Origin of the sequence: Streptomyces sp. NPDC096136, from assembly GCF_044763325.1 — a bacterium.
In the GTDB taxonomy this organism is placed as follows: domain Bacteria; phylum Actinomycetota; class Actinomycetes; order Streptomycetales; family Streptomycetaceae; genus Streptomyces.
Genome location: NZ_JBIWFZ010000022.1, coordinates 56,163 through 113,155, shown reverse-complemented (window position 1 = coordinate 113,155; position 56,993 = coordinate 56,163). Strand labels below are relative to the sequence as shown.

The window sequence follows — 56,993 nt, the reverse complement described above, 5'->3', positions numbered from 1 at the left end:
CGGCCACCGCTCCCCAGCCCGTCGGCCACCCAGGCACCCCCGAAACCGGGCAGCCGGCAGCAGACGGGACAGAGACGGCGACGACGGACACGGTAGGGCCCAACGAGGCCGGCCAGGCCGCCACCGACACGGCGCCGGTACCCGCCAAAGCCCCCGCCGTGCCCGCCCAGGCCAACGGTGATGAACACACACCAGTCCGCATCGACATGCTCGGCCCCCTGCGCATCACCGGCACCGCCGCCTCCGCCCACGGACCCCGCACCGCCGCCGTCGCAGCCCTCCTCCACCTACGCCCCGGACGCGGCACCGACTACCTGTGCCAGGCCATGGACCCCGTCAACCCCTGGTCCACCCGCACCCTCCACTCCCGCCTGTCCGAACTCCGCAACGTCCTCGGCCTCACCAGCGGCGGCCTGCCTCTGCTCCCCCGGCCGAAGAACGGCGCCGGGTACGTCCTCCACCCCTCCGTCACCTCGGACTGGGCCGAGTTCAAAATCCTGGCCTCCCGAGGCCTCGCCGCAGGCCCCGGCGCCGGCACCGCTGACCTGGAAACCGCGATCGCGCTGGTCCGCGGCCGCCCCTTCGAAGGCCGGACCCTGCCCTGGGCAGACCCCGTCATCCAGGAAATGCTGGCGCGGATCACCGACACCGCCCACACCCTCGCCCGCTGGCACACCGACGGCGACACCCCCGACCTCGACGCCGCCCGCCGCACCGTCCTCCAGGCCCTCGAAGTCGAGGAGACCTCCGAATTACTGTTCCGCGACCTGCTCCACATCGAAGCCACCGCCGGCAACACCACCGCCATCCGGAAGGCCGTCGCACGCCTCCAACAGATGGCCCGCACCTACGACATCACCCTCGACGACACCACCGAACACACCATCACCGAGGTTCTTGCCGGGACTCTGCCTCGTGTATCAGGGGCTTGAGAAGGGGGCCCGCTCTCATATGCGGACGAGGCTGGCTCGGAGCGGCTGTGAGTCCGCTCGCGCACGAAATGGCCGCTGCTGAGGAATGCATCGGAATGCCGGGGCCCGTCACTCTCAGTCCTGATCTTGCACCCTGGCACCATCACCGCTCGGTGGCGGCGCCACGGGCAGGGCACCGAGTCACCCGGTCTCATCCTGGCGGACCGCCCAGGTACCGGGCCCGTTTGTGGTTCTGCTCGGCGACGAGGTATTTGCGCAGCCGTGAGCCTTGCGGGCACCACATCTCGCGGGGGCACCGGTCGCAGGAGGCAACGTGCCTCGTGTAGTTGGATTCCGCCACTGCGGAAGCGCGTCCGCCCTCATGCCCCCCGGCTGGCACAGCAGCTGTGTCGAGAGGCCTGCCACGCCCGATAGCCGACGGCAAGGCCCCATCCACCTGAGGCTGATCCACCGCCTCATCCATCTCCTGGTGAAAGGCTGGGTGAAACCTGGTAGGGGCGTCAGGTGACGCCTTCTGACCCGTCACGTGACGCTCTCTGGCCGCGTCATGTGACGCCACTTCAATCTCTGCTCCGGCGGGTACGGGACCGTCACATGACGCCGCCAGCTCTTGCACGGGACTCCGGTCAGGCGGCATCACGTGACGCTCCGGACCCTTGGCCCGCTTGTGCCGGAGCCTTCGGTCGTGCTCTGAACTGGACAGCACAGCCGCCGCCTCTCCCCAGGCGATGCCGTGGCCTGTCTCGGTGTCGGCGCCGAGCGGGAGTGTGCACGCGTAGGTGGCGGGTTTGGGGTGTCGTCCTCCCCGGGCATTGGCTGTCTTGCGAATCAGGCAGACAGCCTCCGCGGCGACGAGCACCTTCTGCACGGTTTCCTTGCTGCACCGGCCGATCGCCATGAGTGTGTCGGTGCCGAGGAAGGCGTTCGTACCGTCCTCGTTCGCCGCCTGGCCGACCGCCTGCAAGATCGCGAAGAAGGACGCGCCGAGGCTCTTCCATTCGGGCTGGTCCCTGGTCGCCTTCGGAACATGCTTGGCGGAGCGGAGCAAGAACCAGCGCCAGGCGTGGGCAGGCGCCCAGCCAGGCCGGGTCCCCGCAGGCATGACGTCATTCGGTCCGTCAGTCATGCTCCCAAACTAGCAACATGGTTTCCCTGACAGCAACCTAGAAAGCCTTTGGGATACACTGATTCCAGTGAGGTGGACTTGGTCTCCGACGTCGAAGCCGGGATCGATAGGATGGCCACATGGAGAAGACCGCGAAGCAGCAGGCCCGGGAATCCGTCACCGACCTCGAACTCAGATTCATCGAGGCCGTAGAACACGGACGGCTGCGCGCGGAACTCACCTACGAGCAGCTCGGCCGCTACCTCGGCATGTCCAAAAGCCAGATCAGCAAACGCCAGGACGGGCAGATCACCTACACCCTCCGCGACATGCACCACATCAGCCAGCTCCTCGGCATCGACCCCCTCGTCATGACAGCCGGACTCGGCACCTGGCTCAACGACATCAACCCCACCGAAGTCCAGCGCCGCCTCAACACCAACCCAGACACCACCCCCTGAACACACGCGAGCGAACTTCGCGCACGCCTTACAACCCCGGCCCCTCAGCTCCTGCTACCGCCTCGCCTCGGCGGCGTCGCGGACCGGGAACCTGGAGCTGATCCGAAACTGGCTGCGTCGCGCCTTGCGAGGATGTGGGGCCCTTGTCGCAAAAGCCGCCCGAGACGGACACACGGCCACGCGCGCCAGCTCCTGGCCGTGCGGGCCCGTACCGTTACCTGACAATGACTTCCTGCGCTCAGAAGTCACGACCGGTTCAGGCAGGCCTTTTGCCGCGCGTGCAGCCGTAGGCAGGCAGTGTCTCCAGGCTTTTGCGGCGGACGGCGGTGCCGCCGTCCGCGCACTGCTCCTTGGCCGTCGCAAGCCAGCGAGCCACCCCGTCAGGCCGGTCGGAAGCCTCCGCCCTCGATCGCAACCAGCTCACGCACGCCGGCAACCCGAGCGTGGCGGGCGCCGAGCTCGGTGACGATCTGCCGGATCGGGGGTCGGTCGCGTACCTCTGCGGCCGACACGCGGGCCGCGGCCAGGAGCTGCGCGGCGGTTTCCTCGGGCTTGCCCCATTGCCACCATGCCCGCGCGAGGTCGGTGTGCATCCGGCCCTTCCGCTCGGCAGTGGTGAACTGTTCGGCTCGGAGGTTGCGGCCGGCTTCGAGGGCGGTGCCGGCGTCGCCGAGGGCCCAGTGCACGCCGACGGCGTAGAGGTCCACCGAGGCCGGGGTGATGGGAAACAGACGGCCCGTCGGGGCCTGATGGGGCAGGTTGCGGGTGGCGCGCGAGGCTTCGCGGATCATCGTCAGGGCCTGGTCGCGGTTCCCGGCGATGGCGGCGGTGTATGCGGTGGTGCACAGCATTTGGGCGTACGCGGCGGCCTGTGCGTCGGCCGTCAGGCCCGTGGCCTCCACGCGGGAGGCGGCGGCCTCGATGTGGCGCTGGGCTGCTGCCTCCTGGCCTTGGTGGCGTAGGACTGCGGCGAGTTCGCGGGCGGCGGCCGCGGCGGCGAGCGGGGATCCGGAGACCTCGGCGTAGGAGGAGGCCCGGTCCGCGGTGATCCGGGAGGTTCCGTAGGCGCCGAGCTTGTTGAGCAGGGTTGCGGCGAGGGTGTAGGCGCAGGAGAGACGGGCGTAGTTGAGGTCCTGGCGGCCGGCGGCGGCTTCGTGGGCGTCGCCGAGCAGGCCCGGCAGTGCCTCCAGCAGCTTCGTGTGGCGGCCCGTGTCGAACAGGTTGCGCGCGTCCGCGAGGCGGGCGTCCAGCGGCCGGGAGGAGCCTGTCGGGTCGGGCGGGCTGGCGAGAGCTGTCTCCAGGCCGCCCAGAAGGCTCACGGGCGCGGCGAGGCCGACGGCTGCGAGGACGGTACGGCGGCGCATCGGGTCCTCCTGGGCAGGCAACGGATCACGCTCAACTGTAGGGCGCGGGCGGAGCCTTAACCCTAAGGAGGAGGCGAGCAGGTCACCGGGAACTCCGACTTCTTCGGCGGCGCGGCGCAGGAGGCGGAGGTCGTTGTGGCGGCCGGCTTCGAGGCGGGAGACGGTGGAGGCCGAGCAGCGCAGCCGGGTTCCGAGGTCACCTTGGCGCAGCTTGAGGGACTCGCGGCCGATCCGCACGAGCCCGCCAGGGTCCTGGTTCTCCACCAGGGCGAGGACACGGCGGCTGTTCCAGAGCGGATCGGTGCTCATGGCGCGCCCTTCGTCGGTCGGACCACGGGTCTGCCGACCCCACCTTAGAGGGAGTGACCGCCCGTGCGCAGTGCGTGTGCAGGATCCGCAAACCGCGTGCGCGATCGGTACCTCGCACCCCCTGCTCGGCACGGTATGTGGTGTGGTGGTCACAAGCAGCTGCGGCGACGAACTGCCGCCGCAGGCACCCTGTAGAGGCACCATCACCTACGTGAGGGGAGCACACCATGAGCAAGGACAAGGGCGGGAACGGCGGAAGCGGGGACGGAGGCGGCGGGAGCCACGCCCGGCCGAACCCGCCGCTGAGCGGCGGCACCCCGCCGCCCGGGAACAGCGACGGCAAGGTCGACTCCCCGCCGCCTCCCACCGGCAAGCGCAGGGGCTGACCCACCGATGACCCTCGTGCGTCTTGAGGAGCGCCGCCGAGCGCTGGCGCAGGCCATGGACGCGAAGGGATGGCCGGCGGACTCCGAGTGGGTCCGCCGCGCCATCCTGGACACCGTCCCCCGACACCACTACGCCCCCGACCGGCTGTGGACCTGGAACGGCCGGGACGCGTACGTGCCCGTCGACCTCGGCCGCGAGCCTGACACCTGGGCCGACCTCGTCTACGCCGGCCCGAACGACTCGGCGATCACGCAGATCCTCGACGGCCTGCCCAGCTCAAGTCTGTCGTGCGTGTCCGTCGTCGCCGACATGCTCGACTCGCTGGAGCTCCAGCCCGGCCACCGGGTCCTGGAGGTCGGCACCGGGGCGGGCTGGAACGCCGGCCTGCTCGCCGCTCGGGCCGGTGCCGGACAGGTCACCAGCGTCGAGGTCGACCCCGGCCTCGCGACGGCCGCCGAGCGGCGTCTGACCGCGGCCGGTCTGGACGTGGACGTGCACACCGGCGACGGACAGGCGGGCTGGCCCGCCGGCACTCCGTACGACCGGCTCATCGCCACCTACGCCGTCGACATCGTCCCTTGGACGTGGATCGAACAGACCAGACCCGGCGGCATCATCGTCTTCCCCTGGGGACGTCTGGGCACCATCGCCCTCACCGTCGCCGACGACGGCAAGTCGGCGACCGGCTGGGTCCACGGCCTGGGGACGTTCATGCCCAGCCGCGGCACCGACCAGGGCAGCGACTTCGGCCAGATCGAAGGCGATGGGGAACTCGAGCGCGAGGCCAAGGCCGACACCGACCTGGAACCGCTCACCGGGCCCGACGCCCTCTTCGCCCTGCGTGTGTCCCACCCGGACATCCGGATCACCACCGAGCACGGCGAGCGGGGGCTCACCGTGCGGCTCCACGACGGCATCAGCTCCTGGGCCACCGCGGTCACCGATGCGTCGGGCACCACTGTGGCCCACGAAGGTGGCCGGCGGCACCTCCTGACGGAGGTGGAAGCCGGTCTTCAACACTGGGGCGCGCACGGTTCCCCGTCCTTGTTCGACTTCAGGATGACCGTCACATCAGGCACGCAGTACGTCTGGTCTGGTACTGCGGAGTCCGGGCCGTACAGGCTGTGAGGCACCGTGTGTCGGTGCCTACGAACGGCGGCTGTCCACTGTCAGTCCCTTGAGGCACGCTGGTCGGATGGTGTGCCCTCCCCGATACCTGCGGGGAGGGCACGCCCGGAGACTAGCGACCGCTGGTGTGCGCGGTGAACGTGGACCAGGCGGCCTGTGAGAACGACAGAACCGGGCAGTCGAGCTCGTGCAGCTGCTTCGAGTCGCGGATGTGGATCGCGTCGGGCTGCGGGCACGCCTCGACACACTCGCCGTTCGGGTTGCCGCTGTACGACGACTTGAACCACTCGCCGTGTGCGCGGCCGTTGGTGGTGCTCATGTTGATCAGACCTCTTTCTTCAGTCGTTGGAGAAACTTCGGGGTTTCATGGGCTGGTAGTGCGCCTCGGACGAGTTCTTCGAACCGGCGCGCGAACTGATTCGCTTTTCGTTCCTTGGACGTGACCCTCGTTTCCCCGTCCACCGTCCCGGACGCCACACTCGGCTTGGGGAGCTCCTTGGGGTCGAACCCGAGAATGAAGAAGTCGCCGCCGGTTGCCCGGTATGTGTTGGCGGACTTAGGGATGATCTGCACGGTCACGTTCGCGTGGTTGGTCATCATTTCGATGATGTAGTCGTACTGGGCGTGAAGGATCTTGCTGCTGCCGACCATGTTGGCCAGGGCCGCCTCATCCATCACGCAGTTCAGTTTCATCCCTTGCTCTGTGATCCGTTTTTGTCGGGTCATGCGGATTTCGACAGCGCTTTCGACGAAGGAGTCGGTCGTGTCGTTGGCGGCCTTCGCCTTGCTGATCAGGGCGTGTGCGTACTCCCTGGTCTGGAGCAGGCCGTTAACGACACCTGGAACCCAGGCGTCCACCGTCTTCGCTCCAGACTCCATGGCAAGGAAGAGGTTCATGCCCGACGGCATCGTGCTGATGTCTGTGGTCCACCAGTCATCTCCCTTGGACTGCCGGTGCATGTCCATGAGCATCGTCTGGCCGTCTTCGTCGACACCGTACGCCGCTAGGAGTTTGGCAAGGTGCTCTATGCGGCGGAACCCGGTTTTTCCCTGTTCGACGCTGCTGATGGTCGTTCCGGAGCAGCCGGCCAGTTTCGCTGCTGCGTCACCTGTCATACCGGTCGCATCGCGTAGCCGGAGGAGCTCCGCGCCCAGCACGATCCGAAGGAACGTGGAACCCACGTTCGCCGCCATCCAGACACCCCTTTCGGTAGACCTGTCCCTCGCGCCGGGTTGCCTCGTGGATACCCCCGGTTCGCGTCAGGACTCCACCGGTTCACGCCGAAACGCCCCCGGTTCACGTCCGATCGCCCCCGGTTTGCCTCGAAGGCCCCTCGGTTCGCGTCAAGTTGCTGTCGGTTCGTCTCCTTGCATATACCAATCCCGGCTCGACACGCAATCAGATCCGGATTTGGATTGCGATCCGACTCGGCTTGGGAGGAAGGTAGTTGTGCCACCAGAGGACGACGAATCGCTCTGATGGCACCCCCACGGGGGCCGGGTCCGGGCGCGCTCTGACGGGCCCGGACCCAACCTTCCTGCTGCTGTCCTGCTGAGGAGTGTGCCGTCATGGCCCTGACCGCACCGCACATCGACTGGCCTGTGCGCCCTTTGGCACACGTCGTGTGGCAGACCGGCTACCAGGGGGGTGAAGGGAGGGGTATCGAGGTTGATCCGTTCCGTCGGCTGGTGTACCTGCGGCAGCACATGCTGACGGAGGCGATGGCTGCGGCACGTCGTAACGGAAGAACACCCCGGGTCGCGCTGTACGTGTGCACGAAGGCCTCCGCCCCTGACCCCGGCCCGGTTTTCGACCAGCTGCGGGCGGTGGCCCGGGTGCGGGGCATGCAGGCCGGGGCCGAGTTCACCGACGCGACGGGGCCGACGATCCCGGGCCGGCGCGGAGGGTTCATGAACGTGCTGGAGCACGTCCAGCACGGATACGCGGACGGGATCCTCTGCCCCTCGTACGAGCACGTCAGCCCGGACCTGGAGGAGTACGAGGAGGTGCTGCGGTCGGCGACCTCCCGTCGCTGGTTCGTGGCGCTGGCCGCTCCGGAGACGGGCGCGTGAGCGTCGGTCAGGTCGGGGGCAGGGCGGTCACTGATGGCAGTCAGAAACTCATCGATGGAGGACAGCTCATGTTCGAGGGGTACGCGGACCGGCGGCCGCCGACGCCGCTGAAGAGCCGGCAGGCGCGGCCGCTGCCGGTGCGGGAGCTGGGCGCGGCGCTGATCGAGGAGCCGCAGCCGCCGTCGCACCAGGCGCTGAACATGTTCCGGCCGACGGCCATGGACCTGGGCCTGCTGGAGCGGGCAGAGGAGTCAAGGTGAGCGTTGAGAGCGAAGCGGTTGAGGAGGAGGTCGTCGACCTGGCGGCGCCGCCGTTCGGTGTGCCGGCGGTCGCGTTCGCCACGCCGATCGACCGGGACCCCATGTGGGACAAGAAGAACGACCTGCTGCTGCTCCCGGTCGATGTCGTCTACCGGGACGCCACGAAGGCACGGACGGTGCTGCGGATCACGCCCGGCCGGGTGGAGCTGCTGTACAGCCAGCTCGACAGGGCCTTGAGGGAACGCGACAAGGCGAAGGCGCCGCACGAGGACGACGACGAGTCGTCTGACGGGGGTGTCTGGTGAGGCGACGTCGGTGGGGGTGGAGGCAGTGGGCGTTCCAGCTGCTGATGGTGGTGGTCGGGATCGCCGTGGTGCTGCCGCCGCTGATCTGGGTGGCGGCCAGCCGGTGAGCCTGCCCAAGCGGGTGCCGATGGCGAGACGGCCGGAGGGGTTCGACCCGCCTCCCGTGATCGGCCTGGATCTGCACAGGCCGTCGGTGTGGGCGTTCCGAATCCACGTGCTGACGGCTGTTCGGGAGGCCGTCGAGCGTACGCGCCCCCACTACCCGGTGATGTCCGAGGAGCAGATCGAGGCCTCGGGCAAGGACTGGGCTGACATGGAGACGTGGCCGGTCGGCCCGCGCACGGTTGTACTCCTGTCGGGCTGCGGCCTGTAGCGACCCCGTCCCGGGGCTGCACAGGGGCTGGTCTCGGGACGGTTCCGAATCCGGCAGCAGCCGCATCCCCCCACGTGGCAGCTGCCGGTTTCGGCCGCTCTCCACTCCTCGGTGGGGCGGCCGGAACCGCGGGCCTGCCCTGTGCCGTACGGGAGTCCGATCCCCGCGGGCGGGTCTGCGGTCGTCTTCAAGCTCCTGTCTTCTGGCCGTGCGGGTACGGACCAGCCGAGAGGGCAGGCTCAACCTTCCTGTGGATCGTCGGTGATCCACAGGGGTTCCGGCATCCTCCCCGTTCCGTCGGTGGCGCCCGCCAGGGGGAGGGCCTTCCGTGCACGTCCGTCTCCAGGTCCGGTCACTCCTGGGGAGACGGCGGGCACGGTCACCCCCGGACCGCAGATGCTCCTTGCGGTCTCCGAGGACGGCTGCCCGGCCGTGCGACGCGGAGCCACGCGACTGCGCGGATGCAGCGACCGGGCGGCCGGCCCGCCACATGCAAGGGCTTTGACCTCGCTGGCCAGCGCCAGACCGACCGGGCACTGAGCGAGCCCGCGCCCGTTGCGACAGATCAGGAGGCGGTGTTGTCACACCATAAGCCGATGACGTTGAAGGACCTGCTCGCCCGACTGGACGTGCGCGAGGGTGTCTGGGACCGGCCGGACGGCTGGTTGGCCGGGCCGGTGACTGAAACCCAGCGGAGGGCGAACTCGCTCTACCGCCTTGGCTCCAAGGCGCTGCGCCGGAACGAAGTCGAGGGTGCGGCCCGCTGGCTGGCCGAGGCCACGCGAGATGAGCACCCCGGTGCGGTGTTCCGGCTGGCCGCGGCCGCATCCCGGATGGAGTCGCCGAACAGCGACTGGGCCGTACGCATGCTGGTGGGATGGGCGGCCGTTCTGAAGCACCGCGACGCCGTCCAGCTGGTTCCACTCCTGTCCAACCGCGACGCGGTGCTGAGCGTCGGGGCCTGGGACGACCCGGAGTTCACCCCGGAGATCCTTCAGGCACTTCGGCACCCGCGCATCCTGCCCGCTCTCGACTTCCGCAGCCGGACCGCCCGCCGCTCGGGTGCGCCCAAGCCGCCCCTCGTGGGCCGGTTCCGGCGGCGGGTGCGTGGGGCGGGGCGGAGCCGGCCGGTCTAACCCGGCCAGCGACGCAGACGGGACCACAGCCTTCCGTCCGTCGGATGCCTGCGCCCTGCGCCCTCGCTCCAACCCGTCTCCTGGGGGCGGCCACCACACGCACCACCAACCTGCCGATCTGTCTCCCCCCACGTGGAGGAGGCCCTGGCGTGATCGCTCTCGTATCAGCCAAGCAACGGAAAAGGTGCCATGCACAAGATCGCCCTATACGGGCTGCCCGGTGCCGGGAAGAGCACCGCGGCCCGAGTACTCACCGAAGACCTCGCCTCCGAGGGAATCAAGGTCGCCCGCTTCAGACTGGCGGAGCCCCTCTACCAGGCGCAGCGAGTCATCTACGCGTTGGCGGATCGGCCGCTGGCCGACGAGGGCCAGCAGGACGGCCGGCTCCTGAACATGCTCGGCACGGAGATGCGGCGCATCAACCCGGCGGCGCTGACCGGGCCGTTCGTCTTCCGGGTGCGTCAGGCCGAGAAGGAGAACTCGCATGCCGTGCTCTTGTGCGACGACCTGCGCGCCCCGGACGCGGAGACCGTGATCAACCTCGGGTTCCGGCTCGTCGAGATCAGCGCGCCGGCCGCCCTGCGCGGGGCCCGCCGGCAGGCGCGCGGTGACCTGGCCGCCGGGGACGAGAACCACCCCACCGAGGCGCCGCTGACGGTGGAGCCGTGGCGCAGGATCGACAACGCCGGGACCCTCACCGCCTACCGCGAGCGTCTCGCGCGGCTGGCCGAGGAGCTGATCGCGTGATCCTGACCGGACCGGAGATCCAGCGCCAGTGCGACCTGGGGGCCCTGACCATCGAGCCGTTCACCCCCGCCCAGGTCAACCCCGTCTCCTACAACTACCGCCTCGGGCCCGTGCTGCGCACCCACCGTGCGGGGACGGCCGACACCCACGGGCACCTCGAACTGGACGAGGTCGAGATCCCCGAGGAGGGGATCGTGCTGTGGCCGGGCCGGGTGTACCTGGGGACCACGGTGGAGAAGATCGGGGGCCGCGACTTCGTGGTCTCGCTGATCGGCCGCTCCTCCGTCGGCCGGCTGGGTCTGTTCGTCCAGTACAGCGCCGACCTGGGCCAGCTCGGTGCCTGCCACCGCTGGACGCTGGAGCTCAAGGCCGTCCAGCCGCTGCGCGTGTACGCGGGCATGGTCATCGGCCAGGTCAGCTTCTGGACGGCCACCAGCGGCCGCCTGCCCTACACCGGCCGATTCGGGCGGATCGACGAGGCCACCGTCCCGCCGCCCGGGCTGCTGGCCCCGGCCGCCCTCGCCCACACCTGAGGAGACCTTCCGTGATCCTGACCGGACCGGACATTGCCGCCGAGCGAGAACGCGGCCGCCTGATCCTGGAGCCGTTCAGCCCCGCGCAGGTGCAGCCGAACAGCTACGACCTGACACTGGGCCCGACCCTGGTCTACTACACCGGCGAGGTGCTCGACACCCGCGCCGAGAACCCCTTCGTCGAGGTCGAGATTCCCGAGGGCGGGTTCGTGCTGGAGCCGCACCGCGTCTACCTCGGTGCCAGCGTCGAGGTCATCGGCAGTAACTTCTACGTGCCGAGGATCAGCAGCCGGTCGGGCGCGGCCCGCCTCGGCCTGTTCTCGCACTGCACGGCCGAGCTGATCGACATCGGCTCGATCGGCCAGACCACCTTCCAGTTCCACACGGTGGAACCTCTGAGGGTGCACGCGGGCGACCGGCTCGGGCAGGTGGCGTTCGTCCGGGTCCAGGGCGACGTCGTCCTCTACGACGGCAAGTACCAGGGCAGCCGCGGCCCGCAGCCCTCCAAAATCCACCACGACGCGCCCGCGGCGGCAGCGTGATGAGGGTCGAGGAGGTCCCGAACCCGGCCGCCGGCTGCACCGACCTCGTCGCCCAGGACTTGGTGTCGGCCGCGTTCGAGGTGATCCGGGACCGATACGTGCTGGCCCGCCACCAGATCGCGGCCGCGGTCGTGGACGCCGACGGGCGGGTGCACCTCGGTCTGCACGTGGACGCCATGGTCGGACGGGCGGCGGTCTGCGCGGAGGCCGGGGCGCTGTCCGCGGCCCGGCTGGTGACCAGCGCCGGCCTGCTCGCGGTGGCCGCCGTCCGCTACCCCAAGCCCGCCGAACCGCAGCTCGCCCGCATCGTCCCGCCGTGTGGTCTGTGCCGCGAGCTCCTCCTGGACCACGCCCCACACATCCGCGTCGTCCTGCCCGCCCCTATGCCCGAGCTGACCCCGCTGCACGACCTGCTGCCCCACAAGTACGTGGGCACCAAATGGCCCGCACCGCCCACCCACTCCTGAACCATCGAGCATGAGGAGACCCGCCATGAGCCGCACGAACTTCCGCACCCCCGCCCTCGACGCCCTCGCGAAGGAGGTCATCCCCGAGCGGCACTTCGAGTTCTCCACCGCAACCGCCCGCGACCGGTTCTTCAACGACACGCGGATGCTGGACGTCAAGCAGGACGTCCACAACCGCTTCCGCACCAACCCGACGTCCATGGTCGGCCACATGATCGACAACCTGGCCCTGACCGGGACGGAGGACCTCCTGGACCTCGGGTGCGGCAACGCCTTCGTCTTGGAGCACCTGCGCCCCCACCTCGCCGAGGGGACGATCACCGGCCTCGACGTGGCGCCGGCCGTCCTGGAGGCGGCCCGGGCCCGGATGCACGGCACCGCCACCGCGTGCACGTGGATCGAGGGCAGCGCCGATGACCTGTCGATGCTCGACGAGGACTCCTTCGACCGGGTCATGGCCAACTACATGATCCACTACGTCCCGGACCTCGACCGCTGCTTCACCGAGGTCCGCCGCGTCATGCGCCCCGGGGGCATCTTCCAGCTCACCACGGACCGCCCCGACAGCATGCTGGAGATGTACCAGGTCCACTTCACCGCCCTGAAGGCGATGAACGCCCCCGACTACCTCTTCAAGGCCACCCCCAAGGGACGACTGTCCCTCGACAACGGTGCCGACCAGCTCGCCGGCCACTTCGAGACCGTGAAAAGGGTCACGTGGCAGGACCAGCTCCGCTTCACCGACCCCGCCCCCTTCCTGCGCTTCTACCAGGTCGGCCACAACCACTGCTGCGCCTCCTCCGAGCCCGACGCCCGCCTCGACGAGGCGTTCTTCGCGGAGTTGCGCGAGCGTGTCGCCGCACAGGTCACCCAGGCGATCAAGGAGAACGGCTACTTCGCGGTGACGAAGTACACCGGCTCCTTCCTCTGCTCCTGACCACACCGGTGTGCCGCCCGGTCGGCGGCCGATGGGGCGCGAGGGGCGTTGGTAGCGTCGGGGGGTGCCCCGCCGGCCGGTGCGGCACGGGTCTCCCGACGGAAAGAGCTCCTGATGCCCGCGAACCCGACGATCCGCAGGGCCGTGATCCCTGCCGCCGGACTCGGCTCCCGCCTCCTGCCGCTGACCAAGGCCACCCCCAAGGAGATGCTCCCGGTCGGTGACCGGCCGGTCATCGAGCACACCGTCCGCGAGCTCGTCGCCTCCGGCATCACCGACATCACCATCGTCGTCTCCGGCGGAAAGTCCCTCATCCAGGACCACTTCCGCCCCAACCCGGCCCTCGTCGAGCAGCTCCGCGCGGACGGCAAGAAGGAGTACGCGGACGCGGTGGAAGAAGTCGGCGAACTCGCCCGCCAGGGCCACATCACCTACCTCGACCAGCACGGCCCCTACGGCAACGGCACCCCCGTCCTGAACGCCGCCCGCGCCTTCGGCGACGAACCCGTCCTCGTGCTCTGGCCCGACGACGTGTTCGTCGCCGACGTCCCCCGCGCCCAGCAGCTCATCCACGCCTACGAGACCACCAACTGCCCCGTCCTCGCCCTGATGCCGATGGCGCCGGCCGAGTCCCAGCGCTACGGCGTCCCCGTCGTCAAGGAAGACCTCGGCGAAGGCCTGCTGCGCATCACCGGCCTGGTGGAGAAGCCCAAGCCAGCCGACGCCCCCTCCACCTACGCGGCGATCGGCGGCTACGTCATCACCCCCGCGATCATCGACGAACTCCGCGAGCAGACCCGCCGCTGGTACGAGCACCGCCAGGGCGAGATCTACCTGACCGACGCCATCAACGCCTACGCCTCCACCCGGGCCGTCTACGGACAGGTCATCTCCGGCCGCTGGTACGACACCGGCAACCCCGCCGACTACCTCGTCGCGCAGATGGCCACCGCGCTGGCCCACCCCGAGTACGGGCCCATCCTGCGCAAGCTCGCCCTCGAATCCGGCGACACCCACACCACCACCAGCACCACCTGATCCGCCGCTCCCTTCGGGCCGCCGCCCACCGCGAGCGGCCCCAAGGGAGCACCCATGCCACCCACCCCACCCGTCTACGAACCGGTCATCGAACAGCACGACACCTGGCTGGCCGTCAACCCCGTCCAGGGCTGCCCCAAACGGTGCCGCTACTGCTACCTGGAAGACCTCGGCCTCACGGCCGTCAAACCGACGGTGCTCGCCACCCCCGAGGAGACCGTCACCCAGCTCCTGGCCCACCGCTACTACCACCCCGCGCTGGTCCTGGCCCTCTACACCTGCACCGACGCCCTGGCCACCCCGGTCACCCGCGCCCACCTGACCGCGCTCCTGGACCTGCTGGGCGCCTCCACCGTCCGCAACCCGGTCTGCATCATCACCAAGTGCGCCATCCCCGACGACGTCGTGGAGTGCATCGCCCGCAACCGCGCCGCCGGCCTGGCGATCCTGGTCTACCTCTCCTACTCCGGCCTCGGCCCCGACATCGAACGCGGCATCGACCACACCGCGCTCCGCGCCAACTTCCCCCGCCTGCACGCCGCCGACATCCCCGTCATCCACTACTGGCGGCCCGCCCTCCCCCAGAACAGCACCCCCGAGGCCATCGAGCACGTGATGGACCTCGCCACCCGCTACGCCACCTGCACCGTCGCCGTCGGCACCAAGGTCAAACCCACCGCCCTGGACCAGATCACCGCCCTGTGGCCGGCCCTCGCCGACCCGAACCTCGACCCGCGCACCGCCGACTCCGTTTGGCCCCGCCCCACCTGGGACTGGCTCCACGCCCTCCCCGACCGCTACGCCGGCCACCCCTTCTTCCAGACCAACAGCTGCGCCCTCGCCTACGTCCTCGGGCGCGGCGACCGGGCCGGGGTGTGGAACACGCCCACCTGCCTGGTCTCGAACCGCTGCCCGGCCGGCCAGCGCGATCGCTGCCTGCACTCCGTGCCCTACCGGGAACCGGTCAAGAACACCGAGGTCGAACAGCACCTCGCGAAGATCGGGCTGCCCGGGCTGCCGTTCACGCTCCACGCGGGTTCCCGCACCCTCCACCTCGGCCGGCCGGTCCCGCTGCGCGACCGGCACAACCTCGCCCAGGTCCTCGCCCTCACCGTCCGAGCCCCGCAGGACCCCCAGGAGAGGTACTGGGCTGGCCGTACGGCCGGTGCCCGGCCGCTAATCATCGACCCCCGCCCCTGACCACCCTGACGGGAGCACCCATGCCGAGCAACGACGCCCCGATGACCGTGGATACGGCCATCCAGTTCTGGCCCCGCGGGGGCAGCGCCCAGGTCGTCCGCTACCACCTGCGCGAACTCAACTCCCGCGGCCACGCCACCCGCCTGCACGCCGGATCCCTCGGCGCCCCCGGCGAACCCTCCCACGCCCCCACCTTCTACCAGGGCCTCGACCTCCACCCCTACGACCACAACGACGCCCGCACCGCCTTCGAACGCGGCGACAACCCCCAGGCCACCCCCTGGCCGTTCCACCCCTCCTACGAGGACCGCGGCCACTGCCCCGACCCCCTCTACAGCGCTGTCCCGCCCGCCGACGCCGACCACCTCACCCGCGCATGGAGGCGCCACCTCACCACCCACCGCAGCCCCCACCCCACCGTCCTGCACCTGCACCACCTCAGCCACCTCCAGACCAGCGCCCACACCGCCTACCGAGGCGTCCCCCGTCTCACCACCCTCCACGGCACCGAGCTCAAGCTCCTGGCCGCCATGTTGGAGCGGGCCCGCCTCGCCCGGCGCGCCCAGACCTCCCTCACGGACCTGGCCCACCTCCTGCACAGCGCCAACCCCCACCGCCACGGCGAAGCCGCCCGCATCGCCAAGACCGCCGGCCTCAGCGAACCCGACACCCTCCTCCTGACCGGCACCGCCTGGGAGAAGTGGGTCCACAGCGCCCACTGGATCCGCCGACTGCGCCAGGCCGCCGACCACGCGGGCCAGCTCATCACGGTCTCTGAGCAGGATCAGAGCCTTGCCGCCGCCGTCCTGCACCTGCACACCCCGCCGCCCGTCGTCCCCAACGGCGTCGACACCCACGCCTTCCGCCCCCGCGCCCTCAACCACCACCAACGCCTGCAAAACCTAAGCCACTGGCTGACCGAGGACCCCCGCGGCTGGGCACCGGGCCAAGACCCCGGCAGCATCCGCTACACCGACAGCGACCTCGCACGCCTGACCACCCCGAACGGCACCCTGCGCCCGCTGCTCCTGTGGGTCGGCCGGTTCTTGGACTTCAAGCGCGTCCCGGTCCTACTGAAGGCCTTCGCCGCCGCCCGCACCCGCCTGGACCCCGCCCCCGCCCTGCTGATGTGGGGCGGCTACCCCGGCGAGTACGAAGGCCGCCACCCCGCCGACATCGCGACCGACCTCGGCATCAGCGACGACGTCTACTTCCTCGGCTGGCGCGGCCACGACGAACTCCCCACCGGCCTCAACACCGCCGACCTCATGGTCGCCCCGGCCGTCAACGAACCCTTCGGCATGGTCTACCTCGAAGCCATGGCCTGCGCCACCCCGCCCATCGCCACCGCGACCGGCGGCCCCGCCCGCACCATCACCGGCACCGGCCCCCACGCCACCGGATGGCTCGTCGCCCCCGACAACCCCGACGACCTCGCCCACACCCTCACCACCGCGCTCAGCGACCGCCAGGAACTCAGCCGACGCGCCACCAACGCCCGCACGCACGTCGAGAACACCTACAGCTGGGCCCGCACCACCGACCACTACCTCAACCTCTACACCACCGCAGCCCGGACGCAGCAGTCCAGGCCTTCTTCAGCAAGGAGCCTCTCGTGACCGCCCGTATCGAAGGCCTGCTCGTCGACATGAACGGCCTCTTCCGTCACTGGCACAACACCGGCGCCCGACAGAGCGAACGCCTCGCCGGTCTGCCCCCCGGCACCATCCACCACTACGCCTACAACCACCCCACCTACCGCGCCGCCCGCGTCGGCCTCCTCACCGACCAGGAATGGGCCGACAACGTCGCCGACCGCCTCGCCGACACCTTCGGCCCCGCCGTATCCCAGAGCCTCGGCCCCTGGCGCGCCGACCGCGGCGAACGCGACGACACCATGGTCGAACTCCTCAACCAGATCCGCCGCCACATGCCCGTCGGCGTCCTGTCCAACTGCACCGACGCCCTCCCCACCGACCTCGAACACCACAACATCACCTTCGACCACGTCTTCTCCTCCGCCAGCCTCGGCGTCGACAAACCCTCCCCCCACGCCTTCCTCACCGCCGCCGAACTCATGCGCATCCCCAGCCGGCACCTGGCCTACTTCGACGACGAGCCCACCTTCGTCCACGCCGCCTCCACCACCGGACTCCACGCCCACCACTTCACCGGCTCCGCCGACTTCATCACCCAGCTCCACAAGCTGGGGCTGAGGATCGGCGCCATCGCCTGACTCTTGCTGCATCGGTCAACCGCATCACGTCCGCGCAGGCCGATGCAGCACCACCAGGCGGCACGTCCGTTGGGGCGGTCGCCACTCGTTGACCGGTGGGATGGCGGCGTCGGCGGACATCTGCGTGATCTGGCCGTCGCCGTCGGCGTAGCGGCTGAGGTAAATGGCCGCTCCGACTTCCTCCGGGCGATGGCCAGGGTGTGCTGGAGCTGCGCGGCGGAAGGTGTCCAGATAAGGAGATGTTCGGCCGCTACTCGTTCCAGCTTCCCGAGCTGCCTGGCGGCTTGCGGCCACTGCGTGATCCGGATGCCGTCGACGGCGAGTGATCGCCATCATGGGCGGCGCCGCCCAGCCCCTGTTGGAAGCTGGGAGGCGCGATGCGGTGGGCTGTTCAGGCGGTCACGTCTGGCTGCTGCCGGGGGAGTTCGGCGTGCCGCACCGTGCCGGATGCCAGGGCGATGACGACGCCCAGGCTGGCGAAGATGCCGCAGCCGACGAACACCGGAGCAGATCCCCAGACTCCGATGGCAGCGCCGACCAGCGGATAGCTGAGGGGCGCGAGACCGACCATGGTGAGCATGACGACGGAGGTGACCCGGCCGAGATAGGCCGGGTCCGCCGCGGTCTGTATGAGGGCGTTGTCCAGACTGCCGAAGACACCCGCGTTCAGCCCGATGACCGCGGCGAGTACCGCAGCGAGCCAGAGTGTGGGTACCAGTGCGATGGCTGCTGCGCCCGCACAGCCCACAAGCAGTGTCCCGGCCAGCATCAGGCCGGCGCGGGGTAGCCAACCGGCGATGGCGAGCAGCGAGGCGCTGGCCGCAGCTCCGCACCGTCAACCCGCAGTCCGTCGGCTGCGGCAACCACACCCTGTTCGTCGCCGGCGACCACGCCGATGCCAAGCAGCAGGACACCGACCTGCTGAAGTCCTACGGCTGGACCGGCATCCTCGACCTCGGCCCCCTGGTCTGCGCCCGCGACATGGAAATGTGCGCCCACATGCGCTCCGCCATCGGATTCGGCCTCGGCCCGCAGTTCGGCAACCACTTCGGCATCAAGGTCGTACGCTGACCTGCCGCACCCCCACCCGCCCTCCCGGCCCGCCGCCCCGTGTGCGGGCATGCGGTCGTCCGGCGGGCGGTTCCAGCCCGCCGCCCCATGAAGACGCCGGGCGGGCATCAGCTCGCCGGCCGCCTCGATGACCGCGGCGGACATCGTGGCGCCGGGCCCGGCCCCTGCGGACGACGACGGCGTCAGCCGTGCCGCGGGCAACGTCGATGCCCTGGCCGCCGCCCACGGCGGCACCGGCACGTCAGCCGCGGTCGCCGGGTCGGCCCGCGTCGAGGTGTCCGCGCATACCGCCCCGGGCCCGCGTCAGCCCACGGACCAGCCCGCTCCCGGCCGCCCACCGGCCCCGGCGGCCAGGACGCCGTCCTGGCCGCACGGCGACGGGAACGTCAACCCGCCCGGTGGACGATCTCGCCCGCCACCACCACCGTTTCGGCCACCGTGCCCGGGATGCGGTCCGCCGGGACGCGCAGGATGTCCCGGGACAGCACCACGAAATCCGCCGCCTTGCCGACGGTGAGGGAACCGCGCTCCGCTTCCAGGAAGTTGGCGCGGGCGGAGCCCATCGTGTAGCCGTACACCGCCGTCTCCACGTCCACCGTCTCCGTCGGCTGCCACGCGGGGCCGCCACCGGAGAGCGGGCGGCGGGTGACCGCCGTGTAGATGCCGATCATGGGATCCATCTCGGCGACGTTCCAGTCGCTGGAGAAGGCCAGCACCGCCCCGGCCTCGTGCAGGCTCCGCATCGGCCAGGCCTTGTGCCAGCGCTCCTCCCCCACGTTCTCGGCCCAGTCCTGGCCCGGGCCCGCGATCTCGGGCGCGCAGTGCCGCGGCTGCATACAGGCGACCACGCCCAGCTCGGCGAAACGCGGCACGTCCTCGGGGTCCAGGCACTCCACGTGCACCACCTGGTGGCGGGCGTCGCGCGGGCCGTTGACGGTCCGGGCGTGTTCGACGGCGTCCAGGACGGTGCGGATGCCCCGGTCGCCGGTGGCGTGGACGAAGCACTGGAAGCCGCGCGCGTCCAGCTTCGCCAGCAGCTCCGCGAACTCCTCGGCCGGGTAGAAGGTCTCGCCCCGGTGGTGGCCGCAGCCCGCGTACGGTTCCAGCAGCGCGGCCGTACGGGGTTCCACCACGTCGTCGATGTACAGCTTGAGCGGGCCCACCCGCAGCCGGTCCCCGGCGAACCGCCGGGCGGCTTCGGCGAAGGCGTCCAGGTCGGCGTCGCCGGTACCGCGCGGGTGGAACAGCGCGGCGACGATCCGTGAGCGCAGCCGCCCCTCGGCGCGGGCCCGTTCGTACAGTTCGAGGTCGTCGAGGGAGTTCTGCGGTTCGACGACGGTGGTGATGCCGAAGCGGATGGCGTCGTCGAGGCTCCGGGCGAGGCGTCCGTACTGCCGGTCGGGCGAGGCCCACGGCACGCCGAGCTCGCGCAGCGCCCGGTGGCCGTCGCGGGACAGGCCCTTGACGGCGAAGTCCTTGACGAAGCCTGTCGGTTCGCCGGTCACCGGGTCCACGGCGGCCGTGCCGAAGGGCAGGTCCGTACGGTCCCGGGAGATGCCCAGCCGGTGGAGGGCGGCGGTGTTCAGCCAGGCCGTGTGGACGTCGTACGAGAGCACGATCGCCGGGACGTCGCCGGTGACCGGGTCCAGGTCGGCAGCGGTGGGCATCCGTCCGCCCGGGATCGCGGAGTAGTCGAAGGCCTCGGCCTCGATCCACCCGGCGTCGGGGTGCTCGGTGCGCCAGGCCCGGATCCGCTCCCGGATGCCCTCCAGGGTGCGCACCCCGGCGAGCTGGACGCAGTCCGCGTCGGAGCCGAGCCGGACGTGGTTGTGGGCGTCGACGAACCCGGGCAGGACCAGCCGGCCGCCCGCGTCGATCCGCTCGGTGTCCGGCCCGGCCCAGGCGGCGGCCCCGGCGTCGGGGCCGACCCAGACGATCACCCCGTCGCGGACGGCGAGGGCCTCGGCCTCGGGCAGGTCCGGATCCACGGTGTGGATCCGGGCCCCGGTCAGCAGCAGGTCGGCGGGGAGGGGACGGGTCATGAGGTGCTCCAGGGTGCGTGGTCGTACGGGTGGGGGGTCAGGCCGCGGGGGCGTACGCGGGGAGGCTGCGGCGGGCGAGGGCCCAGTAGACGAGCCCGGATACCACCGAGCCGAACAGGGTCAGGTCGGCTCCGCCGAGCGGGGCCACGAGCGGTCCGGTCCACAGCTCGGAGTCGCAGGTCAGGGCCGCGAAGACGAGACCGGCGAGGAGGGCGGCCATCCCGGCGGGGTGGTAGCCGGAGCGGTACCAGTAGGCGCCGTCCCGCCCGGCGTGCAGTGCTTCGGCGTCGTAGTGGCAGCGGCGCATCAGCATGTCGGCGAGGAAGACCCCGCCCCAGGGGGCGAACACGATGATCAGGAGGGAGAGGAAGGAGAGCAGCGAGGTGGTGAAGTCGGTGAGGAAGAGCGCGGCGAGCGAGCCCGCGGCGGTGACCGCGCCGCTGACGCCGAGGGCGCGGGCGCGGCTCCACGGGATGCCGAGGACCTGGAGGTTCAGGCCGGAGGAGTAGAGGGTGATGATCGAGTTGGTGACGGAGCCGCCGAGGACCAGGAACAGGAACAGCGGCCGGAACCAGCCGGGCAGCAGGCCCTCGGCCCCGGCGACGGCGTCGGTCATGTCGGTCTGGGTCGCGGCGGCCACCCCGGCGACGCCGAGGGCCACGGAGGAGACGATGCCGCCGAGGGCCCCGGTCCAGGTGATCGACTTCAGGGAGGTGGTGCGGGGCAGGTAGCGGGTGTAGTCGGCGGGCATCGGCAGGTACGAGAACGGCCCGGCGAGCATCACCACGAAGGCCAGGCTCCAGCCGGAGAGTCCGGGCGCGGCGGCCGGGGCGGCGGAGGTGTCGGCGCCGGGCAGGACGAAGACGAGCAGCGCGCCGAAACCGGCGGCCAGCACGTACGCCGCCCAGCGTTCGGCGAACTGCACGGTGGCGTGTCCCCACAGGGTGACGGCGAAGGTGAGCACGAGGGTGACGGCGAGCGCGAGGGCGCGGGCCGCCTTCCCGCCGGCGAGGCCGGTCTGGGCGAGGAGCAGTTCCAGCGCCAGGGTGCCGACGACGGTGTTGACGATGGTGTAGCCGATGCTCACCACCCAGTTCAGGACCCCGGCGGGGAAGTTGCCGCGGACGCCGAAGGCGGCGCGGGAGATGACGAGGGTGGCGGTGCCGGTGCGGATGCCGCTGAGTCCTGCGGCGCTGATCGCGAAGAAGGACAGGGCGCTGAGCACGACCACGGCGGTGGCCTGCCAGAAGGTGAGCCCGAAGGCGACGGCGAGGGCGCCGTTGATCACGTAGGTGAAGGTGAGGTTGGAGCCGAACCAGAGCCAGAAGAGGTCCATGGCGCCGCCGTGGCGTTCGGCGTCGGGAATCGGGTCGATGCCGTGGGTCTCGACCCGGAACACCTCGTCGACGTCGGTTCTCTCCCGTGTGTCCTGCTGCCCCATGACGGACCCCTGACTCTGGCTGATGTCGACCACGAACCTTGAACGACGTTCTAGGTTCTTGAATGGCATTCAAGATGCGGGGCGGGATACGGCCACGTCAAGACCCTGTCCGGGATAAGGTCTGGCCAAGGAAGATCGGGAAGGCGGGGACGGTGGCGGGAGCGGCACGGCGGCGCGACGGGCGGATCGCCCAGGAGCGGATGCTCGAAGAGGCCATGGCGGCGATCGCCGAGGACGGCCTCGCGACGCTCACGATGTCCGCGCTGGCGGAGCGGCTCGGCACCAGCGGCGGCCACATCCTGTACTACTTCGGCAGTAAGGACCGCCTCCTGCTGGAGGCCCTGCGCTGGAGCGAGGACCAGCTCGCCGGGGAGCGCCGAGCGCTGCTGGGCCGCCGCCTGACGGCCCCCCGCAAGCTGGACCTCTTCCTGGAGCTGTACCTCCCCGAGGGGCCGCGCGACCCGCGCTGGACGCTCTGGATCGAGCTGTGGGCCCGCACGGCCTCCAACGAACCGCTCAAGGCCGCCCAGGAGGAGATCGACGAGGGCTGGCAGCGGGACCTGGAGGCGCTCCTCGCCAAGGGGGTGGACCAGGGCCGGTTCGCACCCGTGGACGTGTCGGCCCGGGCCTCGGAGCTACTGGCCCTGCTGGACGGACTGAGCACCCGGGTCGTCCTCGGCCAGCGCGGCGCGGACCGCGGCCGGGCGCTCGAGCGGGCCCGGTCGGCGGCGGCACTGCTGGTCCCGCCCCTGCCGCGGGTCCCCGAGGCATCCGCCTGACGAGTTCGCGCATGGCTGGGGGTGCGACGCCGGATCGCGATCCCTGGTCATCGTCGTGTGGTGGGGTACGGGTCTCGTGCAGTGATCATCAGGCCACGGAGGCGGGCTGTCGGGGCCGGCACAAAGCACCGGCTGGTCTTCATCGACCGGCTCCTGGCCACGCTTGTCCATCTCCGCCACGGTGTCACTCACGACGTGCCGGCCTGCTGGTTCGGCGTCGACCGCTCCACGATCACCCGCGCCCCGGGCCACCGGGCCACCGGGCCACCGGAACGGGCCCAGCCGGGGCCGGGCGCAGTCTCCGGCAAGTCCAGCGGCTCATCAACTGCGCCGGGGGGCTCTCCGGCTCCTCCTGCGGCGTGTCCGACTCCGCCGGAGAGGTCCCGTGCCCCAGGTCACCAACGGGGGAGCCTGCGGCTCCTCGCTCGGCGGGGTCCCCTCCTGCGGCTGATCAGACTCCACCGGGGTGGTCCCCGTCCCCCAGGTCGACACCGGGGGATCCTCGTATGGGTTCGGCGGGGCCTTGTCCGGCCCGTCATGCTCCTGCTGCGGAGGGGGTAAACGGTTCCACCTCGAACGACGCGCTGGTCACCTCGCTCGTCGGAGCCGCCATCGCCGTCGTGGCGGGGAGAACGACGCCTCCCGTGACCGCCGCCGCCACGATGGCCGCGACACCCAGACCGACGGAGTTCTTCCGGATCCTGCGAGCCATGGCGCTCTCTCCCGCTGGTCGCGAAGGGGCGCCCACGTGGCGCCCCTCGCCTCAGCTCCAGTAGGCCGCAACCACCTCGGCGAGGTCACGTCCCGGGACTTCGGAACTTGACACCGCCCGGGGGGGCCGAAACCCGGGTCTCCTCACGATGAACCTCCTGTCCCCTCCATGGAGAGAAGTCCCGGTCCGGGCTGCTGCCGGTGGGCGAGGACGGCGGCTCTCGCCGGAGCCGGCCCACCTCTTCATCGCCGCAGCCACAGCCGCGCGCTTGACGACCCTCGGCCCGTCATGGGGGGGTGCGGCCGTCATCCCAGCCGGCACCGGCCAGGACTCTCCGCTCAGATGCCGCCGACGTCGGCCGCGCGACCGCCGGCGGGAGGCGCCAGCAGGTCCGCGACCTGTCGGCGGACCGCTTCCCAGGCCACATCCGAAAGTCGGCCCAAGCGGCCGCTCCGCAGGCCACGGAGATCCTCTTCAGCCGTCGCGTGGCAGCGGACGTCCTCATCGAGGAACTCGCCGTCCTCACGGACGGCCACGCGCAGCAGCCTGCCTCCGTCCTCCTCGCGGTGCAGGGCACCTGCCACGACGAGGGGCGGCGGCCCGCCCGCCTCGCCCGCCACCTTGAGGTAGCGGCTGGCGATCGGGGCGCGCCAGACCAGGCTCAGCAGCAGATGACGTTTGGCCAGGACTTCAGCGAGGTCGGTGAGGTGGACGCCCTCCGGTTCGAGGATCACGGCGTGGGCGTCCAGGACGAGTGCCGCAGGCAGCAGGCAGCAGGCAGCGCAGGGTGCTGCCGACGAGGTTGCCGCCGACCGTGGCCGTCCGGCGCACGGCTCCGGTTCCCACGCCGGCAGCGGCCTTTCTCAGTACCTCGGGCACCCGGTCGTCCACCCCGCTCAGCAGCACGGCCGAGCCCAGGGTTTCGGGCCCGATCCCGTTGGCCTCCGGGAGGTCGCGCAGGGACATGGCCCGGTTGGGGAAACCGTCCCGCTGCCAGGTCGCCCATACCAGGGTGGCGCCGCCTATCGGCACCGCTCCCTCGGCCATGCACTCCTGTGCTTCGGACACGGACGTGGGTAAACGCAGCAGCACTGCAGTCAACCTGCTTTCCGGTGACTAGACGGCAAGGTAGTGGCGTTCCGGCCAAAAGAACCGTCGGCAGGCGCATTTTCGCCGTAGGGATGCGGGCGCGTACAGAGCTCATGCCTTCAGGCGATGCGCCCCTTCGTGCTCCGGCTCATACACACCGCGCGCGGGACCGTCCGTGGTCGCAGGACGCCGTCTCACCAGCGAAGCCCGACCCGCCGATCTGGAGGACTCCCGGCTTCCGTCCCACGATCGCCTTGCGCCTGGCGCTGCGCGACCCGGCTCGTGTGCTGCGGGAGGTCGCGGCCAAGCGACGCGTGCTCGCCCGCCGGGCCAGAACCAAGAGGCCTGCTGTCGACGGCCGCCATCAGGTCCGGCCACCGGTCCTGCACGAGGGAACCCCGCGGGCCTGGAGCAGCACCGGCCTGCCCGGGCGGGCCGGGGTGAACAGGAACGCGCGGTGCCCGTCGAAGTTCTGCTCACGGGCCACCCCCACGCGCAGCGCGGCCGGTCCCGGGAGCGCCTCGGCAGCGCCAGTGCCAGCATCGGCTCCACCGCCGGCCGCAGCGCCATCCCCGAGGCGTGCTCGCCGGTCCGCACGGTCCATCGCGCCCCAACCCGACCCTCGCGACCGGGCGCAGCCCGGCGGATGAGGCCGGACGGCGGCGTACCGTCCGCCCGTTCCTCCTCGTTGGGCCAGGTATGACGACGACAGCGGACAGCAGCGCGCCGACCACGCAGGAGCTGCGGCGGCGGATGGTCCCGGCGGTAGGCATCGTGTGGGTCTGTGGCGCCTGCCGGCAGCAGGGGCACATCGTGCACCCGGGCGTGGACGCGGCCCGGCACAACGCCGGACGCCACGCCCTCGCCGCCCAAGGCGACACCAAACGTTCTGGCCGCCATCATCACCGGATGCCGGCTCCCGCCCGAATCCGGACCCTCTCCGGGGCCGCTCCGCCGGACTCGGGGATCGCCCTGCATCCACCGCTTGATCCAGCGCGTCATCGGGAGCATCGGGGCACTCACCAACGCCGAACGCGCCGAGATCAAGCGTGCCACCCAGGCGGTCCGTCAGGCGCAGCAGCACCCAGCGGCGGTCCGCGGCGGGCGGCAGCGCCGCGCGGTGTCCAGTCACGGCAGGGACGCGGCCTCCCGGCTTCGGGACTTCTCCGAAGGGCTCACCGGGGGTCCGCTTCACCCCACCGGCACCGGACCGACGGAGTTGACGGTCAGGGCGTCCCGAGTCCAGTCCCATGTATGAAGATTTCATGAACGGCCCAACCGTGGAACGGGTTTGATCATCTTCTCGGCCGAGTCCGGCACCGCCCCCGAGGTGGCGGCTCGCGATCGAGGAGGTCCGCACCCTCATGAGGCTGCCCCGCAAACACCGCGCGGCCCGCGCCGGTCGTACGGATGACACCGCAAGCCCCGGGCAGACGGAAGGCCGCAGGCGCGCACGTCGCCCCGCGGGCCGGGCGAAGAGCCGCAGGAGAGCCGCCCGCAAGGTGCGCCGCCGCCTCATCGACTTCCCCAGGCGCGGCAGACGGGGCTGGCGGCGCTGGACACCCTCGTGGAAGCTGACCTCCGGCTTGTTCCTGCTCTGCGCCGCCTCCCTGGCCGGCCTCTTCACCGCCGTCTACATGCAGGTCGAGATCCCGGACGCGCATGACTCCGCGCGCCGGCAGGGCACCGTCTACTACTGGGCGGACGGCAGCCGGATGGTGAGCGTCGGCGATGTGAACCGGCAGGACGTGAAACTCTCCGAGGTGCCCGAATCCGTCCAGCGGGCGGTCATCGCGGCGGAGAACGCGGACTTCTACACCGACTCGGGCGTCTCGCTGACGGGCATCGGCCGCGCCGCCGTCAACATCTTCAAGGGCGAGGAGACCCAAGGCGGTTCGACGCTCACCCAGCAGTACGTGAAGAACACCTACCTGAGCCAGGACCAGACCGCCGAGCGGAAGATCAAGGAGCTCTTCCTCTCCCTGAAGGTCAGCAACCAGCGGCCCAAGTCGGAGATCCTCGAGGGGTACCTCAACACTTCCTGGTTCGGCCGCGGCGCGTACGGCGTCCAGGCGGCCGCGTACGCGTACTACGGCATCCCCGCCAGGGAACTGAACCCCGGGCAGGGCGCCCTGCTGGCCGCGGTCCTCAAAGGCGCGGAGAGCTTCGACCCGTCCCTCAGCGCCGAGAACCGCCAACGGGCCGAGGACCGCTGGAGCTGGATCCTGGACCGCCAGGTGGCCACGGGGTCGATGAGCGCCGAGGAACGCGCCACGTACACCCGGTTCCCCGAGCCGAAGCCCCCCGTCAAACCGACCAGCCAGGCCGGACAGATCGGTTACCTCGTCGACATCGCCAACAAGTACCTCAAGAGCCGCACCGGGATCACGGGCAAGGAGCTGGCCGGCGGCGGCTACGCCGTCCACACCACCTTCGAGAAGGACAAGGTGCTCGCGCTGACCAAGGCCGTCGAGCAGGTGAGCACGGAACGGCTGGACCCGCAAAAGCGCGCGGAGGACCAGTTCGTGCAGGTCGGCGCCGCCTCGATACGCCCCAAGGACGGGGCGGTCGTCGCGGTCTACGGCGGCTCCGACGCCATCGAGCACTTCACCAACAACGCGGACACCTCGGGGGTGCCTGCTGCCTCGGCCTTCAAGCCCTTCGTGTACGCCGCCGCCATGGAGAACGAGCTCGAAGGGAAGGAACGTTCCGCCGAGGCCGCGGCCCTGGAGCCCCCGCAGCCCACGCCGAGCGGGCCCGCACCGTCCGGCCCGACGCCGGCCTCGGTGAGCCTCCACGGGGCTCTGGTGAACTCCGACCACACGCCCTTCGTGGAGAGCGGCAAGAAGATCGGGCTGAAGAAGGTCAAGGACCTCGCGGTCGCGTCGGGACTGCGCGAGGAGAGCATGGCCAAGCTGGAGCCGACCTTCTCCATCGGCACCTCCACCCCCAGCGCCGTCCGGCTTGCCAGCGCCTACACGACCTTCGTCAACCAGGGCCGGGCCACCGAGCCCTACTCGGTGACCAAAGTCGAGCGGAGCGGCGCCGCAGTGGACGGCCTGGACCGGCCCAAACCGCGCCGGGCGATGAGCTCGGAGGCGGCCGCGACGGTCGGCGCGGCGCTGCGCCAGGTGAGCTGGAGCGCGGTCGGTCCGCCCCAGGGGCAGCGGAACCAACTTCCGTCCTGGGCGGGCAGGACCGGTCCGAACGACCGCATGAACTCCGCCTGGTTCATCGGCGCGACGCAGGAACTGAGCACCTCGGTCACGATGTTCCGCACCAAGCCGGACGTCCCGCAGCTGCTGCCCATGCAGGGCGTGGGAGGCCCCGACTCCGACCGGGGCAGCGCCTTCCCGCCACTGATCTGGAAGGCCTACAACGAGGCGACGGCACCGACGTCGCAGCCCCCGTCGCCGGTCCCGCAGGGCCACCCGTAACGGTCCCGCGGCACGGGAGGCCCGCCGGCACCGGCCGGGGGCGCGACTGACGTGATCGCGCCCCCGACGGATCCCCCCTATGCCTGGAGGTACTCCTGGAGTGCCGCCACAGCCGTCGCCACGGCTTCATCAGCGCTGGCCGTTTCGAGCAGAACCTTGTTCGGGTCGTGCTTGTACGCCACCGAGTAGCTGCCCCCAGGGAGAAGGGCGATACTCACGGGGAGAGCGTCGCCCTCGCCCATCCAATGCCGCCGAGCAGTGCTGAAGCACAGCCTTGCGTGGCTGGTGAAGGGATAAAACTGGCCGAGTTCGCTGTTCCGAGCCGCGTCGACAAGGGATCCCATGATCGGGGGCACCCATGTTGCAGTGGAGCCTCGGGACCGGTCGTCCCACGGCGCTGAGGCATGCGCCCGAAGGTCCCACTCGGCCTCGAGCGACTCGCGGGATTCACCCTCTGCGCTCATTCCCTGCCCCTCTGAAGCGCCCCCGGCACCGTAACGGCTGAAGGAGCAGTGTCTCGATGCCGCCCTCGGAGGGCGGCAATTCCGCAGGCTTCGAATATCGCCCTGGACCATGCCTGCCTGGGTGTGCGGGTGCGCGCCTTCGCCTTCGTCGCCGCTCTTCCGACCTTCCGCGCGCCGGCCGCCGCCTCCGCACTCGCCGCTCGTGCCACCACCAGCCGCTCCCGGGCGCCCCGAACTTCGCCCTCGGCCGCCGTAACATCAGTGTCGGCCAGACAAGGTCCGCGATGTGGTCGGTCTCTCTCGACCCGCCGGAGAAGACCCTCGTCTTCTGTGCGGACGAGATCCCCGCCCACGGCTTCGTCGGCCAGATCGAGCCACGCGCCCTGCGGACGACGCATGGATTCGCGGTATCCCGGACGGCAGGGCCGGAACTCGCTCGCACATCCCGGCGGTCTGTCGGCCCGCCCTACGGCACTCAACAATGGGGGCCGGGGATCCCGCGCTCTACCGGGACCTGTTCACCACCGCGAGCGGCATCGCCGAGATGGACGTGGAGTGGCGGCGCCTCAACGAGAACGGCCTCACCCCGGTTCAAGAGGCGCGCGCCACTCTACGACCGGACCACACGTTTCCGCGTCTACGAGCCGGGTGTGATTCCCGGCCTCGTGCAGACGGCGGCCTACGCGCGGGCCCTGATGGGACGCATCGTCGCCTTCCACGGCATTCCCGATGACGCCGAGCAGGCCGGCGCGCCGAGCTCGGGAGGTCTCACGTGGGTTGGGGAACCGGCAAGGGCGGCAGCGGGGATGGGCACACGCGAGATCGCGCCTGGGCCGGGTTCATCCGGTTGGCCCCCGCCCGCTGACCTGTCCGGGTGAGGCGGAACGATTCGTCACCGCCGGAGGCATAACCCAGGGGCCGGGATCGGACAGGGTGGGGGCGACCCATCCCCCACCCACCCCACGGGATCCCCCATGCGTCTGCGCAACTCCCTCGCCGCCGCCGTCGGCGCGCTCACCCTCGTCCTCACCCTGCCCAACTCCGCCTCGGCCGCCGTCGGCACCTTCGAGTACACGTACTTCGAGAATGGCCATGCGCGCATCGGTGCCCTCGTGGACCCCGCGGGCGAGGACTGCATCGACATCCCCGGCGCGACGGATGCGGACCCCGCACAGGCCCCGAAGAACCTCACCAACGCCACCGCCACCGTGTTCCTCGACTTCGGGTGCCAGGGCGACACCTTCTACGTCATGAATCCGCTGAAGATCCTCGGCCCCCGACTCAAGCTCCGCTCCGTCGTCTTCAGCCACTGACCTCCCCCGCCCGGCCCCCGGTCCCTCACGGCATCCACCCCGCTCCCCGTGCCCCCGCACGGGGAATCAACACCCCGACTCACACGGCTCGTTGATGCGTTCGGATGCCCGAGGGCAGTGATGACCGGGAGCGGGCGCGCATGCACTCCCATCCGGCCTCAGAGCGCCAACACCTCTGAGGCCGGATCCCTTCCACGGCGCCGCGCGGCAAGGCCGGCCACGCGAGCGTCACCCACAGGCGTCCGCCCCCCTTCACACGACAGAGACCTCGTTGGCCCACTCCGCCCCGCCATCCTCCTCGCCCGGCTCCCCCTCGCCGGGTGGCCTCCGTTGCCGGGTCACGCGTGGCACTGGCCCTCGCCGTCAGCGGCCTGACGGCCCCGGCCGAGGCGGCCCGGAACCGGGGCGCGAGAGCGCGAACGCGGCTGATCCCGGGCGGGCCTTCCGGTGATTGGCGGTCCGGATGTCCGGCCGGCCCCGCGATCCTCCTCCTCTCCGCCGCCCTCCGAGACGCCTCTTCGTGCCCGATCGCCTTGTGCCCTCGCCCGTGTTCCTGCTGTCCGCGGTCCGCTCGGGGCCGACGCTGCTGCGTTGTGTCCTCGACTCCCACTCCCGCCTTCACGCGCCCCACGAACTCCACCTGACCCGGTTCGGCGTCCACGCCGGGCGGCCGTAGGGCGCGGACGGGGAGGCGGCGGCCCGGGAGCACGGACGCCGGCCGGGACGGACAGGAAGCGAACCACTCACAGGGCCCTTCGCCGCGCTGCCGCCCCTGTCCACAGGCACGGCTCAGGCCGACCGGGTGATCACCTGCGCGATAGGAGGCCTCATAGTGCACTTCCCCCGATGGGCGCACGAGGCCCGGGAGGGGCCTGCCGTCACGACCGGTCGGCCCCGCGGCCAGACACTTCGCCGACTGCGGCCGCCTCTCCGATGGCGTCGATGATGCCCCGCGCCCACTCGGCGGGATCCGGGATGGTCAAGAGCCCGGCGAGGCGGGCGGTGTGGGCCCGCCGTTGCTCCGGCGTCATCGCGAGGGCGGTGGCCAGTTTCTCCACGAGGTCGTGGCGGGAACGCGGATCGGTGAGGAGGGCGTGGCCCTTGACGTAGTCGGCGGCGCCGGCGTGGCGCGAGAGGATCAGCACGCCCGGGCCGCCGGTGGCGTCCTGGGCGGTGAGGTACTCCAGGGCCGTGAGGTTCATGCCATCGGCCAGGGAGGCCACCCAGAAGACGTCGGCCGCCAGGTAGTGGTCGACGACCTCTTCGAAGGGAAGCGTGCGGGGTATGTACTCGACCGGCTCCCAACCACCGCTGCGCAGGCGCCCGTTGAGTTCGTCTATGGCCCGTTCGAGCTCTGCACGGGTCGAGTCGTACGCGCGGATGCCCGGCTCGGGCGGCGGGCAGACGAGCCGGTAGCGGAGCCGGCCGCGCAGGTCCGGCCGCCCGTCCAGGAGCTCGGCCAGGGCGTGGATCTTGTGTACGGGGGCTTTCGCGTAGTCCAGGCGCTCGACCGACAGGATGACCGTGGTCTGCGGCCCGCCTGCCGTGCTGGCGGGCCGCGAGCGGGCGAGGGCCGCGACGGCGGGGCGGTCAATGCCCAGGGGGTGCACACCGATGCGGGGCGTGCGGGGGGCGCCGGACAGCACGCCTCGGAAGTTCTCGGCGAACGCGGCGGTGTGGAAGCCTGCCCAGTCCAGCCGGGCGAGGGAGGACAGGAGCTGCCCCGCGACGGGCAGGCTCCGGAAGGTCCGCGGGTCGGGGAAGGGGGTGTGGTGGAACAGGCCGACGGCCAGATCGGGCCGGTGGTCCTTGAGCAGCCCGGGAACCAGCCACAGGTTGTAGTCGTGGAGCCACACCGTCGCCCGGTGGGCGGCGTGGGCGCTGATGTGCCGCGCGAACGCGGCGTTCACGGCCTCGTATTCCGCCCAGTCGGCCGGGTCGTGGCGGATGAGGTGCGGCTGGGCGGTCAGGGCGGGCCACAGCGTCTCCTTGCAGGCCCGGTGGAAGTACCGGGCCCATTGCCCGGACGGCAGGGGGAGCAGGGCGAGCGGCAGCCCGGGCGGGACGGTGGACGCGGTGGCGGCGTCCTCGGTCGTGGCGGCGGCCCATACGGCGTCCAACCGCCCTCCGCCTCCGGCACCGGGCCCCAGCACGGACACCAGGGTGGGCAGGATCCCGTTCGGGCTCGACGGCTGCCGCCAGCGCCCCCCGTACCGCTGCCACGGCGCCCGGTGGTACCCGACCACCACCCGCTTGGGGGACCGCACCCAGTCGAGCCGTTCCAGCGCGTGGAGTACGGCGGCGGCGCCGACGAGTGGCGGCCGGTGCACCAGTGGGTCGGCGGCCACCCCCGCGACCAGCGCGGGTTCCGCGTTGCCGACGACGACGCCGTGCGCGCCCAGCCGGAACAGCGACAGGTCGTTGAGCGAATCGCCGGCCACGAGCAGGTGGGCGGGCGCCCAGCCGAGGCTCCGCATGAGCCCTCGCAGGGCCGGACCCTTGCCCGCGCGGGGCGGAAGCACGTCGAAGTACCGGTCCGCGGAGTACGTCCAGGAGCAGCCCAGCCCCTCCGCCGCCGTCGTGATCTCGTCCGTCAGGTGCTCGGGGTCGAGGTAGTACGAGCAGCGGCCCTGCTGTGCCACGGCCTCCTGGGGGACGAGCTGCGGGAAGCGGCTCAGGGCCCGGCGAACGCGCCGGCGTCCCGGCCACCCGGTGCGCAGGGGTCCCTCCAACGGCTGGGAATGGGACATGTCCGCGGCGTCGATGACGCTCGCCCCCACATCGGCGATGATCCAGCGCGGCCACGGGGCGAGGGGTTCTTCGGCGAGCACGGTGCGCACCGAGGCGAGGCTGCGGCCCGTCGCGTAGACCACGGTGATGTCCGGATGCCGGTCCAGTGCCTGCTTCAGTCGGCGGCGGCTGTCCTCGTCGCCGGCCAGGAGGGTGCCGTCGAGGTCGGTGACCAACACCCTCTCACCGGGGGCGGCGAGCCGAGGCGGGCCTTCGTGCGGCTGGGCCGTGGCCGTGCTGCCCATGGCTGTTCCTTCCTACGTCCCCGAGACGGAGGAGTGGGGGGAACCTTCACCACGCCGGGTCGTGAGTGACCGGGTCCAGCGCGGTGACACCGAACGATGCCGGGGCGGGGGCTCCGCGCTCGGTTCCGAGGGCGGTCTGGACCGCCCGCACGGCCCGGCCGAGCCTCGCCGCGTGCGCGTCGTGGCTCGCCAGCAGGCGGTCGAGGGTCTCGCGGGGGATGTCGGCGGCGCAGCCGAGCAGCTCGTCGGCGAACCGGGTGGGGGCGCGGTCCTCCGGCGGGAGCAGTGGGACGGTCGGTGGACCGTGCGGAATGCTGAAGGTGAAGGAGACGTCACCGTCGGCGTGCTCGCGCCCCGTGTGTCCGAGGGGCGGCGGGTCCTGCGTCAGGGTGACGTGGACGTGGGTGTAGCCGGGGCAGGGCTCACTGCGATCGGTCCTCGACGACACGGCGGTACCCCTTTCCGTGAACGGGCGACCTCTCCACCATCACCCCCACCCGTCCCGCGGGCTTCGCGGGCTCTGCCATTGGAGTGACCTCGCCGAGGTTCGGGCCCGGGCCCGAACCCGGACCCGGCAGCGCAGGACGATGCGGGGCCGGATCGGCAAGCCGTTCAGCAGGGGCACCGCGACAGCGGGACCCCGCTCAGGCCGTCAGCTCGTCGCCCGGCCCGTGGAAGGACGCCGCGCACCCTCGCTCACGCACCCGCAGGGCCCTGCGCATCCCCGGGCACGGCTGCTCAGGCCGCCTCAGCCGGTCCCGTCCGCGGAGGAGCCGGTCATCAAGCCTCGTGTCGATGGTGAGGGCCCCTGCGTCCAACCCACGGGGGGATCGGGCCCGGTGTGGGACGCCGGCGACCGGTGAGGTCCGGGTACGGGCGCCGATCGGGGACGAACCGCTGACGGGCGGACGCCCGCCCGGTGGTGGCCGGGCTCGACCGGCCGGCGGGTCCTGCCACCCGTTTTCCGGCCCTCGGCTTCCCCTGCCCCGGTGCCCGGCCGCGTCTCAGCGGTGGACCTCGTGGACGTAGTCCTTGGTCCCGGACTTCGTGATCTTGACCCCGTCCTCCCGCCACCACCTGCTGGATCCCCACATGACGGCGTAGAGCCCGGCGGCGGCGGTGGCGAAGTCGAGCATGAGCACAGTGCCCGATCCGCCGAGTGCCTCCATCGTCTCGTCCACACGGAACACGCAGAAGTAGATGGCGGCCAGGCCGGCCAGGCACAGCAGCACCCACAGCGCCCGCCACACGCGGGTGGGGACGGTACCCCGGATCCGGTACGGGACCTCCTTCTTGCAGCTGTCGCATACGAGGCCACGCGGACGGCCCCCGGGACGGCCGGTCCACCGGGATCGGATAGGTGATCATCCGCGATTCCCACTTCGTACCGGTCACCGTGGTCTCGATGATGTGCGCGTGCCTCGCCCGAATCGGCCCGCGCAGACTCCGTGCGCCCATCCCACCCCCACAGCGCGATCGGACCCGCCACGCTATCCCTGCCGGGGCCGCGCGGGGCGACTTCGGACAAAGCCGCCCGGCCGGCGGTCCGTCATCCGGTGGTTGCTCCAGCGGCCGCCGGATGTGGATCATGTTCGAGACAAGGCCGCAGGGCGGAGCGAGGAAACCCGTCCGCAGGAGCCGTCGGCCGCGGGAGGGTACAGGGGGAGCATGGTGGTGCAGGCGGAGCCGTGGGGGGACGGGTCGCGGGCCGGGGCGTCGCCGGTGTGGCTGCTGTTGGGGCCGGCCATGCGGGGAAGGCTCAGCCGTGCTCGGTGGAGGACACGGAGAAGCCGACGGCCTGGCTCCCCGGCAACGTCGCGCACGCCCAGCGGAACGCGGACCGGAAATGCGAGGAGCTGTTGAAGCAGCGCCAGGAGGAGTAGACGGATCCCGTCAGCGACCGCTGGCCAGCGGAAACGCGGCGCCGATCCAGTCGGGTCACCGTCCTGGCCGCAGCCCGCACCGACCAGCCGCTCCCGTGACCCGGCCGCTGCCGTGGACCTGGGAGCAGTCACCGGGCGCCGGCGAGGCGGTCGGGAGGGGGTAACTTGCCAGGCTCCCCGCCGAAGCACCACAGTGTGACTCCATGAACACCATCGGTGACGTGGGTGAGGAGTGTGCACCGGACGGCTGGCTGGACCCGCGGCACAGCGCAACGCCGGCCCGGGGCGAACCGGGGAACGCCGCCCTGGCGTTGCCGCCGGAGTCGGTGAGGGCTCTGGGGCACCGGGTCTGGGAGATCGTGTCGGAACATCTCGCCGCCGGGCACCACGGCTCTGCGACGGCGTCGCCGGGTGCAGCCGGCGAAGCGGCCCGGCTGCGCTGCGAGCCCTTGCCCGACGCCCCCGCGGACGATCCGCTCACGCTGGTGGACGACGTGGGGCGGCTGCTGCGCGAGGGCAACGCGCACCCGGACCATCCGGACTTCCTCGCGTTCGTGCCCGCGCCGGGGACCGTCACCGGCGTGCTGGGATCGGCACTGGCCGCCGGGTTCGCGGTCCCGACCGGATGGCGCTTCACCGGGAAGGTCTCCAGCGCGATCGAGTCGGCCACCATCCGCTGGCTCGCCGAGTTGCTGGGTCTGGCCCCCGGCACGTCCGGGTTGTTCGTGTCGGGCGGATCGGCCGCCAACCTGACCGCACTGACCGCGGCGCGCGACGCGCTCGTGGGGACCGAGGCCCGCGGCGCCACCGCCTACTTCTCCGACCAGACCCACCTGTCCGTCCCCCGGGCCCTGCACGTCCTGGGCATCGGAGAAGACCGGCTCCGGGTCCTGGCCGGGGACGCGCACCGCCGGATCCCGTTGCACGATCTCGCCCGGCAGGTGGCCGAGGACCGCCGTGACGGGCTGCGGTCCTTCCTCGTGGTGGCCAACGCGGGTACCACGGCCACCGGTGACGTCGACCCGCTTCCCGAACTGGCCGCCTTCTGCCGCGACGAGGGGCTGTGGCTCCACGTGGACGGCGCGTTCGGCGCCGCCGCAGCGCTGACCGGGCGCGGCCGCCGCCTGATGGCGGGACTGGACGCGGCGGATTCGGTGAGCGTCGATCCGCACAAATGGCTGTTCCAGCCCGCCGGGACCGGATGCGTGCTGCTGCGCGACCCCACGCACCTGGAACGAGCGTTCGGCGTGGGGCTCCCCGGCTACCTGGAAGCGGGCGCCATCGGTCACGACGAGGGCGAAGCGGACTACCTCCAATGGGGGGTGGAGCAGACGCGGGAGTTCCGGGCGCTGCGCCTGTGGCTGTCGCTGAAGGTGTTCGGTGCGGAGGCCTTCCGCGCCGCCGTGGAGCGGGGCTTGACCATGGCCGACGACATCGCCGGGTACATCGCCTCCCGGCCCTGCCTGGAGGTGGTGACCGGACCGTCTCTGGCCGTTGTCACCTTCCGGGGCCTGCTGCCCGCCTCCGGGCCCTTCCCGCGCCCGGAGGACGCCGACGCGAAGGTGGACGAGGTCTGCCGCGACCTGCGGTCCGAGGGCCGGGCCATGGTCGTCGGCGTGACCGTGGCCGGCCGCAGGGTCTTCAGGCTCTGCATGATCAACCCGCGCGTACAGCGCGACGGGCTCCGCGCCGTCGTCGACCGGATCGCCGAACTGTGGACCGCTCGAACCGCAGCCCCGCAGCAGCCGGGAGGCGCGCCGTGAACACGGGGCCGGCGCCGCGCCCCGGACCCTGCGGGAACGGGGGCGGTGGCGGGACGACACACACCGAGCGTCTCGACGGCGAAGAGCTGCGGGCCGAGGCGGTACGCCTCACCGGTCTGGCGGACTTCGGAGCGCCCGGTCACAGAGCGGCCCTGAACCTTCTCGTCTCGGCCCTGGAAACCGAGGCCCGGCTCAGCCCGGCCGGCCGGGCCGAGGCGCGCGACACCCTGCTGCGCGCGCTCCGCACCCGGCTGCGGCTGCACGCGATGCCCGTGCCCCCAATGCGGCAGGAGCCCCCCGTCGTCCTGATCGGCCTGCCACGGACAGGCAGCACCCTGCTGCACAGGCTCCTCGCCCACCACCCGACGCTGCGGGCACCGCGCCTGTGGGAGCTGCTGGAGCCGATCACCCCGCCGGGAGCCGGCGTGGGGGACCTGGTCGCGGACGCCGAGCGGCACGTGGCCGACCTGACGGGGACCGCACCCGACCTGGCCCGCATCCACCCCACCGGGGCGAACGAGCCGGAGGAGTGCGAGCACCTCATGAACACGGACTTCCGCAACAGCGTCCTCGGGCTGATCAGCTACCGGGTCCCCAGCTACGCCGCCTGGCTCGCCACACAGGATCTGACGGCCGCTTACGCGCTCCACCGGGCCCAGCTCGCCCACATCCTCGCCCGGCGCCCGGCCCCGGCCGGTTCCCGGCTCCTCCTGAAGAGCCCCTCCCACCTGTGGCACCTGCCCGCCCTCGACCGCGTTCACACCGGCGCGCGGTTCATCGTCCTCGAACGCGACCTCGATGAGGCGATCGGCTCCGTCTGCGGCCTGGTGTCCGCGGCCCGCCGCAAACGCAGCGATGCCGTCGACACCATCGAGATCGGCCGGGACATGACCGCCGCCACGCACGCCGCCCTGTCGAGGATGTACGCCTTCACCACAGACCCGTCCGTCGCCGACCGCTGTCTGACGGTCTCCTTCACCGACCTGGTGGCCGACCCCGACGGCACCGCCCGGCGCGTGCTCGACTGGCTGGGACTGACCGCGGGCGACGCCCTGCGCCGGCGCTGGCACGACCACCTCTCGGGCAACCCGCGTCCCGATCACGTTCATCCCCGCGCGGCCTGCGGCCTGCCGCCCGCCGGAACACGTCCCGCACCCCGCGATCCGCAGGAAGCACCATGACGACGGCCGCCCCGCACCCCGGCCGGCTGCCCTATCCGTTCGACCGCGACCACTGTATGTCGCCCATGCCGCACACCGAGCTCCTGTCCCTCCCGGGCCTGGCCGCAGTCACCCTTCCCAGTGGCGATCCCGCCCATCTCGCGGTCCGTCGCGCCGACGTCGTCCGCGTCCTGACCGACCGCCGCTTCAGCCGCCGGGCCATGCTCACCACCCCCGGCGGCCCCCGGTGGACCCTGGCGGACCTCGACGAGCCCAGCCTGCTCGGCCTCGACCCCCCGGACCACACCCGCGTCCGCCGGCTCTGCGCCCCGGCGTTTCGCCGCGACTCTGTCGATCGCCTCGCCCCTGCGGTGGACGCCCACGTGCACCGCCTGCTGGACGAGCTCCTGGCCGCCGGGTCGGGCCCCGAACCGGTCGACCTGCACGCCGCATTCGCCCTCCCGCTGGCCGATGCGGTCGTGTGCGACGTCCTCGGAGTGAGCTCCGCACACCGTGCCCCGCTGGCCGAGTGGGCACGGCGCAAGCTCTCGCTCACCTCGCTGCCGCCACAGCAGGCCCGAGCCGGCCACGAGGCACTGCGCGCCCACTACGACCGACTGCTCTTCTCCCCGCGGGCCGCCGACGCACTCGTCCCGGGCGGGCTGCTCCACCGGCTCCGGACCGCGCACACCGCCGGACACCTCAGTCGCGCGGAACTCCTTGCCACCGCCGTCAACCTGTTCGTAGCCGGACACGCCACCACAGCCGCCACCGTCACCAACGGCGTCCTGGCCCTGCTCGCCCACCCGGACCAGTGGCAGGCCCTCCGCACGGACCGGACACTCCTTCGACCGGCCATCGAGGAGATCCTCCGCTTCGACACCATCGCCGACGTCGGACTACCCCGCCTGGCCGTGGCGGACGTGACCTTCCAAGCAACCACGATCAAGGCCGGGGAAGCGGTCGTCCCGTCCCACGCGCACGCCGGCCGCGACCCCGCCGTCTTCGCCCGGCCCGACAGCTTCGACATCACCCGCTCACCGGGCCCCCACCTCGCCTTCGGACACGGCCCCCACCGCTGCATCGGCGCAGACCTGGCACTGCTGGAACTACGGACCGCGCTCGGCGCACTCGCCGACCGCGCACCGCTCCTGCGACTCGCGGAGCCCGCCACCGCCCTCTCCTTCGCCGGCGGATCCCTGATCGGCGGAGTCAACCGCCTGCCCGTCCACACCCACGCCCCGCGATCCGCCCAGCCCGAATCTCAGGGCCGGTAGCCGATGCCGGTGCGCCCCTGATCGGGGAGCACCGCGAGCGGCGCCGCCGGTGGGGAGCCGTCGGGCACAAGCTCTGAGAACGCGGGCAACGCCGTCGATGAGCAGTTCCGCAATGACACCGACGCCACGCCGACGGCCGGGGGCGTGACGGGGAGCGGGCTGAGGCAGGTTGACCGCCGCGACCGCCTGGTGCGCGGCGAGCTGGCTCCGTAGGTCAGAGCTCAGTTGACAAAGCCAGCGAGCGCCCGTGGAACCTGGCCGAGGCCGCTCCCGCGGCTTCACCGGCACCGGCAAGGCGTCCAGCGCAGTCCCCGCCGGAACCGAGCCTCCGAGATGGTAGGGGCGCGGGCACGCCGTCGACGGGCAGGACCCGAACGGCGCGCACCGTGTCGGAGCCGGTTGTGCTGCCAGGGGCTGTTTCATGAGCCCGCTTCGAGTAGCGGGTCAGTCGGCAGTGAGGGCGTCGGAGAGGCTGACGGCAGGCCGGCCGAGCGTTGCTGTCAGCACGCGCTGCTGGCGTGGGAGCTGACCAGCGCGGAGCTCGGCGAACGGGAAGAGTTCGTCATCCAGGGCCTATGGCTCATGCGCGAACGGCTCAGCGGCCAGGACGTCCTGGAGCACCTCGGTCTCGGCTCCGACGAGGTACTGGAAGCAGTGGACAACTCGGTGATCCTGCACAACTTTAGAAGGGCACTCTTCGCTCGACTGGTCCCCTGCATCCGTGACGTCGGCCTCTGGAGCCCTGCGGTCCGGGACACGTTCGCGGCCATGGGCGTAGCCGACGCGGGAACTGCGGGCGTCCAGGCGCTCCTGCACCAGGACGAGGACAAGGCAGAGCGGATCGATCGGGAAAGGCGGTGGGCCACGGAGGAGTCCCGCCGCGCGGCGGAGGTGAGGCAGGTGATTCGTGCCGGCGAAGAGTGAAAACACGCGGACGGGTGCAAAGGCTCCCGCAGTGCGGACCACGAAACCGCCCCGCGGACCGGCCACGACGGCACGGGCAAGATCCGGACCATTCCCGGTCCAGCACACCGCCATCGAACCGTCAGGCACGCATTTTCGCAGGTCAGTGCCGGTGTGACTGCTGTACCACCAGGAGACGAAGAACGTCCTGGTCAGCTACTCGCCGAAGAAGCTCGGGTTCTTCTAAGTCTGCGTGCACGTCGTCCGCGTTGGCGGTGCTGACCTAGTGAGGGCGGCCGCCGGCGGAACACTTACGCCACGCTACTGGCCCTCGAGCCGGCATTCAGCGCTCGTGCGGTCACGGATGTCTCGGATGGCCGCCCCGGGAAGGGATGCACGCCACCCACTCTCCCACGCGACACCGCCGGTCCGATCACCCGAGGAGGTCGAGCGTTCCATGGTCGACGAGGCATCTCCGGAAACCTCGAGCTCGCCAACGCCGTCGCTCACGCCCGCCCGCACCACCGACACTGCCACACCCGGGGCGGCACGCAGACACGCAGCCGCGAGTGGGCAGCAACGTCAATCCCGAAGCGGCCGATTCGTTCCCCCAGGCGACAGATCAGCGTCACCCAAGAGCCAACTCCCTGATATCACTCATAGCGACGAGATCAATGCATGAAGTGACATGACGGGAGGCCGGGATGGAGACCATCCGGCAACGGAAGCTCAGGCGCTATTTCACCGCGATCGATGCGGACGGCAGCGGTGCCCTCACCCGTGGGGACTTCGAACTCGTCGCGACCCGGTACGTCGATGCGCTCGGACTGGCGGCCGACTCGCGGCAGGCGGAGGAGACCAGGGCTGCGACGCTGAAGATCTGGGACGACTTGATCGCTCCGATGGACGTGAACGGAGACGGCGAGGTCTCTCCTGAGGAGTTCGTCGACGCCCTGGAGAAGTCGCTGGCGACGGACCGCGCAGCGTATGCCGAGTCGATCCGGCCTTCGGCCAACGCGTACTTCGACCTCTGCGACGCGGACGGCAGCGGGGAGGTGGACGAGAAGGAGTACGTCCGTCTCATGGGCGCCGCGTGCGGAATCCCCTCGGAGGAGGCCGCCGCCACATACCGCACGCTCGTACCCGCGGCACGCGATGGGATGACGCGCGAAAGCTGGCACGAGATGCTCCTGTCGTTCTTCTACGACGAGGAGCCCGACTCGGCGGCGAACCACATCTTCGGCCGTCTCTGAACCCACCTGGCGCGTCCCCGTACCGGTCGGTGCGGGGACGCGCCGTGTACCGGCTGCGCCCTGGTGGGCGGCCCTTCAGTCCCTTCCCCTTGGCCTTCGGTGGTGACCGCCTTGCACGGTGTCCGGTTGCAGAACGAGTACTGGCCTGAGTCCGCTGCCGCGATCGTCGGCGTCGCCTGCCGCCTCCCCGGCGGGATCGACGGCCCTGCGGCACTGTCCGGCGCGCTGTTCGCCGGCCGTGATCTGGTCACCCGGGTACCAGAGGACAGGTTCGACCCCGCGTCGTGGACCGGCGCCCCGGCGCGGCCCGGGCTGAGCTACACGGCGGCCGGCGGGTTCCTGGACGACATCGCCGGCTTCGACGCCGCACACTTCGGCATCTCGCCACGCGAGGCAGCCCAGTTGGACCCACAGCAGCGCCTGCTCATGGAGCTGACGGTGGAGGCGTTCGACCACGCCGCCATCGATCCGGCCCAACTGGCCGGCACCGACGGCGCCGTGTACGCCGGGGTTTCCACACGCGGCTACTGGGAGTTGCTGTCGGCGCGCCCCGAAGTCGTCGACGCGCACTCGATGCTGGGTACCATCAGCGCGCACACCGCGAACAGGATCTCCTTCCTGCTGGACTGGCGCGGCCCTTCTCAGGCAATCGACACCGCCTGCTCCTCAGCCTTGGTGGCGGTGCACGAGGCGGCAAGTGCGGTCTCCCGTGGCGAGGTGCCGATCGCCTTGGCGGCGGCCGTGGGCATGCTGCTGAACCCGGCCGACTACTTGGGGTTCTCCAAGGCAGGGCTCCTGTCACCGACGGGACGGTGCCGGGCGTTCTCCGCCCGGGCGGACGGGTTCGTACGGGCCGAGGGGGGCGGGGTCGTCCTGCTCAAGCGGCTGAGTGACGCACTGGCCGACGGCGACCGGGTCCTCGCAGTGGTCGCCGGCTCCGGGGTGAACACCGACGGCGCCTCCTCCCCCGGCGGGCTCACCCAGCCGTCCGTCACCGCACAGCGCAAACTCCTCCGCCAGGTCTACGCCTCCTCCGGAATCAGCCCCGACGAGCTGGTCTACCTCGAGTGTCACGGCACCGGCACCCCGGTCGGAGACCCGGTCGAGTGCCAGGCCATCGGGAAGGCCCTCGGCACCAGACGCCGGGCGGGCCGGAAGCTCCCGATCGGGTCGGTGAAGACCAATCTGGGCCATCTGGAGTGCGCCTCAGGCATGGCAGGACTCCTCAAGGCCCTGCTCGTGCTCCAGAAGGAGCAGATCCCGCCCTCTCTGCATACCCGGCCGCTCAATCCGGGGATCGACTTCGACGCGCTGGGCCTCACGCCGGTCGACACCACCACACCGATCGAGTACGACGGTCCGCTCGTCGCAGCCGGGGTCAACTCCTTCGGGATCGGTGGCGCGAACGCGCACGTGATCCTGGCCCGGCGACTCGACGGCGGGCGAATGCAGCCGCGAGCCGGGCAGGGCTCTGCGCCTGAGAGCACTGGGAAGCTGCCGGTGCTGATCTCCGCCCGGACACCTGAGGCGCTGGCTGAGGCCTGCTGGGCCATGGCGGACCGGCTGCTGTCCGAAGACACCGGCTCCTTGCACGACGTGGCCCACACTTCAATGCGACGTGCACGCCACGAGCACCGCTGCGTCGTAGTGGCCTCCAGCGCGGCCGAGGCCGCGGACAAGCTGTACCGGATCGCCTCGGGGGACACCGCGGCGGGAGCGGCGACCGGTCGCGCCTCCGCTGCCGGAGGCGTCATCGCCTTCGTGTTCTCAGGCAACGGCTCGCAATGGCAGGGCATGGCTCGGGACATGATGGCACCCGACGGCGACGACGCCTTCGCCACGGCGGCGCGTGATGTGTGCCGTGTGCTGTCGCCGATGCTCGGCTGGAAGGTCTCCGACGCACTGGCCTCCGGAACCTACGACCTGGGACGCACCGAGGTAGCGCAGCCACTGCTGTTCGCCGTCCAGGTGGGAATCTGCGCCGCGCTGGCCGCACGCGGGGTCCGACCTGGCGCGGTGGTGGGGCACAGTGTCGGGGAGATCGCGGCCGCCTGGGCGGCCGGGAAGCTCGATCTCGAATCGGCCTGCCGGATCGTGGCGGTCCGCAGCGCCGCACAGGGACGGACGGCAGGTACCGGCGTGATGGCGGCCGCCGCTGTCGGCGAGAGCACCGCGCGCCGCATTGTGGCCGAGGCCGGCGGGAGGGTCGAGCTCGCCGCGGTGAACTCCCCCACTGACGTCACGTTCGCCGGGGACGCCGAGGCGCTGCGGCGGATCGGCGAGAAACTCACCGCCGAGGGGGTGTTCTTCCGCTCCCTGCCGCTCGACTACGCCTTCCACAGCGCGGCGATGGACCCCGTATACAACGAGATCACGACGGGGCTCAACGGGGTCCAGGAGCGCGAGGGGGAGATCCCGTTCTGGTCCACCGTGGCCGGCGGCCTGCTCGACGCTCCCATGGACGCCGGGTACTGGTGGCGGAACATCCGCCACCCTGTCCTCTTCGCCCCGGCGGTCGAGTCCATGCGCGAGGCGGGCACCACGCTCCTCGTGGAGATCGGCCCGCACCCCGTCCTCAAGGGCTACCTCCGGCAAGGTTCCGGCGCGCTGCCCCTGGCCACGCTGACGCGCGCGGAACCCGCGGACCTCGACGGGGTCGCCGCGGCGGTCATCGCCTTCGGAGCCCCGATGGCCGACTCCTGGTTCCCCGTACCCGGGCAGGTGGTCGACCTGCCCTCGTATCCCTGGCAGCGGGAGCGGCACTGGACCGGTGAGCCCTCGTGGTGGAGCGGGGGGCCCGGCGACGGAGTTCTCGCACACCCGCTCCTCGGCGAGCGCGTCCCGGTGCCCGCCCCCTTGTGGTCCGGTGCGGTCGAACCCTCCCGTGTGCCGTGGCTGCTCGATCACCGGGTCGGCGGCGCGGTGACAATGCCCGGCGCGGCCTATCTGGAACTCGCCCTGGCCGCTCTGGCCAGGACCGGCCAGGACGGTCCGCTACGCGTCGACGGGATGACCGTCACGTCAGCGCTGACGTTCGACCCGGCGGAGCAGACCCTGACCGACCTGTCCACGGACCTGCGGGACGGCCTGGTCACCGTCTCCTCCCGGCCACGGACCGAGCAGCACAGGCACTGGAAGGAGCACGCCCGCGCGAGGGTCCGCACCGTAACGGGTGACCGCCCGCAGCCACTGGACCTTCCGGACGTCTCGGCACGGCTCACGCCCGGAAAGGGGCTCACCGGACCGGAGTTCTACGCCATGACCTCCCGGGCCGGCACCGACTACGGGCCGACCTTCCGCTCACTGACCCGGGTACGGCTACACGCGGGTGAGCTTCTCGGAAACTACGCGCTGCCAGCGGCGGTCGCGGCCCAAGCCCGGCACCGGTCCAACGGATACGTGGCACACCCCGCTCTGCTCGATGCGATGGTGCACGCGGGGTCCCCCTTGCTGGAGCGGGTCCGCAGCGGTGACGCGCTGTTCGTTCCGGTGGAGTTCGGGACGGTCACCGTGTGGGCCCCGCCGCCGGAGTATGGGGTGATCCATGTGCGCACCCGTTCGGCAGGACGGCGGGAGGCAGTTTGGGACGTCACCCTGGCCGGCACCGATGGGGAAGTCTTCTGCACGATGGACGGCCTGCGGGTCCAACTGCTCGAAAGCGCCCAGCGGCCCCGGACTGCCCTGTGGAGGATCGTAGAGCAGCCGCACGCAACGGCAACGGCTCTCACCCCGGCACCGAGCGGTGGGAATTGGGCTGTCGCCGCCGATGCCACTGGAGCGGCGCTGGCCGGCCGGATCGCCGACGCACTGCACGCCGGACCGGTCGTTCCCGCACGATCGGGCTGGAGCCTGCCGGACCCTGGCACGGCGGCCGTGGCCCTCGTCCTGGGAGACGACCCGGTGGGCGACCCCCTGGACGAGGCCGTCCGCGCCGGACAACTCATCCGCGACCTGGTCCTCTCTGTTCCGGGACACGTCCTCGACGTCTGGCTGATCACCACCGGCCGCATCGTCGGCGCGGCGGCCTGGGGCACCGCACGGACCGTGGCGAACGAAGAACCGCACACCGTACGCCGCATCTCGGCCACGGACGGTCCGCAGACCGCCCGGACCATCGTCAACCTGCTCACCGCCCCACCGCACGGGGATGACGAGTTCCAGGTGGAGAACGAGCGAGTCACCGTGACCAGGCTCGCGGCGGTGCCGTCACCTCCGCTGCGGAGCAAGCCCCTTCCCCGACCCCGCATGGGCGAACACGCAACGGTCCTGCGGGTCGCCGAGACCGCCATGACGCCCGTCCTGGCCTGGGAACAGATCACTCGGCCAGTACCAGGCCCGGGGCAGACCCTCATCGAGGTGCGGGCCGCCGGGCTGAATTACAAGGACGTCATGCTCTCCACCGGTCTGATGCGTGCGGAGCACGGTCAGATCGACCGGCGTGGCGGAGACACGGACGGCTCACCGCTGTTCGGCCAGGAGTGCGCGGGCGTGATCGCCGCCGTGGGGGCCGGGGTAACAGACTTCGCCCCCGGTCAAAAGGTGATCGCGATCGCACCGGGGTCAATGGCCACCCACACCGTGGCACAGGCATCGGCCACGGTCGCGATGCCCGACGGCCTGACGTTCACCGAGGCGGCCGCCCTGCCCCTGGCGTACGCCACCGCCTACTACGGCCTTGACGTTCTGGCACGGCTGGCTCCGGGAGAGACCCTGCTGCTGCCCGCGGCAGCCGGCGGCGTCGGGCAGGCCGCCCTGGCTCTCGCCACCCGTGCCGGGGCGCGGGTGATCGCCCTGGCCGGGACAGAGGAGAAGCGGAGCATTGCTCGGTCCCTCGGAGCGTGGCACGCGTTCGACTCCCGCACATTAGCCTTCGCCGACCACGTCCGGGCGGTCACCGGCGGCCGCGGTGTGGACGTGGTCCTCAACTCCCTCACCGGAGAGGCCGCCGCCGCAGCCCTCGAACTCCTCGCCCCCGACGGACGGTTCGTCGAACTCGGCAAAAGGGACCTGTACGCGGACGGGCACCTGAGGCTGCACCCTTTCCTGAACACCCTCTCCTACTTCTCCGTCGACCTCGCCCAGCTCATCGAACGCCGCCCCCACACGACCCGGGAGGTACTGGCACAGGTCGCCTCGCTGACAGCCGACGGCGCCATCCCCCGTCTGCCCCACCAGGTCTTCCCCCCGGGCGAGTCGGATGCCGCGTTCACTCTGCTGAAGAGGTCCGCACACACCGGCAAGCTCGTCGTCGACCTCACTGCGGCACCCGGGCCCACACGGTCTCTGCCTGCCTTCGACCCGGAAGGCGGCTACCTCGTCACCGGCGGCACCGCCGGATTCGGCGCCGCGACGGCGCGCTGGCTCCACGAACTGGGCGCGGGGCACATCGTGGTCACCGGACGGACCGGGACCGCGAGGGACCCCCTCCCCGCCGGCAGCACGGTCCTCACCGCCGACGCAACCGACCCCGCCGCCATGGAAGCCGCCGTACAGGCGGCTTCACGGGCCCCCCGCGGGCTCAAGGGCGTCTTCCACTGTGCCGCGCATTACGACGACGCTTCTTTGCGGGACCTCACCCCCGAACGGTTCGCCGCCGTACTCGCCCCAAAAGTCCAGGGCGCGACCCTGCTCGACCACCTCACCCGGGGCATGGACCTCGACCACTTCGTCCTCTACTCCTCAATCGCCGCGCTGATCGGCAACCGGCTCCAAAGCGCTTATGGGGCCGCCAATCTCCACCTGGAATCGGTCGCCACCGACCGGCACCGCCTCGGACTGCCGGCCCTTGCCGTCGGCTGGGGCCCCGTCGCTGGCCTCGGCGTCGTCGCACGCGACGGCCTCACCGAGTCCCTGACCGGGCTCGGACTCGAACCGATCGCCCCCCAGGAAGCACTGCACGCTCTCGGCCACGCCCTCGTCGCACACGCGGACAGCCCGCACCTCGTCATCGCCCGAGCCGACTGGACCCGTCTGGCGGCGATGTTCCCCGGCTGCTCGTCCACCCGCTTCGCCCGGCCCGGCACGGAACCCGGCTCCGCCCGGGGCACCACCCTGGTCCAGGAGATCGCGGCGGCCCCACCAGAGCACCGACGTACACTCGCCACCGAAACGATCAGCTCGATGATCACCGCCGTCACCGACATCCCCCCGGACCGGATTGCCACCGACATCCCCCTCGACCGGCTCGGCATCGACTCCCTGCTGGCCACGGCACTGTCGGTCCGGCTCCACCAGACCTTCGACGTCCACTTCCCGGTGCTGGAGATCATCTCCAGCCGGAGCGTCACCGACCTGTCGAACCGGCTGCTGGCCGCACTGTCCAAGGAGCCTGCCCGATGAACGACTGGCTCGTGAACATCGCCCCCGCCCCGCAGGCCCCGCTCCGCGTCGTCGTCTTCCCGCACGCGGGCGGCCAGCCGAGTTTCTACGCCCGCGCCCTCGGCACGCCATACCGGCCCAAGGCAGACGTGTGGGCGGTCCAGCCGCCGGGGCGCGGCTCCCGAACACGTGAACAGCCCATCAGCGACCTCACCCGGCTCACCAGAATGACGGCCCGCACTCTCGCCGCCACTCAGGACGACCGGCCGACGGCATTCTTCGGGCATTCCAGCGGCGGCATCTACGCCTTCGAAACCGCACGAGCCCTCGCCCGTGCCGGCCGACCTCCCCGCCGGCTCGGAATCTCCGCCATCCCCGCACCCGACCACCCGTACTGGGAAGACACCCTCCCCGCGCTGCTCGCCAACCCCGACGAGGCGTACCGCCGCCTGGGCGCCGGCGCCATCCCCGGCGAACTCGACCACGACCAACAGGCCATGACCGCCTTCATCCGGCTCATCCGGGCCGACGCCCGCCTCTACCAAGCACTCGGCCGACGCCCGCCCACTGCGATGGAGCAGCCCGTCTCGACCTTCGCCGCCACCGCCGATCTCATCGCCCCGCCCACCGAGATGCTCGGCTGGCACAACTGGACATCCGCCACCTGTACGGCACACCACTACGAGGGCGACCACTTCTACATCGCCAAGCAGCTGCGCACCGTTATTGAGGATCTTGCGAACGACATCGACACGTGCCCCCCGTGGGGAGCCGGAGAACCCGGTTCGTGGGAGGTTACTCCAGCTTCCCAAGGCAGACATGGAGCGGTGGAGAAGCCGAATCTCCGTCCTGGAGTCGATCAGCGACAAGTACGAGCTACGAGCACGGACACGTGCCCCCCGTTACCGTCGTCGGTGGTCGGCGGCTCGGGCAGACCGCCGCGAGCGAACTCGGCGATGCCGGGGAGCACCAGGTGGTGCAATTAGCCTTGCTCGGTCAGCACTGGCTCACCGCTCCTGTCCGCTGTCAGCGGCAGATGGGGGCACGGGTACCGAGGCATCGTCTCCCGTGCTCAGTTCGAGGGCGCCGACCGATGTCCACTCGTGCTCCAGGATCGAGTAGGTGATCGAGTCCCGCCAGGCCCCGTGCACGAAGACGTGATCGCGGATCCGCCCGTCCTCGGTCATACCGGCCCGCAGGAGGGTGTGCGCGGATGCCACGTTGAGCGGCGAGCGCGCGGCCCATATGCGATGCAGGCCGAGGGCCTTGAAGCCGAGTGAGCACAGCAGGTGGACGGTCTCCGTACCGAGGCCCTTGCCCCACTCCCCCGGGTTCAGGGCGAACCCGATGGTCGCCGCCTGCTGCGGTTCGGTCGCGAGGCGCGCGTAGCCGATCAGCCGGTGTTCGCCCCGCGGGGTAATGGCCAGGCAGTACTCGGTCCTGGGAGCGTCCTTCGCGGAGCCGATGGACCGGTCGACGATCGCCTGGACTTGGTCGCGGGTGCGGGGCTCGAAGCTGAGGTGCCGGGTGGCCTCGGGGTCGCCGTAGATGGCCAGGAGGGCGGCGGTGTCCTGAGGTTCGACTTCGCGCAGTGCCAGGCGGGGGCCGGCCAAGTGGACTGGGGTCATGCCTGCGGAGCCTACCTGCGGGGTCACCGGACGAGGACGGACGTCGGGGTGGCCGTGAAGACTTCGATCTCCTCGCGGAGGCTGGCCGCCGCCGCGCCTCGGCTTCGCCGACCTTTGGCCTACTGGGCGGCGTGTACTCGCTGGGCGCTGCTGGTGATGCCGAAGTTCCGCTGCTCGATGGGGAGGTCGAGCACGGGCTGGACCGCTTCGATGGCGCCCTCGATCTCGCCGCGGGCGATTCGGGCGAGGTCGGCCTGCGCGCCCGCCTCGTCACCGAAGGCCCACTCGTCCTCCGCGGCGCTGCGGTACGCGGCGACCGCCGCCTCGGACTGGCTCTCGCCGAGCGCCGGGTCCTCGCCGAGGTGCACGGTGACCTCGGCGACGTAGTACAGCTGGCGGGGTACCGGGAAGGTCATGATGCCGCCGAAGGCGTCGAGGTCGTCGGGCTCGGCGGCCGCGCGGGCTTCCTCGGCCTGCTGGATGGCGGCCCGGGTGGCCTCGCCGTCGCCGACAAGAGCGTAAGCGCGGGCGGAGAGACAGGCGAGCCAGACGCTGGTGGTGCCGCGGACGTTGCCTGCCGCACCGAGACCGAGGGTGGCGTATTCGGCGGCCTCGGAAGGGCGCCCGGCCCCATACGAAATGAGCGACTGCAGGGAGCAGACCCAGGCGCGCATCGCGTGGTGGTCTGCGTTGTCGGCGCAGACGAAGGCGGTACGGGCCTGCATCATCGCGGCGTTCGGGTTGCCCAGGTCATGGCTGGCCTTTGCGAGCATGCCGGAGGTGATGCCGGCGAGCAGGTAGAGGTCACGGGCCTGCAGGGGCTTGACCCGGCCGTGCTCCAGCAGCCGGAACGTGAGGTCCTGCACCTCGACCAGATCGCCGAGCAAGGTCGGCAACGCGAGCCAGGGGTAGGCGACGGTGAGCCGTCGAACTTCGTCATGGATCTGGCCCAGGGTCTCCGGGCCGACGCTGCTGCCCTCCGCCAGAGCGGTGAACCTGAGCGCACGACGTGCCGCCATCGCGACCTGCCTCTCCAATTCCGTGGTGCCCGCGTCAAAGCGGGACTCGCTGCTGAACGGGCCACCAGCAGGCAGTGCCGCTGTCTGCTCGGTGGGGAGAAGGACTGATGAGGATCTCAAAATCTCAAATATCGCCATCAGGCGGGACGACGAGCGGGGGTTCGACCGCAGGCGCCGGCAAGGAAGCGCCCGGTGCGGGAGCCAGGAGGAGGCCAACGCCCACGCCGAACATGGCCTCCAGCACTCGGCACTGGTCCGGGTAGGGGCGGGTCTTGACTGCACCGCCGTACCAGCGCTCGAACTGCCGCTTGGAGACCGACAAGCCCTGAAGCCGGCGGTCGTTCTGCTCCACCGCAACCGTGTGCGCGGTCGCTTCGAACCGGAGGCGGAAGGTCTCGTACACCTGCCAGTGCCGCTGCAGCGTCAAGACCCGTAAGAGCGTGGGAGTTTCAGCCACCGCAGATCCTCTCCGTCCCCGTTCGCCTGGTCTGACGATAGCCACGGCCGATCAGCGGGAAACCCGCTCGACTGCTCTGCGGCTCAGATGACGGCAGCCATGACGGCAGTCATGACGTAGGCCGTCATCCTCCGGCGCGTCGCCCCCTCGACGAGGGCGGCTCCATGTCGGCAGTGATGTCGTATCCATGCCTCGGCGCCCACCCCCATGCTGAACGCACTTCGCTTTGCGTGTGGCTCTGACCGCGAAGCGTGAGATCGACAGCTGGATCAGCAGCCCGACTCGATCAACCCATCCACCACCACGCGCACACCCGTCCGCTGCTCGGCGGGCCGGGAACGAGAGGGAACCGATGGAAACTCTGACCGCTCTGGCCGGGAGATCGCCCAGTTGGACGCCGTGGACTCCGCTCAGCTGGAGCGGATGCGCCACGAGGCCCTGACGGCCCAGGCCCCCTGGAAGGCGGGGTACGGCGCCTGCCAGTCGGGGGGCTGGTGGACGACCTCGCTGATGAACGCCTCCGGGGACGCGGCCGACGTGACGATCGGCGACTGCGCGGCCAGGCCGACGGACCTGCTGGCACAGATGCCGGCCACCGCTGCCCTCCTGGCCGAGCTGGGTCTGAAGTACATGTGGGTGCGGCTCGCCCGGTTGGAGGCCAACGCCTTCCTGTGGGAGCACCGCGACTACGACGAGCTCGACCAGGTGGAGCGCCACCGGCTGCGCATCCCGCCGCACACCAACACGTCGGCCTACCCGGTCACCGGCGGCACCAAGGTGAACATGACCGGCGGGCATCTGGCGGCTGACGCCGACGTACGCCCGCGGGGTCTGCAACCTGCTCGGCCCGGACCGGATCCGCCTGATCGCCGACGTGTACGCCGACGACGCCTACCGGCGCCTGGCCCGGCACCCCTCGCTCCACACGACCGCCGCCGAGCCGCTCCCCGCGATCAACGAGATGATCACCGCCGAGCGGCTGCAGGCCGCCCGCGCCATGGCCGACCTGGGCTACACGGAGGCGGCCGAGCGCATCCAGCCCTGGGCCAGGACCGTGGAGCAAATGACCGGAAGCTGATCAACAGTGCCCGAAGTCCAGGAAGCCGCTTTTCACGGCAGGCCGGAAACCCTGCCGGTGAGGTCGGGACACCTCACTGGTGGTGAGCGTCAGGTTCTGGGGTGGTCCGGGATCAGGACCGGCCTGCGCACGGTCAGGCCGAGTGGGCCTTTCGGTGACATCCGCAGAGGGGTCAAGGACGCTTCTTCGTGTGACGCCCGGCGAGGACGGAACCGGCGAGGAGGACGGCTCCGACCGCGTAGGCCCACGGTGCGGGCCAGGAGAGGGCGATGACGAAGAAGGCGGCGCCGGCGGCGGCGAGGCCGGCTTTGACGAGGGCGGTGCGGGTGGCGGCCTGTCGGTCACCGTCGGTTGCCAAGAGTGCTCCTGCGGTGCTGGTGGCCGGGGAAGCAAGGGGGCGGGGAAGCCGCGGGGTGTTCCGGGTCCCGCGGCTCGCCGCCCTCGGGCCGGGGCGGCGAGCAGGGGTGGGGGCTGGTTCAGCGTCGGCCGATGACCACGGCGAACACGGCGAGGGAAACGGTTCCCGCCTTTTCGATCGCAGTGCCAACTGGGCCCCAACTCCCGATGGTCTGGCCGTAGTTCGCGGTGAGGGCCGCCTTGGTGGCGGTGTCCTTTCCCCGGGTCATGTCGACGCCGGTGGCCATTTCGACGACGAGGGGGATCTGGGTGGAGAGGTTGACGGAGCCCTGGAGGGCCTTGCCGGTGATCTTCCCGGCCTTTTCGGACGCGCTGAAGACCCCGGCGCCCTTGGTGCCGAGGTAGTTGAAGACCTTGGTGGCGTCGGACGCCCCGGCGCCACCGGTCTCGGCGAGGAACCTGAGGCCGGCGCGCCGGACGCCGACCGAGGCTTTCGTGGCGAACTTGGCGCCGGAGCCGATGGTCTTCGTGACGGCCGTTCCGGCCTTGAGGCTCTTGGCGACCACTACGGCACCGGGCAGGGCGGCGAAGACGTCGGCAACGAGGCCGACGACGGTGCCCGCGTCCCAGTCGCCCTTCATCACGGCGTCCACGGCGTGGGCGCCCAGGGCGGCGATCGCGGTGACCGCGGCGACGGGGCCGCAGATCGGGGTGAGCACGGGGATGAGAGCCAGCATGCCGGAGACGGCGGAGACGATGCCGAGGATGTCCCCGAACAGTGCCCAGTAGCTGACGCGCGCCTGTTCGGCGGCCTTCCGGGCGGCTTCCGCGGCTTTCCGGGCGGCTTCGGCCTTGAGCCAATCGAACTCGGCACCGCGGGTCTCGATGATCCGGGTGAACTCCCGGTCGGTGAGCAGACACTGCGACTGGAATTCCGCCTGGATCGCGAGGGCCGTGTCGATCAGGTCGTAGAGCCGCTGGTCCTCGATGTACTCCCGGGGGTAGCCGCAGTCCTTCAGACGCCAGTAGGTCCCCTCGAAGCTGCGGCCGCCCATCGCCAGGCTGCGGAGGGGACCGATGTCGCGGGCGATGTCCGGGTGGTGCCACGACATCACTCCCTCGACGCTGCCGTCATCGAACCGGTGGCCGGACGGCCCGGCGGAGGCGCCGGCGTCTTCGCCGGTCTTGTCTTCCTTCCGGGTCTTCCGCGCGGCGGCCTCCTGCGTGAGGCGGGGCAGTGCCTCGACGAAGTCGTGCGCCTGCTTCGCCACCTTCTCGTCGGAATCCAGGTACTCCTGGAACTCGTTGCTCAAGCGGCGGAACGCGTCGAGGATCTGGCCCTCCTGGAAGACGAACATGCGCAGGAGCTGGTCGATGCGGTAGCGCTCGACGTTCGTGAGGGCCTCGGGATCCCAGCCCCAGATCTTCAGCGCGTCCTGTTCGTTGCCGGTGTACATGTTCAGCTCGGAGTGCACAGCCCTGATGATCTTGTCCCTCCCCGGCTCGAACCCCGGGAAGTCGCTGGAGCCGGAGCCCCGGTATCCGAGGCATTCTCCGAACGCGGGCATGTATTCGATCTTCATCATGTTCTCCGTGAGTCGTCCGGCCCGGGACGGGCCGGGGGCGGTCCTGCGGACAAGGGGTGCGGCTCCCGCGGCCTCAGGCCGCGCTCACGCCGGCCTCGGGGAAGGTGATGGTGCGGCAGACCTCGGCGAGGATCTCGACGCAGGAATCCCAGTGGTCGAGGTTCTCCGTGGCGATCGCGAAATCCGCCATGGCCAGCCGGCCCGGGATCGGGACGAAGGCGTGGAGCTGGCGGACGATGGTGGGCCCGCCGCCTTCGGCGAGGAGATTGACCGGCCTCTCCACCTTCCGCTCCTCGGTCAGCAGGACGGCCGGACCGGACTCCAGCACGACGACGCCGACCTCTGCTTCGGGGTAGATGGCACCCATCGTGCGGGCCAGCCGGTGCACCGTCTGCTCGTTCGACAGCTCCGCCGGCCGGGCGGTCACCGTCAGGATCACCGAGGACAGCCTCTCCTTGGGCTCCTCCTCCGTCGGCCCGTACAAGAGCGTTCCGGCGTAGACGGCCCCCGCGGCGGACAGCAGCTCGTACATGGTCTGCTGCGCCAGGACCGCGTGGGCCATCTCGGTGTCGGATGGCCTGGGGTCGACCGTGCTGAGTTGCTTGATCAGCTTGTCCGTGTTCGCCTCCGCCGACAGCTTGAAGTCGATGTCGGTGAACGCGGTCGGAACCTCGAAGCTGATCGGCAGGTCGATGCTGACATCGGGCACGGCGAAACCCCCTGTACGGGTTGCGGATGCGGAATCACCCCATGATCGACATCATCCGAAACGCACCGCAAGGAGACGTTTCCGGCTGGTACGCGCGCTGGCTGGAAACATCTACCTATATTTTCTGTATGGGTTGAATTGATGGGGATTGCGAGCATGGTGACGCCTGAAGACCGGCCGGTTCACACGTCACCCACATGATCAATCAACCTGCCCCGGTCAGGCGCCGACGCGGAAGTCGATCGTGTGGTCCTTGAGGCGGACGGCGGTGTTGGCGGTACTGGACCGGTAGCCGCCCGTCTTGACGGCGTCGGCCAGGGTCAGCGTGTAGGTGCCCAGCGGGAGGCCGTTGAGCGGGAAGGTACGGGTGAAGTCGAGGAGGTAGGGGGGCATGGTGCCCTTGACCGTGATCTGCTCGGTGTGGACCGCCTTCCTGTCGGGAGCGGTCAGGGTAGGCGGGCCGGTCAGGGTCAGGGTCGCGGTGATGGTCGGGACGGACCCGTCGACCATGCGCATGTGTTCCTCACGCCAGGCCAGCGGCTCCGCGTAGTACGGCTTGGCATGGAAGTGGACGGTGGCCTGCTGATAGCCGCCGTCCCAGCCGAGGTCCACCGCCAGGCGCGAGGTCACCTTGCTCGAGGTGACCTTGTCGACCTGGTCGCCGTCGGCGGGGCTGTGGAAGGACTTGTACACGTCCGCATCGGCCTTCGTGCCGGTGTTGATCCAGTCGAACTTGCCCAGCGCGCCGCGCGTCCAGCTGTGCACGTAGGAGTGACTGCCCAGCTCCATCCGGCGCAGGGTGCCCTCCGGGGTCCTCACGCCGCCCTCGGGGGAGTCGATGTGGAACAGGGCTTCACCGAAGGCGCCCTGCGGGAACTCGATATCGGTGGCCACCACCACCTTGAACACGTCCTTGAAGGCCCGCGGGACGAGCGTCCACTGCGCCGGGACCACCTCGCCCGACTTGCTCATGACGCCGGTCAGGGTGTGGCCGTCTTCGCTCTGCTCGGTCACCACGAACCGCGTGTGCGCCGTGAAGAACTCCGCGGCGCCCCCCGCCTCCTCCCCGCAGGTGTAGGCGAACTGTCCGGCGACGGCCTCGGCGAAGGCCTTCTCGTCCCGCGCGTTGAGGCTGTCGACGAAACGACGGACCGCGGGCTGACGCAACTGCTCGACTTTGATCATGGCGAGCAGCGTGGCGCAGCGAGGCCGACCACCGGAACCCGTGCATGGCCCAACCACCCGATCGGCCGACCAAGATCACCACTGGGGCGCCTGACCGGCGCGGGTGGGGATCGGGGCTCGCCGCGCTGTTCGGTGAGGGCTGAGGCGTTCGGTGAGGACTGAGGCCTCAGGTCACACCCTGGCTCCGTGTGGCTTGCCGACCGCGACAGTGCACGACGCACCTAGGGGTTCGAAAGCATCCAGCAGGGCCTGGTGGCGCGGGTGCGGCGCCGGGCGGGGCTCGAGGAGTCCCCATGGGCACATGCCCACTCGGTGACGGTCGTATCGACCTGGTCGCCGTATGCCTCTCGGATTCGTCCGGTCAGATGGTCTTGGCCGAGACAGACCCGCTCCGTAGGGTGCCCGGCCAGCGCGACCAGGGCGTCGCAACTCCACCCACCAGGTGGGCGGTAGCCCCGGGTCGCGGTCGACGCTGCCGGCCGGGGAGATGGACGGCGAGGCGGCGAGGCTCATCTCGTCGACCCGCCACACCACGCCCCGGGCCGGGTCGTGCCATTGGGAACCGGCGAACCATTCCGGGCGCGGCATCCCGTGCACGGCGACCGACGCCTCGATGCCGGTCCAGGCCGCCGAGCTGAGCCGTTCGGGGCGGCACCACGCCAGCCGTGGCCACGTGCCCACCTCGGTCTCAAAGCCGGCTGTGCCGTTGAAGCGGGAGTAGAACCTTCCCTCACCGCAGATGCCCCCCTGATTGGCAACAGACAACCCACCATGCCGAACTCATCAGCGGCTGAATAGCTCACCGCCCGGAGATGGGGTGGGGCGCGTGGGAGGGGTGGATGCGCTGGGGGTGCTTCGTGTGCTCCCCGTGTGTGGATGTGTGGCGTGCGGGTGGCGTGGAGACACTTCGGGGGACGTGGAGGAGTCTTCGTGCGCCCTGGTACCCGATCCACCGGCGGCCCCTGGCCGGCCGATCTCTTTCCTGGTGTCATCTCGGCCCGTGACCGTGTCATGAGGCGGGTCGTCAGCATGGTCGACGAGGGCGGCGCGGTGCGTTCGCCCTGCCGCAGTCGGGTGCTGGAGACGGTGCTGGCATTGCGGCTGCTGGAGGTCACCGATATAGCACCGGACGCTGCCGCCGCCGCGCGGGCGTTCCTGGCCCGCCATGCCGGTGCGGCCGTGGAGCCGGAGCGTTCGTTGGCGGCGGCCGTGCTGAGCCGGTGCGCGCTCTCCGGAGACCTGCTGGGCGGGGTCGTGGGGCGTGTGCCGGACTTCACCGGGAGTCGTAAGCGGGCCCTCGTCCACGCCCTGGGGGCGGTCGTCGACGAGGGGGCGGTAGCTGGGTTCGGCGGCTGGGACGAGGCGGCGTTCTCCCTGTCGGGCCTGCACAGCTGGGCGCGGGTGCAGGTCACTGCCGTCAAGGTGATCCTGGCGTGCGCCGTGGGGCGGCCCGGGGCGGTCACCGATGAGGATGTACGGCGGCTGCAGCACACCCAGCAGG

At 71.0% G+C, this 56,993-nt stretch carries 51 protein-coding genes and 3 pseudogenes (2 of these 54 cut by a window edge); 34 read left to right on the top strand and 20 right to left on the bottom strand.

Annotated elements, in window-relative coordinates; translation table 11 throughout:
* A protein-coding gene (locus tag ACIRBY_RS32345) for a LysM peptidoglycan-binding domain-containing protein (RefSeq protein ID WP_403907407.1) crosses the window boundary here: on the top strand, positions 1 to 932 show its end. Its footprint begins 2,359 nt before the window's first position; 932 of the gene's 3,291 nt are visible here — the last part of the coding sequence; its start codon lies beyond the left edge, outside the window; the stop codon is at positions 930 to 932.
* Positions 933 to 1,122: 190 nt separating this feature from the next.
* Here the strand turns inward: ACIRBY_RS32345 and ACIRBY_RS32340 are convergent, their stop codons facing one another.
* Positions 1,123 to 2,058: a hypothetical protein gene (locus ACIRBY_RS32340; protein ID WP_403907405.1), complete on the bottom strand. Its 936-nt coding sequence runs from the start codon at positions 2,056 to 2,058 to the stop codon at positions 1,123 to 1,125.
* A gap of 119 nt (positions 2,059 to 2,177) precedes the next feature.
* On the opposite strand from ACIRBY_RS32340, the gene ACIRBY_RS32335 reads away from it, so the two are divergent.
* Positions 2,178 to 2,498: a helix-turn-helix transcriptional regulator gene (locus ACIRBY_RS32335; protein WP_344151533.1), complete on the top strand. Its 321-nt coding sequence runs from the start codon at positions 2,178 to 2,180 to the stop codon at positions 2,496 to 2,498.
* A gap of 380 nt (positions 2,499 to 2,878) precedes the next feature.
* Here ACIRBY_RS32335 and ACIRBY_RS32330 read toward each other — a convergent pair whose 3' ends face one another.
* Complete coding sequence (locus ACIRBY_RS32330; protein WP_403907402.1) at positions 2,879 to 4,171, bottom strand: helix-turn-helix domain-containing protein; 1,293 nt, start codon at positions 4,169 to 4,171, stop codon at positions 2,879 to 2,881.
* Between the two features lie 227 nt (positions 4,172 to 4,398).
* On the opposite strand from ACIRBY_RS32330, the gene ACIRBY_RS32325 reads away from it, so the two are divergent.
* Both ACIRBY_RS32325 and ACIRBY_RS32320 read left to right on the top strand, forming a co-directional pair.
* A complete protein-coding gene (locus tag ACIRBY_RS32325) occupies positions 4,399 to 4,557 on the top strand; it encodes a hypothetical protein (RefSeq protein ID WP_344151539.1) in 159 nt (52 codons plus the stop codon).
* A 7-nt stretch (positions 4,558 to 4,564) separates the two neighbouring features.
* Positions 4,565 to 5,686: a methyltransferase domain-containing protein gene (locus ACIRBY_RS32320; RefSeq protein ID WP_403907400.1), complete on the top strand. Its 1,122-nt coding sequence runs from the start codon at positions 4,565 to 4,567 to the stop codon at positions 5,684 to 5,686.
* Positions 5,687 to 5,798: 112 nt separating this feature from the next.
* Here ACIRBY_RS32320 and ACIRBY_RS32315 read toward each other — a convergent pair whose 3' ends face one another.
* Positions 5,799 to 6,005: a DUF397 domain-containing protein gene (locus tag ACIRBY_RS32315; RefSeq protein ID WP_403907398.1), complete on the bottom strand. Its 207-nt coding sequence runs from the start codon at positions 6,003 to 6,005 to the stop codon at positions 5,799 to 5,801.
* Between the two features lie 5 nt (positions 6,006 to 6,010).
* A complete protein-coding gene (locus ACIRBY_RS32310) occupies positions 6,011 to 6,880 on the bottom strand; it encodes a helix-turn-helix domain-containing protein (RefSeq protein ID WP_403907396.1) in 870 nt (289 codons plus the stop codon).
* 495 nt (positions 6,881 to 7,375) lie between these two features.
* Between ACIRBY_RS32310 and ACIRBY_RS32305 the strand changes: the two genes are divergently transcribed.
* From ACIRBY_RS32305 to ACIRBY_RS32240, 14 genes are all read left to right on the top strand, one after another.
* Positions 7,376 to 7,759: a hypothetical protein gene (locus tag ACIRBY_RS32305; protein WP_403907394.1), complete on the top strand. Its 384-nt coding sequence runs from the start codon at positions 7,376 to 7,378 to the stop codon at positions 7,757 to 7,759.
* 68 nt (positions 7,760 to 7,827) lie between these two features.
* Positions 7,828 to 8,019: a hypothetical protein gene (locus ACIRBY_RS32300; protein WP_403907392.1), complete on the top strand. Its 192-nt coding sequence runs from the start codon at positions 7,828 to 7,830 to the stop codon at positions 8,017 to 8,019.
* Positions 8,016 to 8,324, top strand: a complete 309-nt coding sequence (locus ACIRBY_RS32295; protein ID WP_403907390.1) for a hypothetical protein — start codon at positions 8,016 to 8,018, stop codon at positions 8,322 to 8,324. The genes ACIRBY_RS32300 and ACIRBY_RS32295 overlap by 4 nt, the downstream gene beginning before the upstream one ends.
* 103 nt (positions 8,325 to 8,427) lie before the next feature.
* Positions 8,428 to 8,697: a hypothetical protein gene (locus tag ACIRBY_RS32290; protein WP_403907388.1), complete on the top strand. Its 270-nt coding sequence runs from the start codon at positions 8,428 to 8,430 to the stop codon at positions 8,695 to 8,697.
* A gap of 596 nt (positions 8,698 to 9,293) precedes the next feature.
* On the top strand, positions 9,294 to 9,833 hold the full coding sequence (locus tag ACIRBY_RS32285; protein ID WP_403907386.1) for a hypothetical protein: 540 nt from the start codon (positions 9,294 to 9,296) through the stop codon (positions 9,831 to 9,833).
* 189 nt (positions 9,834 to 10,022) lie between these two features.
* Entirely contained in the window at positions 10,023 to 10,580 is a 558-nt protein-coding gene (locus tag ACIRBY_RS32280) for a hypothetical protein (protein ID WP_403907384.1), read from the top strand.
* Complete coding sequence (locus ACIRBY_RS32275; protein WP_403907382.1) at positions 10,577 to 11,113, top strand: dCTP deaminase domain-containing protein; 537 nt, start codon at positions 10,577 to 10,579, stop codon at positions 11,111 to 11,113. Before ACIRBY_RS32280 ends, ACIRBY_RS32275 begins: the two co-directional genes overlap by 4 nt.
* Before the next feature lie 11 nt (positions 11,114 to 11,124).
* Positions 11,125 to 11,655, top strand: coding sequence for a dCTP deaminase domain-containing protein (locus tag ACIRBY_RS32270; protein ID WP_403907380.1), 531 nt, complete (start codon positions 11,125 to 11,127; stop codon positions 11,653 to 11,655).
* A complete protein-coding gene (locus ACIRBY_RS32265) occupies positions 11,655 to 12,122 on the top strand; it encodes a hypothetical protein (RefSeq protein ID WP_403907378.1) in 468 nt (155 codons plus the stop codon). The genes ACIRBY_RS32270 and ACIRBY_RS32265 overlap by 1 nt, the downstream gene beginning before the upstream one ends.
* Positions 12,123 to 12,147: 25 nt before the next feature.
* Complete coding sequence (locus tag ACIRBY_RS32260; RefSeq protein WP_403907376.1) at positions 12,148 to 13,059, top strand: class I SAM-dependent methyltransferase; 912 nt, start codon at positions 12,148 to 12,150, stop codon at positions 13,057 to 13,059.
* A gap of 114 nt (positions 13,060 to 13,173) precedes the next feature.
* Positions 13,174 to 14,097 carry a UTP--glucose-1-phosphate uridylyltransferase gene (locus tag ACIRBY_RS32255; protein ID WP_403907374.1) on the top strand — a complete coding sequence of 308 codons (924 nt, stop codon included), beginning with the start codon at positions 13,174 to 13,176 and terminating at the stop codon, positions 14,095 to 14,097.
* Between the two features lie 54 nt (positions 14,098 to 14,151).
* Positions 14,152 to 15,297, top strand: coding sequence for a hypothetical protein (locus tag ACIRBY_RS32250; RefSeq protein WP_403907372.1), 1,146 nt, complete (start codon positions 14,152 to 14,154; stop codon positions 15,295 to 15,297).
* Positions 15,298 to 15,317: 20 nt separating this feature from the next.
* Positions 15,318 to 16,916 carry a glycosyltransferase family 4 protein gene (locus ACIRBY_RS32245; RefSeq protein ID WP_403907370.1) on the top strand — a complete coding sequence of 533 codons (1,599 nt, stop codon included), beginning with the start codon at positions 15,318 to 15,320 and terminating at the stop codon, positions 16,914 to 16,916.
* Positions 16,913 to 17,533 (top strand): hypothetical protein, encoded by a 621-nt coding sequence (locus tag ACIRBY_RS32240; protein ID WP_403907368.1) that lies wholly within the window; start codon positions 16,913 to 16,915, stop codon positions 17,531 to 17,533. Before ACIRBY_RS32245 ends, ACIRBY_RS32240 begins: the two co-directional genes overlap by 4 nt.
* 391 nt (positions 17,534 to 17,924) lie before the next feature.
* Here the strand turns inward: ACIRBY_RS32240 and ACIRBY_RS32235 are convergent.
* Positions 17,925 to 18,362, bottom strand: a pseudogene (locus ACIRBY_RS32235) (MFS transporter); the annotation flags it as partial.
* Between ACIRBY_RS32235 and ACIRBY_RS32230 the strand changes: the two are divergent.
* Complete coding sequence (locus ACIRBY_RS32230; protein ID WP_403907366.1) at positions 18,287 to 18,604, top strand: hypothetical protein; 318 nt, start codon at positions 18,287 to 18,289, stop codon at positions 18,602 to 18,604. The pseudogene ACIRBY_RS32235 and the gene ACIRBY_RS32230 overlap by 76 nt on opposite strands.
* Before the next feature lie 386 nt (positions 18,605 to 18,990).
* On the opposite strand, the gene ACIRBY_RS32225 is transcribed toward ACIRBY_RS32230, so the two are convergent.
* Together ACIRBY_RS32225 and ACIRBY_RS32220 are read right to left on the bottom strand one after the other, a co-directional pair.
* Entirely contained in the window at positions 18,991 to 20,646 is a 1,656-nt protein-coding gene (locus ACIRBY_RS32225) for an amidohydrolase (protein WP_403907364.1), read from the bottom strand.
* 37 nt (positions 20,647 to 20,683) lie between these two features.
* Positions 20,684 to 22,087 (bottom strand): purine-cytosine permease family protein, encoded by a 1,404-nt coding sequence (locus ACIRBY_RS32220; RefSeq protein ID WP_403907362.1) that lies wholly within the window; start codon positions 22,085 to 22,087, stop codon positions 20,684 to 20,686.
* Positions 22,088 to 22,239: 152 nt separating this feature from the next.
* Here ACIRBY_RS32220 and ACIRBY_RS32215 point away from each other — a divergent pair, with 152 nt between their 5' ends.
* Positions 22,240 to 22,866: a TetR/AcrR family transcriptional regulator gene (locus tag ACIRBY_RS32215; protein WP_403907361.1), complete on the top strand. Its 627-nt coding sequence runs from the start codon at positions 22,240 to 22,242 to the stop codon at positions 22,864 to 22,866.
* Between the two features lie 90 nt (positions 22,867 to 22,956).
* Positions 22,957 to 23,115: pseudogene (locus ACIRBY_RS32210) on the top strand (transposase family protein); the annotation flags it as partial.
* 801 nt (positions 23,116 to 23,916) lie between these two features.
* On the opposite strand, the pseudogene ACIRBY_RS32205 reads toward ACIRBY_RS32210, so the two are convergent.
* A pseudogene (locus tag ACIRBY_RS32205) lies at positions 23,917 to 24,670 on the bottom strand (FAD binding domain-containing protein).
* A gap of 1,361 nt (positions 24,671 to 26,031) precedes the next feature.
* On the opposite strand from ACIRBY_RS32205, the gene ACIRBY_RS32200 reads away from it, so the two are divergent.
* Positions 26,032 to 28,104: a transglycosylase domain-containing protein gene (locus ACIRBY_RS32200; RefSeq protein WP_403907359.1), complete on the top strand. Its 2,073-nt coding sequence runs from the start codon at positions 26,032 to 26,034 to the stop codon at positions 28,102 to 28,104.
* A gap of 77 nt (positions 28,105 to 28,181) precedes the next feature.
* On the opposite strand, the gene ACIRBY_RS32195 is transcribed toward ACIRBY_RS32200, so the two are convergent.
* Positions 28,182 to 28,448: a DUF6193 family natural product biosynthesis protein gene (locus tag ACIRBY_RS32195; protein WP_403907468.1), complete on the bottom strand. Its 267-nt coding sequence runs from the start codon at positions 28,446 to 28,448 to the stop codon at positions 28,182 to 28,184.
* Positions 28,449 to 28,624: 176 nt separating this feature from the next.
* On the opposite strand from ACIRBY_RS32195, the gene ACIRBY_RS32190 reads away from it, so the two are divergent.
* The 3 genes from ACIRBY_RS32190 (at position 28,625) to ACIRBY_RS32180 (ending at position 30,557) form a co-directional block, all read left to right on the top strand.
* A complete protein-coding gene (locus tag ACIRBY_RS32190; protein WP_403907357.1) occupies positions 28,625 to 29,446 on the top strand; it encodes a Scr1 family TA system antitoxin-like transcriptional regulator in 822 nt (273 codons plus the stop codon).
* Between the two features lie 96 nt (positions 29,447 to 29,542).
* Positions 29,543 to 29,881 carry a hypothetical protein gene (locus ACIRBY_RS32185; protein ID WP_403907355.1) on the top strand — a complete coding sequence of 113 codons (339 nt, stop codon included), beginning with the start codon at positions 29,543 to 29,545 and terminating at the stop codon, positions 29,879 to 29,881.
* A gap of 520 nt (positions 29,882 to 30,401) precedes the next feature.
* Complete coding sequence (locus tag ACIRBY_RS32180; RefSeq protein WP_403907353.1) at positions 30,402 to 30,557, top strand: hypothetical protein; 156 nt, start codon at positions 30,402 to 30,404, stop codon at positions 30,555 to 30,557.
* A gap of 202 nt (positions 30,558 to 30,759) precedes the next feature.
* Here ACIRBY_RS32180 and ACIRBY_RS32175 read toward each other — a convergent pair whose 3' ends face one another.
* From ACIRBY_RS32175 to ACIRBY_RS32165, 3 genes are all read right to left on the bottom strand, one after another.
* Positions 30,760 to 32,916: a trehalose-6-phosphate synthase gene (locus ACIRBY_RS32175; RefSeq protein WP_403907351.1), complete on the bottom strand. Its 2,157-nt coding sequence runs from the start codon at positions 32,914 to 32,916 to the stop codon at positions 30,760 to 30,762.
* A 46-nt stretch (positions 32,917 to 32,962) separates the two neighbouring features.
* Complete coding sequence (locus ACIRBY_RS32170; RefSeq protein WP_403907349.1) at positions 32,963 to 33,364, bottom strand: hypothetical protein; 402 nt, start codon at positions 33,362 to 33,364, stop codon at positions 32,963 to 32,965.
* Between the two features lie 556 nt (positions 33,365 to 33,920).
* Positions 33,921 to 34,166: a hypothetical protein gene (locus tag ACIRBY_RS32165; protein ID WP_403907347.1), complete on the bottom strand. Its 246-nt coding sequence runs from the start codon at positions 34,164 to 34,166 to the stop codon at positions 33,921 to 33,923.
* Positions 34,167 to 35,002: 836 nt separating this feature from the next.
* On the opposite strand from ACIRBY_RS32165, the gene ACIRBY_RS32160 reads away from it, so the two are divergent.
* The 7 genes from ACIRBY_RS32160 to ACIRBY_RS32130 all read left to right on the top strand — a co-directional run bounded on the left by ACIRBY_RS32160 (position 35,003) and on the right by ACIRBY_RS32130 (position 48,459).
* Positions 35,003 to 36,562 (top strand): pyridoxal phosphate-dependent decarboxylase family protein, encoded by a 1,560-nt coding sequence (locus ACIRBY_RS32160; RefSeq protein ID WP_403907345.1) that lies wholly within the window; start codon positions 35,003 to 35,005, stop codon positions 36,560 to 36,562.
* Positions 36,559 to 37,743: a sulfotransferase family protein gene (locus ACIRBY_RS32155; protein ID WP_403907342.1), complete on the top strand. Its 1,185-nt coding sequence runs from the start codon at positions 36,559 to 36,561 to the stop codon at positions 37,741 to 37,743. The genes ACIRBY_RS32160 and ACIRBY_RS32155 overlap by 4 nt, the downstream gene beginning before the upstream one ends.
* A complete protein-coding gene (locus tag ACIRBY_RS32150) occupies positions 37,740 to 38,999 on the top strand; it encodes a cytochrome P450 (RefSeq protein WP_403907339.1) in 1,260 nt (419 codons plus the stop codon). Before ACIRBY_RS32155 ends, ACIRBY_RS32150 begins: the two co-directional genes overlap by 4 nt.
* A gap of 582 nt (positions 39,000 to 39,581) precedes the next feature.
* Positions 39,582 to 39,923, top strand: coding sequence for a hypothetical protein (locus ACIRBY_RS32145; RefSeq protein WP_403907337.1), 342 nt, complete (start codon positions 39,582 to 39,584; stop codon positions 39,921 to 39,923).
* Positions 39,924 to 40,606: 683 nt separating this feature from the next.
* Entirely contained in the window at positions 40,607 to 41,155 is a 549-nt protein-coding gene (locus ACIRBY_RS32140) for an EF-hand domain-containing protein (protein WP_403907334.1), read from the top strand.
* 102 nt (positions 41,156 to 41,257) lie between these two features.
* On the top strand, positions 41,258 to 47,494 hold the full coding sequence (locus tag ACIRBY_RS32135; RefSeq protein ID WP_403907331.1) for an SDR family NAD(P)-dependent oxidoreductase: 6,237 nt from the start codon (positions 41,258 to 41,260) through the stop codon (positions 47,492 to 47,494).
* Entirely contained in the window at positions 47,491 to 48,459 is a 969-nt protein-coding gene (locus ACIRBY_RS32130) for a thioesterase II family protein (protein WP_403907328.1), read from the top strand. The genes ACIRBY_RS32135 and ACIRBY_RS32130 overlap by 4 nt, the downstream gene beginning before the upstream one ends.
* Positions 48,460 to 48,480: 21 nt before the next feature.
* Here ACIRBY_RS32130 and ACIRBY_RS32125 read toward each other — a convergent pair whose 3' ends face one another.
* The 4 genes from ACIRBY_RS32125 to ACIRBY_RS32110 all read right to left on the bottom strand — a co-directional run bounded on the left by ACIRBY_RS32125 (position 48,481) and on the right by ACIRBY_RS32110 (position 51,173).
* Positions 48,481 to 49,101, bottom strand: coding sequence for a GNAT family N-acetyltransferase (locus tag ACIRBY_RS32125; protein ID WP_403907326.1), 621 nt, complete (start codon positions 49,099 to 49,101; stop codon positions 48,481 to 48,483).
* A gap of 119 nt (positions 49,102 to 49,220) precedes the next feature.
* The gene (locus tag ACIRBY_RS32120) at positions 49,221 to 50,120 is read right to left on the bottom strand and encodes a hypothetical protein (protein WP_403907323.1); all 900 of its coding nucleotides are present in this window, start codon (positions 50,118 to 50,120) and stop codon (positions 49,221 to 49,223) included.
* Positions 50,121 to 50,244: 124 nt separating this feature from the next.
* Positions 50,245 to 50,547 (bottom strand): hypothetical protein, encoded by a 303-nt coding sequence (locus ACIRBY_RS32115; protein WP_403907321.1) that lies wholly within the window; start codon positions 50,545 to 50,547, stop codon positions 50,245 to 50,247.
* Between the two features lie 440 nt (positions 50,548 to 50,987).
* Complete coding sequence (locus ACIRBY_RS32110; RefSeq protein WP_403907319.1) at positions 50,988 to 51,173, bottom strand: hypothetical protein; 186 nt, start codon at positions 51,171 to 51,173, stop codon at positions 50,988 to 50,990.
* Between the two features lie 278 nt (positions 51,174 to 51,451).
* On the opposite strand from ACIRBY_RS32110, the gene ACIRBY_RS32105 reads away from it, so the two are divergent.
* On the top strand, positions 51,452 to 51,655 hold the full coding sequence (locus ACIRBY_RS32105; RefSeq protein ID WP_403907316.1) for a hypothetical protein: 204 nt from the start codon (positions 51,452 to 51,454) through the stop codon (positions 51,653 to 51,655).
* Between the two features lie 172 nt (positions 51,656 to 51,827).
* Here ACIRBY_RS32105 and ACIRBY_RS32100 read toward each other — a convergent pair whose 3' ends face one another.
* The 4 genes from ACIRBY_RS32100 to ACIRBY_RS32085 all read right to left on the bottom strand — a co-directional run bounded on the left by ACIRBY_RS32100 (position 51,828) and on the right by ACIRBY_RS32085 (position 55,492).
* On the bottom strand, positions 51,828 to 52,013 hold the full coding sequence (locus ACIRBY_RS32100; protein ID WP_403907313.1) for a hypothetical protein: 186 nt from the start codon (positions 52,011 to 52,013) through the stop codon (positions 51,828 to 51,830).
* A gap of 118 nt (positions 52,014 to 52,131) precedes the next feature.
* Positions 52,132 to 53,595 carry a hypothetical protein gene (locus ACIRBY_RS32095; protein ID WP_403907310.1) on the bottom strand — a complete coding sequence of 488 codons (1,464 nt, stop codon included), beginning with the start codon at positions 53,593 to 53,595 and terminating at the stop codon, positions 52,132 to 52,134.
* A 76-nt stretch (positions 53,596 to 53,671) separates the two neighbouring features.
* On the bottom strand, positions 53,672 to 54,307 hold the full coding sequence (locus tag ACIRBY_RS32090) for a hypothetical protein (protein WP_403907307.1): 636 nt from the start codon (positions 54,305 to 54,307) through the stop codon (positions 53,672 to 53,674).
* 219 nt (positions 54,308 to 54,526) lie between these two features.
* On the bottom strand, positions 54,527 to 55,492 hold the full coding sequence (locus ACIRBY_RS32085; protein WP_403907304.1) for a hypothetical protein: 966 nt from the start codon (positions 55,490 to 55,492) through the stop codon (positions 54,527 to 54,529).
* A 1,011-nt stretch (positions 55,493 to 56,503) separates the two neighbouring features.
* Here ACIRBY_RS32085 and ACIRBY_RS32080 point away from each other — a divergent pair.
* On the top strand, positions 56,504 to 56,993 hold the 5' end (the start) of the coding sequence (locus ACIRBY_RS32080; protein WP_403907301.1) for a prenyltransferase/squalene oxidase repeat-containing protein. It continues 1,028 nt past the right edge of the window; 490 of the gene's 1,518 nt are visible here — the first part of the coding sequence; the start codon lies at positions 56,504 to 56,506; its stop codon lies off the right edge, out of view.

Coding starts and splice junctions, on each gene's coding strand:
- ACIRBY_RS32340 (WP_403907405.1), bottom strand. CDS start 2,058: ATGACTGACGGACCGAATGACGTCATGCCTGCGGGGACCCGGCCTGGC.
- ACIRBY_RS32335 (WP_344151533.1), top strand. CDS start 2,178: ATGGAGAAGACCGCGAAGCAGCAGGCCCGGGAATCCGTCACCGACCTC.
- ACIRBY_RS32330 (WP_403907402.1), bottom strand. CDS start 4,171: ATGAGCACCGATCCGCTCTGGAACAGCCGCCGTGTCCTCGCCCTGGTG.
- ACIRBY_RS32325 (WP_344151539.1), top strand. CDS start 4,399: ATGAGCAAGGACAAGGGCGGGAACGGCGGAAGCGGGGACGGAGGCGGC.
- ACIRBY_RS32320 (WP_403907400.1), top strand. CDS start 4,565: ATGACCCTCGTGCGTCTTGAGGAGCGCCGCCGAGCGCTGGCGCAGGCC.
- ACIRBY_RS32315 (WP_403907398.1), bottom strand. CDS start 6,005: ATGAGCACCACCAACGGCCGCGCACACGGCGAGTGGTTCAAGTCGTCG.
- ACIRBY_RS32310 (WP_403907396.1), bottom strand. CDS start 6,880: ATGGCGGCGAACGTGGGTTCCACGTTCCTTCGGATCGTGCTGGGCGCG.
- ACIRBY_RS32300 (WP_403907392.1), top strand. CDS start 7,828: ATGTTCGAGGGGTACGCGGACCGGCGGCCGCCGACGCCGCTGAAGAGC.
- ACIRBY_RS32285 (WP_403907386.1), top strand. CDS start 9,294: ATGACGTTGAAGGACCTGCTCGCCCGACTGGACGTGCGCGAGGGTGTC.
- ACIRBY_RS32280 (WP_403907384.1), top strand. CDS start 10,023: ATGCACAAGATCGCCCTATACGGGCTGCCCGGTGCCGGGAAGAGCACC.
- ACIRBY_RS32265 (WP_403907378.1), top strand. CDS start 11,655: ATGAGGGTCGAGGAGGTCCCGAACCCGGCCGCCGGCTGCACCGACCTC.
- ACIRBY_RS32260 (WP_403907376.1), top strand. CDS start 12,148: ATGAGCCGCACGAACTTCCGCACCCCCGCCCTCGACGCCCTCGCGAAG.
- ACIRBY_RS32255 (WP_403907374.1), top strand. CDS start 13,174: ATGCCCGCGAACCCGACGATCCGCAGGGCCGTGATCCCTGCCGCCGGA.
- ACIRBY_RS32250 (WP_403907372.1), top strand. CDS start 14,152: ATGCCACCCACCCCACCCGTCTACGAACCGGTCATCGAACAGCACGAC.
- ACIRBY_RS32245 (WP_403907370.1), top strand. CDS start 15,318: ATGCCGAGCAACGACGCCCCGATGACCGTGGATACGGCCATCCAGTTC.
- ACIRBY_RS32225 (WP_403907364.1), bottom strand. CDS start 20,646: ATGACCCGTCCCCTCCCCGCCGACCTGCTGCTGACCGGGGCCCGGATC.
- ACIRBY_RS32220 (WP_403907362.1), bottom strand. CDS start 22,087: ATGGGGCAGCAGGACACACGGGAGAGAACCGACGTCGACGAGGTGTTC.
- ACIRBY_RS32200 (WP_403907359.1), top strand. CDS start 26,032: ATGAGGCTGCCCCGCAAACACCGCGCGGCCCGCGCCGGTCGTACGGAT.
- ACIRBY_RS32195 (WP_403907468.1), bottom strand. CDS start 28,448: ATGGGATCCCTTGTCGACGCGGCTCGGAACAGCGAACTCGGCCAGTTT.
- ACIRBY_RS32190 (WP_403907357.1), top strand. CDS start 28,625: ATGCCGCCCTCGGAGGGCGGCAATTCCGCAGGCTTCGAATATCGCCCT.
- ACIRBY_RS32185 (WP_403907355.1), top strand. CDS start 29,543: ATGCGTCTGCGCAACTCCCTCGCCGCCGCCGTCGGCGCGCTCACCCTC.
- ACIRBY_RS32175 (WP_403907351.1), bottom strand. CDS start 32,916: ATGGGCAGCACGGCCACGGCCCAGCCGCACGAAGGCCCGCCTCGGCTC.
- ACIRBY_RS32160 (WP_403907345.1), top strand. CDS start 35,003: ATGAACACCATCGGTGACGTGGGTGAGGAGTGTGCACCGGACGGCTGG.
- ACIRBY_RS32150 (WP_403907339.1), top strand. CDS start 37,740: ATGACGACGGCCGCCCCGCACCCCGGCCGGCTGCCCTATCCGTTCGAC.
- ACIRBY_RS32145 (WP_403907337.1), top strand. CDS start 39,582: ATGCGCGAACGGCTCAGCGGCCAGGACGTCCTGGAGCACCTCGGTCTC.
- ACIRBY_RS32140 (WP_403907334.1), top strand. CDS start 40,607: ATGGAGACCATCCGGCAACGGAAGCTCAGGCGCTATTTCACCGCGATC.
- ACIRBY_RS32130 (WP_403907328.1), top strand. CDS start 47,491: ATGAACGACTGGCTCGTGAACATCGCCCCCGCCCCGCAGGCCCCGCTC.
- ACIRBY_RS32125 (WP_403907326.1), bottom strand. CDS start 49,101: ATGACCCCAGTCCACTTGGCCGGCCCCCGCCTGGCACTGCGCGAAGTC.
- ACIRBY_RS32120 (WP_403907323.1), bottom strand. CDS start 50,120: ATGGCGGCACGTCGTGCGCTCAGGTTCACCGCTCTGGCGGAGGGCAGC.
- ACIRBY_RS32095 (WP_403907310.1), bottom strand. CDS start 53,595: ATGAAGATCGAATACATGCCCGCGTTCGGAGAATGCCTCGGATACCGG.
- ACIRBY_RS32085 (WP_403907304.1), bottom strand. CDS start 55,492: ATGATCAAAGTCGAGCAGTTGCGTCAGCCCGCGGTCCGTCGTTTCGTC.